This window comes from Paraburkholderia hayleyella (genome assembly GCF_009455685.1).
Lineage (GTDB): Bacteria > Pseudomonadota > Gammaproteobacteria > Burkholderiales > Burkholderiaceae > Paraburkholderia > Paraburkholderia hayleyella.
The window spans coordinates 2824685-2882355 of the sequence record NZ_QPES01000001.1 but is presented as its reverse complement, the minus strand read 5'-3'; the positions used below and the strand labels follow the sequence as shown (position 1 = coordinate 2882355).

General features: G+C 59.6%; 37 protein-coding genes, 1 tRNA gene and 5 pseudogenes (2 of these 43 running past the window's edge). 19 read left to right on the top strand and 24 right to left on the bottom strand.

Features of this window, described 5'->3' with window-relative positions:
- The 18 genes from GH657_RS12635 to tssB all read right to left on the bottom strand — a co-directional run.
- Positions 1-327 carry the 5' portion of a hypothetical protein gene (locus GH657_RS12635; RefSeq protein ID WP_153101232.1) on the bottom strand. Its footprint begins 102 nt before the window's first position, so the window shows 327 of its 429 coding nt (coding positions 1-327); its start codon is at positions 325-327; the stop codon falls past the left edge of the window.
- Positions 328-374: 47 nt separating this feature from the next.
- Positions 375-1703, bottom strand: a complete 1329-nt coding sequence (locus GH657_RS12630; RefSeq protein ID WP_153101231.1) for an RHS repeat domain-containing protein — start codon at positions 1701-1703, stop codon at positions 375-377.
- On the bottom strand, positions 1700-2200 hold the full coding sequence (locus GH657_RS12625; RefSeq protein ID WP_153101230.1) for a hypothetical protein: 501 nt from the start codon (positions 2198-2200) through the stop codon (positions 1700-1702). Before GH657_RS12625 ends, GH657_RS12630 begins: the two co-directional genes overlap by 4 nt.
- Positions 2169-6854: an RHS repeat-associated core domain-containing protein gene (locus tag GH657_RS12620; protein ID WP_220094852.1), complete on the bottom strand. Its 4686-nt coding sequence runs from the start codon at positions 6852-6854 to the stop codon at positions 2169-2171. Before GH657_RS12620 ends, GH657_RS12625 begins: the two co-directional genes overlap by 32 nt.
- Positions 6847-7632, bottom strand: coding sequence for an RHS domain-containing protein (locus tag GH657_RS12615; RefSeq protein WP_153101229.1), 786 nt, complete (start codon positions 7630-7632; stop codon positions 6847-6849). Before GH657_RS12615 ends, GH657_RS12620 begins: the two co-directional genes overlap by 8 nt.
- Positions 7633-7782: 150 nt before the next feature.
- Positions 7783-8658 (bottom strand): OB-fold protein, encoded by an 876-nt coding sequence (locus GH657_RS12610; protein ID WP_153101228.1) that lies wholly within the window; start codon positions 8656-8658, stop codon positions 7783-7785.
- Positions 8659-8988: 330 nt separating this feature from the next.
- Positions 8989-9900, bottom strand: a complete 912-nt coding sequence (locus GH657_RS12605; protein ID WP_153101227.1) for an OB-fold protein — start codon at positions 9898-9900, stop codon at positions 8989-8991.
- Between the two features lie 510 nt (positions 9901-10410).
- Entirely contained in the window at positions 10411-15231 is a 4821-nt protein-coding gene (locus GH657_RS12600) for an RHS repeat-associated core domain-containing protein (RefSeq protein WP_174769946.1), read from the bottom strand.
- Positions 15232-15354: 123 nt separating this feature from the next.
- Positions 15355-18288 carry a type VI secretion system Vgr family protein gene (locus GH657_RS12595; RefSeq protein WP_153101225.1) on the bottom strand — a complete coding sequence of 978 codons (2934 nt, stop codon included), beginning with the start codon at positions 18286-18288 and terminating at the stop codon, positions 15355-15357.
- Between the two features lie 95 nt (positions 18289-18383).
- Positions 18384-19211, bottom strand: a complete 828-nt coding sequence (icmH, locus tag GH657_RS12590; RefSeq protein ID WP_220094851.1) for a type IVB secretion system protein IcmH/DotU — start codon at positions 19209-19211, stop codon at positions 18384-18386.
- A 7-nt stretch (positions 19212-19218) separates the two neighbouring features.
- Positions 19219-20562: a type VI secretion system baseplate subunit TssK gene (gene tssK / locus GH657_RS12585; RefSeq protein WP_153101222.1), complete on the bottom strand. Its 1344-nt coding sequence runs from the start codon at positions 20560-20562 to the stop codon at positions 19219-19221.
- Positions 20559-21641 (bottom strand): type VI secretion system lipoprotein TssJ, encoded by a 1083-nt coding sequence (gene tssJ / locus GH657_RS12580; RefSeq protein WP_153101220.1) that lies wholly within the window; start codon positions 21639-21641, stop codon positions 20559-20561. The genes tssK and tssJ overlap by 4 nt, the downstream gene beginning before the upstream one ends.
- Positions 21638-22978, bottom strand: a complete 1341-nt coding sequence (gene tagH / locus GH657_RS12575; RefSeq protein WP_153101218.1) for a type VI secretion system-associated FHA domain protein TagH — start codon at positions 22976-22978, stop codon at positions 21638-21640. Before tagH ends, tssJ begins: the two co-directional genes overlap by 4 nt.
- Positions 22975-23997 carry a type VI secretion system baseplate subunit TssG gene (gene tssG / locus GH657_RS12570; RefSeq protein WP_153101216.1) on the bottom strand — a complete coding sequence of 341 codons (1023 nt, stop codon included), beginning with the start codon at positions 23995-23997 and terminating at the stop codon, positions 22975-22977. Before tssG ends, tagH begins: the two co-directional genes overlap by 4 nt.
- Positions 23961-25727: a type VI secretion system baseplate subunit TssF gene (gene tssF, locus GH657_RS12565; protein WP_153101214.1), complete on the bottom strand. Its 1767-nt coding sequence runs from the start codon at positions 25725-25727 to the stop codon at positions 23961-23963. The genes tssG and tssF overlap by 37 nt, the downstream gene beginning before the upstream one ends.
- Positions 25728-25760: 33 nt before the next feature.
- Positions 25761-26210 carry a type VI secretion system baseplate subunit TssE gene (gene tssE / locus GH657_RS12560; RefSeq protein WP_153101212.1) on the bottom strand — a complete coding sequence of 150 codons (450 nt, stop codon included), beginning with the start codon at positions 26208-26210 and terminating at the stop codon, positions 25761-25763.
- Positions 26207-27682, bottom strand: a complete 1476-nt coding sequence (tssC, locus tag GH657_RS12555) for a type VI secretion system contractile sheath large subunit (protein WP_153101210.1) — start codon at positions 27680-27682, stop codon at positions 26207-26209. The genes tssE and tssC overlap by 4 nt, the downstream gene beginning before the upstream one ends.
- A gap of 50 nt (positions 27683-27732) precedes the next feature.
- The gene (gene tssB, locus GH657_RS12550; RefSeq protein WP_153101208.1) at positions 27733-28239 is read right to left on the bottom strand and encodes a type VI secretion system contractile sheath small subunit; all 507 of its coding nucleotides are present in this window, start codon (positions 28237-28239) and stop codon (positions 27733-27735) included.
- A gap of 501 nt (positions 28240-28740) precedes the next feature.
- On the opposite strand from tssB, the gene tssH reads away from it, so the two are divergent.
- The 12 genes from tssH to GH657_RS12490 all read left to right on the top strand — a co-directional run bounded on the left by tssH (position 28741) and on the right by GH657_RS12490 (position 48979).
- Entirely contained in the window at positions 28741-31338 is a 2598-nt protein-coding gene (tssH, locus tag GH657_RS12545) for a type VI secretion system ATPase TssH (protein WP_153101206.1), read from the top strand.
- An 8-nt stretch (positions 31339-31346) separates the two neighbouring features.
- Positions 31347-32915 (top strand): sigma 54-interacting transcriptional regulator, encoded by a 1569-nt coding sequence (locus GH657_RS12540; RefSeq protein ID WP_220094850.1) that lies wholly within the window; start codon positions 31347-31349, stop codon positions 32913-32915.
- Positions 32912-33634, top strand: a complete 723-nt coding sequence (vasI, locus tag GH657_RS12535) for a type VI secretion system-associated protein VasI (protein ID WP_153101202.1) — start codon at positions 32912-32914, stop codon at positions 33632-33634. The genes GH657_RS12540 and vasI overlap by 4 nt, the downstream gene beginning before the upstream one ends.
- Complete coding sequence (gene tssA / locus GH657_RS12530) at positions 33622-35094, top strand: type VI secretion system protein TssA (RefSeq protein ID WP_153101200.1); 1473 nt, start codon at positions 33622-33624, stop codon at positions 35092-35094. Before vasI ends, tssA begins: the two co-directional genes overlap by 13 nt.
- Complete coding sequence (gene tssM, locus GH657_RS12525) at positions 35091-38720, top strand: type VI secretion system membrane subunit TssM (protein ID WP_153101198.1); 3630 nt, start codon at positions 35091-35093, stop codon at positions 38718-38720. Before tssA ends, tssM begins: the two co-directional genes overlap by 4 nt.
- A gap of 270 nt (positions 38721-38990) precedes the next feature.
- Positions 38991-43736, top strand: a complete 4746-nt coding sequence (locus GH657_RS12520) for an RHS repeat-associated core domain-containing protein (protein ID WP_174769945.1) — start codon at positions 38991-38993, stop codon at positions 43734-43736.
- A 570-nt stretch (positions 43737-44306) separates the two neighbouring features.
- Complete coding sequence (locus GH657_RS12515) at positions 44307-44819, top strand: RHS repeat protein (protein WP_153101195.1); 513 nt, start codon at positions 44307-44309, stop codon at positions 44817-44819.
- Entirely contained in the window at positions 44819-45118 is a 300-nt protein-coding gene (locus GH657_RS12510) for a hypothetical protein (RefSeq protein WP_153101193.1), read from the top strand. Before GH657_RS12515 ends, GH657_RS12510 begins: the two co-directional genes overlap by 1 nt.
- A complete protein-coding gene (locus tag GH657_RS12505) occupies positions 45109-46941 on the top strand; it encodes a polymorphic toxin type 47 domain-containing protein (RefSeq protein ID WP_153101191.1) in 1833 nt (610 codons plus the stop codon). The genes GH657_RS12510 and GH657_RS12505 overlap by 10 nt, the downstream gene beginning before the upstream one ends.
- A 14-nt stretch (positions 46942-46955) precedes the next feature.
- The gene (locus GH657_RS12500) at positions 46956-47387 is read left to right on the top strand and encodes a DUF6756 family protein (protein WP_125470327.1); all 432 of its coding nucleotides are present in this window, start codon (positions 46956-46958) and stop codon (positions 47385-47387) included.
- Between the two features lie 170 nt (positions 47388-47557).
- Complete coding sequence (locus GH657_RS12495) at positions 47558-47830, top strand: hypothetical protein (protein ID WP_246174067.1); 273 nt, start codon at positions 47558-47560, stop codon at positions 47828-47830.
- A 61-nt stretch (positions 47831-47891) separates the two neighbouring features.
- Positions 47892-48979 (top strand): IS3 family transposase gene (locus tag GH657_RS12490; protein WP_153101189.1). Its coding sequence is split into 2 segments (ribosomal slippage): positions 47892-48141 and positions 48141-48979, totalling 1089 coding nucleotides; the frame shifts between segments, so codons are not numbered across the junction.
- Positions 48980-49018: 39 nt separating this feature from the next.
- Here the strand turns inward: GH657_RS12490 and GH657_RS12485 are convergent.
- Positions 49019-49716, bottom strand: a pseudogene (locus tag GH657_RS12485) (transposase); the annotation flags it as partial.
- A 45-nt stretch (positions 49717-49761) separates the two neighbouring features.
- Here GH657_RS12485 and GH657_RS12480 point away from each other — a divergent pair.
- The 5 genes and pseudogenes from GH657_RS12480 to GH657_RS18545 all read left to right on the top strand — a co-directional run.
- A pseudogene (locus tag GH657_RS12480) lies at positions 49762-50053 on the top strand (IS3 family transposase); the annotation flags it as partial.
- A pseudogene (locus GH657_RS12475) lies at positions 50022-51184 on the top strand (IS3 family transposase). The pseudogenes GH657_RS12480 and GH657_RS12475, both read left to right, overlap by 32 nt.
- 160 nt (positions 51185-51344) lie before the next feature.
- Positions 51345-51605: pseudogene (locus tag GH657_RS18555) on the top strand (transposase); the annotation flags it as partial.
- Between the two features lie 187 nt (positions 51606-51792).
- Positions 51793-52032 carry an integrase core domain-containing protein gene (locus GH657_RS18550; RefSeq protein ID WP_425495744.1) on the top strand — a complete coding sequence of 80 codons (240 nt, stop codon included), beginning with the start codon at positions 51793-51795 and terminating at the stop codon, positions 52030-52032.
- A pseudogene (locus GH657_RS18545) lies at positions 52022-52066 on the top strand (hypothetical protein); the annotation flags it as partial. The gene GH657_RS18550 and the pseudogene GH657_RS18545, both read left to right, overlap by 11 nt.
- Before the next feature lie 327 nt (positions 52067-52393).
- Here the strand turns inward: GH657_RS18545 and GH657_RS12465 are convergent.
- The 4 genes from GH657_RS12465 to GH657_RS12450 all read right to left on the bottom strand — a co-directional run bounded on the left by GH657_RS12465 (position 52394) and on the right by GH657_RS12450 (position 55509).
- Positions 52394-52912 carry an Hcp family type VI secretion system effector gene (locus GH657_RS12465; RefSeq protein ID WP_153101187.1) on the bottom strand — a complete coding sequence of 173 codons (519 nt, stop codon included), beginning with the start codon at positions 52910-52912 and terminating at the stop codon, positions 52394-52396.
- Positions 52913-53469: 557 nt separating this feature from the next.
- A tRNA-Gly gene (locus GH657_RS12460) sits at positions 53470-53543 on the bottom strand.
- Positions 53544-53790: 247 nt separating this feature from the next.
- Positions 53791-54354: a YggT family protein gene (locus GH657_RS12455; protein ID WP_153101185.1), complete on the bottom strand. Its 564-nt coding sequence runs from the start codon at positions 54352-54354 to the stop codon at positions 53791-53793.
- A gap of 204 nt (positions 54355-54558) precedes the next feature.
- On the bottom strand, positions 54559-55509 hold the full coding sequence (locus GH657_RS12450) for a Rossmann-like and DUF2520 domain-containing protein (RefSeq protein WP_153101183.1): 951 nt from the start codon (positions 55507-55509) through the stop codon (positions 54559-54561).
- A gap of 407 nt (positions 55510-55916) precedes the next feature.
- Between GH657_RS12450 and GH657_RS12445 the strand changes: the two genes are divergently transcribed.
- Together GH657_RS12445 and GH657_RS12440 are read left to right on the top strand one after the other, a co-directional pair.
- Positions 55917-56228, top strand: coding sequence for a hypothetical protein (locus GH657_RS12445; protein WP_153101181.1), 312 nt, complete (start codon positions 55917-55919; stop codon positions 56226-56228).
- Positions 56229-56327: 99 nt separating this feature from the next.
- Positions 56328-57293: a threo-3-hydroxy-L-aspartate ammonia-lyase gene (locus tag GH657_RS12440; protein ID WP_153101179.1), complete on the top strand. Its 966-nt coding sequence runs from the start codon at positions 56328-56330 to the stop codon at positions 57291-57293.
- 57 nt (positions 57294-57350) lie between these two features.
- Here GH657_RS12440 and GH657_RS12435 read toward each other — a convergent pair whose 3' ends face one another.
- On the bottom strand, positions 57351-57671 hold the 3' end of the coding sequence (locus GH657_RS12435) for a LysE family translocator (protein WP_153101178.1). Its footprint extends 354 nt past the window's final position; the window shows 321 of its 675 coding nt (coding positions 355-675); the start codon falls outside the window, past its right edge; its stop codon occupies positions 57351-57353.

The window sequence follows — 57671 nt, the reverse complement described above, 5'->3', positions numbered from 1 at the left end:
TTCATGGGAGGATGGCCAATCAATAAATTTCTCATTTAAAGATGGTCCATCTAAAATTATGCGCCCCGAGCTTTCGGACACATCCGATTCAATCGTTATGCATCCATCTTTATTTTCAACTGAAACTCCAATGGCTATTTCATCACCATTTTTGTGTTTTAATATACTTGCGTATGCAAATAAATCACAATTTTCCGTTCCATATGCTCCATTAATTACCAGCAAACCATCTATGCAAAATTTAATGGATTTACAAAACTCATCCAAAACATTCATTATAGGGTTGAGTAAAAATTCAATGTCACTTTTTATATTCCGCACGGTCATTTCTTGATCACTCCAACAACAGCCTCTTCTAGTTCTTTTTGCCTCTTCTAGTTCTTTTTTTTTGTTAACGGATGGTCTGCTCCTTCCGCTCTGCTTTTAATCCAGCCAGTCATCTGCGAAGCATCCTTAGGTTTTATCGAAATATGTCCTGTTTTCTTATTATCACAAATAGCACAAAGCTTCTTTAACTTCGAAGTGTCAATAGCTACATTTTTACCCGGCATAGGATTAACGTTAGCCGATAAACCAGTTACATCTTGCGTACGCGGAGTCAAATTTACTGGGGTTTTACCACCACCACGATAAATAACTCCGAGATCTTTCGCTTCCAACCCTAACGGATCAATCCATCCCGTGGGATTCGGCGTGTACTGATACGTATTGAGTCCACCCGCATACCCGATAGGATCCTTGCCAACAAACCTCCCCACCTCCGGATCGTAATACCGGTAGCGGTTGTAATGCAGCCCGGTTTCATGGTCATGGTACTGCCCCTGGAACCTGATCGGTGTGCGCAGTTCAGCACGTCCCTCTGACGCTTTCCGTATCGCCTCCTTCGCCACACCCCACGCGCGGTATTCCGCCGCCCACGCAATCTCGCTCCGTTCATCGGTCAGCTCCTGCGGCGTACCCAGGTGATCGCACTGGTACCACGCCAGGTTGTCAACGGACGGCGCCGGGGGCGGCGGGCTCCACAGCGGGTCCTCGTCCTGCCGGTAGTAGTCGCCGTACACCGGTTCATCGAGCAGCGCGATCGCATCCTCACGCACCGCCTGCGCCACCGGCACAAAGCGGCCCGGCTCGTACACGTAGTGCGTGGTGCGCGCGCCCAGACCATCTTCGTCAGCAATCCGGCTCTCCCACGCCAGCGTGTCGCCATCCCAGCCGTACAGCGTGAAGCCGCACTGTAGTTCGCGGTTGCGCTTCACCCGCTCGCTGCGGTTCCAGTGCGGCCCCGCCTCGCGGCGCGCCTGGTAGTGCGCCTGGCTGTGCTTCGAGAGTCTGCGGCCCAGTGCATCGTAGGTGTAGCTGACTTCGAGACGCCCGTCCCCGGCGTGCGTGAGCCGGTCGAACAGGTCCCAGGTGTAGCGGCTTGCCTCGCCGTTGTGCCAGCGCTGGGTCAGGTTGCCCCGCGCGTCGTACTGGTAGTGCGTGTCCGCGTACTGTTTGAGCAGGTTATCCAGCGCCTTCGGCCGTGGCAGGTGCTCGCGGTCGGCCTCGCGCTGCGCTTGCGGGTCGACCAGGTTGCTGGCCGGATCGAAGGCGAAGTGCTCCATGCCCAGCCAGCTCTGCGCTTCCAGCAGGCGGCCCACCGGGTCGTAACGGTAGCTGCGCACCAGCAACGACAGTTTCCATATATAAATATTGCACTTCATTTAACCCACGAAGGCTCATCTTCATAACAATAAAGGATTGTGTACACACTGACACGCTGCCCTCCAAACGGCACCTTTTTGCACAAAATAGTACTTGTGGTGCAGATAAATCCTGCCTGATGTAAGTACTCTTGCAATGGAAATCTAAAATCCATTGCGGTTAAATCATAAGCGGGCTCAGACTGACTTCCATCTGACAAAATTGATGACATATAGAAATATGGACCAACAAACGAAACCTTCAGTATTGCATCCTGTTTGCCTTTTTTTAGAATAAAGCTGTAGCTCACATCGGTATTGGGTTCCGTGTCCTCAGAGAATTGATAGTTTTCCTTGATAAAATCCATCATCTCCGGATATTTTTTCTCCGTAAACCACTGATGAGTAAATAAATACTCAGGATGTTCGAAGCTACCGTACGAACCGATTACAGAGTTGGAGAATTTATCCCAATCAAAATCTAGTTCACGGGGTTTCTTTGCCTTTGGGATGTCCATGGATCTTTCCTGTATTATCTTGGTGAACACGCACTGACGATTGAGTGCCCCCGTTGGGGCCAAAACCTACGGGCGTCTTAAAATCGTGATCTCGCACATTGAGGCGTCCGGGAACAGGGATGCCTTGATTCCATGCTTCATCTGTGTACTGAATCGCGTCGTCCCAATCGCAAAAGCATGAGGTCGCCTTACCTTGCTTTACGCGATTGTCGTACTGCGGCGCACCCAATACATGACCAGCCTGTTTCTGCTGTGAGATGTGTGGCGGAACCCTTGGCTTCCTTTGCAGCCCCAGCGGATCAACCCACTGCACAGGATTGTTCGCATAGAGGAACGTATTGAGTCCACCCGCATACCCGATAGGATCCTTGCCAACAAACCTCCCCACCTCCGGATCGTAATACCGGTACCGGTTGTAATGCAGCCCAGTCTCATGGTCATGGTACTGCCCCTGGAACCTGACCGGTGTGCGCAGTTCAGCACGTCCCTCTGACGCTTTCCGTATCGCTTCCTTCGCCACACCCCACGCGCGGTATTCCGCCGCCCACGCAATCTCGCTCCGTTCATCGGTCAGCTCCTGCGGCGTACCCAGGTGATCGCACTGGTACCACGCCAGGCTGTCAACGGACGGCGGCGCTGGCGGCGGGCTCCACAGCGGGTCCTCGTCCTGCCGGTAGTAGTCGCCGTACACCGGTTCATCGAGCAGCGCAATCGCCTCCTCACGCACCGCCTGCGCCACCGGCACAAAGCGGCCCGGCTCGTACACGTAGTGCGTGGTGCGCGCGCCCAGACCATCTTCGTCAGCAATCCGGCTCTCCCACGCCAGCGTGTCGCCATCCCAGCCGTACAGCGTGAAGCCGCACTGCAGTTCGCGGTTGCGCTTCACCCGCTCACTGCGGTTCCAGTGCGGCCCCGCCTCGCGGCGCGCCTGGTAGTGCGCCTGGCTGTGCTTCGAGAGTCTGCGGCCCAGCGCATCGTAGGTGTAGCTGACTTCGAGACGCCCGTCCCCGGCGTGCGTGAGCCGGTCGAACAGGTCCCAGGTGTAGCGGCAGGCCTCGCCGTTGCGCCAGCGCTGGGTCAGGTTGCCTCGCGCGTCGTACTGGTAGTGCGTGCCCGCGTACTGTTTGAGCAGGTTGTCCAGCGCCTTCGGCCGTGGCAGGTGCTCGCGGTCGGTCTCGCGTTGCGCTTGCGGGTCGACCAGGTTGCTGGCTGGATCGAAGGCGAAGGTCTCGTGGCCGAGACGGCTCTGCGCTTCCAGCAGGCGGCCCACCGGGTCGTAGCGGTACGCCAGCTGGCCGCGGCGCGTGTCGTTGATGTCCGTGAGCTGGCCGCTGGCGTCGTAGCGGTAGCGGCGCACCAGCAGCCGCTCGCCGCCTGGCGTCTGTCCGGGCGGGCCCTGTTTGCCCGGTTGCGCCTCGCGCGCCAGCACCTGCCCGCTCAGGCGCCCCAGCGCATCCCACTGCTGCGTCTGCAGCAGGCGGTTGCCCTGCAGGCGCGCGACCTCGCGGTGCAGGTCGTCGCGCTCATAGCTGGCCAGTTCGTGCCCGTCCAGCTGCAGCGCCAGCAGGTGGCCGCTGCCATAGGTCAGCCAGCTCACCCGGTGCCCGTCCGGACGCAGCGTGGCGATGCGCTGGTTCAGCACGTCGTACTCGTGCTGCCACACCGCCACCAGCGGCCTGCCCAGCTGGCGGTAGTGCTGGTGCTCGCGCACCAGGTTGCCGGCCGCGTCATGGAACCATTGCAGCCGGCTGCCGGCGTTGCTGGCCAGTGCCAGATGGCCGTTGCCATCGTAGGCGAAGCGCTCGACCTGCCAGTCCTGTTCCTGCGGCGGGGTGTCGCCAGTTCGCAGCGCGGCGCGGCGCTCAGTCAGCCGTCCCATCGGGTCAAAGGCAAAGGCGGTGATGCGCTGGCCTTCGATGGCGCGCGCCAGCGTACCCGTGGCGTCCCCGTATTCGTAGCGCGTGGTGACACCATCGAAGCCCGTTTCGGCCAGCAGGCGGCCTACCGGATCGTAGGTGAATTCTGCATCGCGCCCGTTCTCGTTGCGCAGCGCCGTGAGCTGGCCCAGCCTGTCCCACTGGTAGCGCAGGCTCTGGCCGGCCGGGTCCACGCGTTTCGACAGCAGCCCAGCCCCGGTGTAGTGCCACCCGGTGCGCCGCTTTAGCGCATCCACGTGGGCCAGCAGCCGGCCTTCGGCATCGCGCTCGAAGTGCTCTGCGCTGTCGTCCGGATACAGGATGGCCACCAGCTGGCCCGATTCGTGGCGGTAGCGGGTGGCCTGGCCTGCGGCATCGGTGAACTGCATCAGCTGGCCACGGGCGTCGTAGACCCATTCGCTGGCCTTGCCGGAGCAGTCCACGTAGCGTGTGAGCTGGCCGCTGGCGTTGTACGCCAGCTGCTTTTGCCGGCCGCTGGCGTCGGTGATGGCGATCGGCATCCCCATCAGGTTGTACGTGTAGCCGGTCCGGTTGCCCAGCGGATCGACGGTTTCGGTCAGGCGGCCGCGGGTGTCGTAGTCGCGCTGCCAGAGCCCGCCTTCGGCGTCGCTGATCCTGATGAGCTGGTCCGCCATATCCCAGGCATAGTGAACACGTGTCCCGTCCGCGCGGATGTGCTCCAGCAGGTTGCTGTTTTCATCGTAGGCGTAGCGGTCTTCGCTGCCATCGGTGTGGATATGGTGGATGATGTTTTTCGCCTCGTCCCGGAAGAACCATTCCTGACGCCTGTCGGAATGAATGATGCGATACGTGTAGCCCAGGTGGTCGTAGTAGTGCCAGGTTTGCTGGCCGTGGGCATCGGTGACGCAGGTCAGCCGGATGTTCCCGTCCCACTCCAGACGGGTATCGAAGCTGCCGTCATCCGCCCACTCATGCACGGCGCGGGCGTCGGGACCCTGGCCCTGCCATTCGAGGTTCATGCCGCGCCCGGTGCGGTCGGTGTAGCGGGTCACCAGGTGCTGCTGGTACTGGTAGGTCCAGATGGCAGCGTTTTCATCCTGGGCCAGCGTGAGGTCACCCGCTTCGTCGTAGCGGTACAGGCTCAGGCGGCGCTGCGCGGCGTCCTCGCCCATCAGCCACAGGCCCGTGATGCGGCCCGCCTCATCCACCAGGGTGCCCAGGTGCAGGTGCGCCTGGCTGGGATCGTCCTGATAGGTGATCAGGTCAGAAAGCACAACACGCTCACCGGTACGGTGTTCGTAGCCCAGCAGCAGGCCGGCTCCCCCGCGCAGCTCGATACGCACCAGCAGGAAACGCTCGCCGTGACGTTCGTAGGTTTCGCGGCGCTCATGGCCACGGCAGAGAACCAGGCTGTGCTCGCTCACGCGCACCAGCGTGAGACCTTCAATACGGTCATCATGCAGCTCACCGACCCTGGGCAGCGGATAGTCGAAGCTGCGTCCATCGGCGGCATGAAAACGGATGCCATCGCCGTGCAGGTCGAAGCGTGTCGTGAATGGGGTAATCCAGCGCGCGCCGAATTCGGCCTCATCGTAGGCCTCCAGACTGGAGCGGTAGGTGCGCGTCCACTCGATGGGAAACGGACCCGGCAGGATAAAGTCGGTATGCGGGAGTATCTCGCTGCCCATGGCAAAGCTGATGCTGTTGCAGGTGGCCGGGCAGACTCCGCTTCTCTGCGGATTGGGGTCGTGCTTCGCCTTGCCTTCAGCGGAGCGTGGTTCAACAGGTTGTCCTGGGCGGCTGTTGTGGCTGGCGCTGGTCGTGTCGTGCCTGACGTTGGCGCCATGCTTGTGGCCAGCGCTGCTGCGAGCGGCAAGGGCAACAGACAGGCCCTGGATAATCCAGCCGATGCCCTGTTCCATGTTGGCATCGCTCAGGTTCCGGATCTGCTGTCCGAGTTTCGGAGAAAATCTGCGCAGATCTGCCGTGTGAGACAGTACCAGTTTGCCTATATTTTCTGGAATGAACCCGGCAGCCTTGTTGGCGCCTTTTTTGGCAACCCCCGCGTAAAAACTGGTGGCCGCTCCGTAGATATTGGAGAAGATGCCGCCCGGGTCGCGCCAGAGTTTGCCGGTGGCCTCGAAGACCTGCCTGTCAGCTTCCCTGAAATCGCCCGATGCGTCGAGCTGGCCCAGGACGAGGTTGTCGATGCCATCGGCCAGGTCGATGATGAGCCTTTCACCGAACTTCGCAGCCTCTTCAATGAACCCGGGCAGTTCTGCCTGGGCCTGGCTGACGAAATCTTCCAGTTCGCCCTTGATGGTGGCGTTGAGGTTGCTGGCCAGCAGCGTAATGAGCGCCTCGCCAATGAGCTGCCTGCCATTCTGGCGCAGCTCCTGGCGCACCAGCTGCAATGTGGGGCGCAGGCTGACGCGGGCCGCTGCTGTCCCTGGCAACGGCACCACGCCGATGAGGTTGATGCCAAGGCTTACCCAGTCGAACATGTGAGGAGCATCAGCCTTCATCAGCGTAACGATGTCTTCGAACACGTCCGCCAGCGCCAGGATGTTGCCCAGGACCGGCATGGCCCCCGCGACATTCCGGATCCGCTCCAGGGTGATCACGCCATCGCTGATCTCCATCAGCCATTTGTCAAATGCACTGACACTCAGCGCGACATCTGCGGGTTGAATCAGGTTCACCGGAACCACAGCAATCTGGCGTCCGTAGGACAAGTCTGCAGTCACGCTATCCATGAAGCTCCCCTTGAACAGGAAAAGACCCGCCCCCCAGGGGCTGGGCGTAGTTATTGGAGAGCGCTCCTGAGCCATGACGCCGGGATTTGCCGTGGCATAGCGCTTCCACGGAACCCACTAACTGGATGGACGGGTCGGTTCCCCACACACATTGCTCTGCATTCCAGATGATGCTGCCAGAGGAATCTATCAGCGCCTGCGGCGTGCCGAGATGGTCACACTGGTACCAGGCCAGGCTGTCGATGGCTGGGGCGGGTGGTAGTGGTAGCCAGAGCGGGTCGTTGTCGCGGAGATAATGTGTGCCGTAACGCGGCTCATCCTGCAGCAGGATCGCGTCTGCACGCACCGCCTGTGCCACCGATACGAAGGTGCCGGGCTCGTAGACATAGTGCGTGGTACGGGCTCCAAAGCCATCTTCATCGGCAATGGTACTTTCCCATGCCAGGGTATCGCCATCCCACCCGTAGAGCGTGAAGCCACACTGGTGTTGGCGATTCACCTTGAGGCGCTCTGCGCAGTTCCACTGCGCACCGGCCTCACGTCGCTCCTCGTAGTGCGCCCGGGTGTGTTTGTACAGCCGACGGCCCAGCGCATCGTAACCATAGTCAGCTTGCAGGCGTTCGTCTTCGTAGTGCGTGAGCCGGTCGAACAGGTCCCAGGTGAAATGGCTCTCCTGCCCGTTCGTCCAGCGGTGGGCGAGGTTGCCCCAAGCATCGTACTGATAGTGGGTGCCGCCGTACTGCTTGAGGCGGTTGTCCAGCGCTTTCGGGCTTGGCATACGCGGTAAAGCGCATGTCGGATTGTCGGGGCCATGGAATTCTCCTCAGCAGATGGAATGGCGTGCGATGCGAATTACCGCATCGCTTGTACGATTGCCAGCAACTTGAAGGCCCATCAGGGAGTGAACCCAAATCCGTCCTTTGACTGGCTAGGGCTTCAGTTGCACGGGGGCCAGCAAGCTCAAATCAAGTCCCTGCGCCACGAATCGCTGGACGACGTCCTTCAAAAGACCTTTATCGTCGGTCAGGGAACCGATCGCCATCACAGCCTCGCGACACTTTTCAGAACTCCTAGCACAATGGTGATCAACAGGCATCCTGCTGGCGCGCGCTGCAACATTGACGGCCATCGTGACCACCATGATGTTCGGCACATATTTGCCTTGATAAAAATCGGCAAACCAAGCATTCAGGTGCTCCCATTCGCGCTGGGCAACGTTGTCCGCGTTCTCGCAATCGTCAAAGGTGACAACGCGGGAGGTTCCGCCAGCGCCAGTGCAGACCAGCGCAACTTTGTTCCCCACCTGCCATGCGGTCATGTGCAATGTTTGTTCACCGTGGGCCATCGCGCGCACTTGCGTTGCCCCGGTGTCGGCATAGGCAAGTACCATGCGATCAGGGCCGTTGGCCCACACCGCATCGATGGTGCCCGACACAAGCACGCGCCTGCTGAGAAACCGTTGATTGGCTTTGACGTCATCTCCACTTTCGTAGACGCGAGCGATTTCTGGTGCTGTCGCAACGTCGATGTTGAAGGCCTGCGCGGCATAGCTCTGTTGTCCCGCGCCGAAAGCACGCACATCGTCCTGTCGGATGAGCGTTAGAAGAGCCGTTTCAACTTCACTGGGAACATAACCTTCGGCAGCGCAGAGCACCGGAGCAAGCGCCATAATCAGCATCACGCAAAATTTAGCTCGAAGGCTCGCTTTCGTGAATAGAAACAAAGGAATGGTGTCGAACATGGCTTCACCTAAATCGATTGACTTATCGCACCTGCTTTCTAGCAAGAGGAAATTCGCATCCATGGCCCACACCCCAGGCAGTAAGCGAAAAAACCGTTAGAATCAAAGCAGCCGCCCCATACATACAAACCAGAATAGCTATGGAGAACGCTTTGCTCTCAAACGTGAAAACACGGCGATACATCTCAAACATTCCAGAAAATGTATTCATGTCGATTCCCCGACTCTTACAAAAGTGGCACGCCAAAATAACGCCGCCAGCTATCATCACCGCGCAAACCACGAAGATAAGTATTCTGATGAACTGAATCAGCTCACACATAGACACTTTAAAATATCGGTACGGAACTTGATGGCCCACCATGAAGTGAACCTGCCCCCGTTCTTTGGTCGCTATTTGCACGCATCCGAAGCCGGATGTGGCATCGCTCCAGTTTCTTCGTGAGTACCACCTGATGCGGTACTTTCCATCTGGCGTTTATGCAATTCCGCGTAATGATCAAGGTTGAGGCCAGCATCCTGAAAACGCCTAATCACCGCTTGCGTCATGTGCGATTCGATAGGGGGCATCGCCTCGAAGGCGGCGTCGCATCGCGCCATGTCGTCCGGGCAACCACTGTCGGGAGGCAAGACCTGTGCGAAGAGCGCGATGTTAATAGCCATCGTAGGGATGGTGATATCCGCAGGACGCTTGCCCTGATAGAAGTCAGCCAGATAGCCCCGCAACGTATTCCAGACGAAAGTCCCCATTTCTTCCCCAGAGATGCAGTCCTTGAACTGCACGCCGCCCTTGACTGATTTGGCAGGCATGCAACCTAAAACTACGTTGTCACCCTGTTTGAGGGAGCGGATAAGGACGGCAGAGTTTGTCTTGAGCTGGGCACGCACCTGAAGCGTGCCAGTCCCGGCAAAAACCACCGAGGTCTCGCTGACCGTCTCCTGATACACCGCTGCAATCTCGCCAGACAACAACACGCGTTTGTTCGAGTAAAGGCGGTCGGCCTCTGTCCGGTTTTTGGCGTAGGCGCGCGCCACTTCGCTTGCTGAATCACTGATAAGCGCGACATTCAGTTTATTCGCGGCGACGGTTTCCCGCCCCAACCTGAAATTGCGCATGTCATCGGACACGATCGATTCGAAGACGACAATTTCGGAATCGCTGGGCACGTATCCAGGCACCAGGCATACGCGGGGCATGAGATTGGCATAAACAAAGCCTGGCAACATAACCAAGACAATCACCCCCCACTTCATACGCCGAAGTCGTTCGCACATACCATCCAGTTTTCGAATAAAGAACAGCATTACAATTATTCCTTCCGGAGATTACATCAATTACACGAGTCACAAACCTTGATTTCCATAAAACCCAAAAAGGTATAAATACGAATTCATTTCTTCATCTTCAGCGCTTAATAAATGACGTCCTCCTGGAGAGACAAAGCCCAATAAGTAATAAATAACCCTTAGCCTCCATGAACACAGCCGTGATTCTGCGCCAACAGCGTAAACACTATGTATGAGGCAGCCACCAATGCTCCCCCATAGGAACAAATCAGCGAAACAATTGAGAATACTTTATTTTTAAATCCATAAACGTGCCGCATCATTTCAAATACACCTGAGAATTTATTGATCTTTATATTATTTTTCTTGCAATACCAGTGTGATATAAAAATTCCAGTAAATACAAAAATTCCCGCAATAAAAAATAATGCGACTCTGATAGTTTTAATATCTTCACACGTGTAGCTTTCTAGCATTTCATGACCTGTTTTCGTATGGAGAAATTTTTGCGGCATCAAACATGGAGGACTAGTACAAAGGTACGGAAATAGCCGGTGAAACGGGGGTTTTAGCATCCACTCCAATGCTGGGTCCCAGTCCTATGTAGAGCTCAGGCCATCCATCTGTCTGCTGCACTTCGATGGTGAAAATCCCCAAGCCCATTCCCCCACCCACTGAAACAGGCAGGTTTTGGGCATCTGGATCTCGAAGCCTGAATCCGCAAGAAGCGGCTGCGCGAGCGCCCGTACCGACTGTCAAGAGATTGAACTGTCCACTTGGGCCAGATATTTCATTCGCCGCAACGCCAACACCCGCGCCCATTCCTACGGCATAACTACCGGAAGCGCGGCATTCACCTGTCAAGATTGGCCGTGGCATCGGATACATTTCCCGCATGATTTGTTCATTGCTCTGTCCCTGCTCTATTCTCCAGTGCATCTCTGATGCACGTGCCCGCACTCCGGGCATGTTAAGAAACCCACCTAGAACCTGCAGTCCCAACGGATCGCTACGCATCGTTGGCGCGTTCCGCACATAGGCATACAGGTTGTAGCCGCCGCGTAGCCCGATCGGGTCTTTCGAGACGTAACGCCTGACGTCCGGGTCGTAATAGCGGTAGCGGTTGTAGTGCAAGCCCGATTCAGCATCATGATGCTGCCCGAGGAAACGGATCGGGTTAGCCATTCGTGCGGTGTTGGCCGTGTTACCCGACGATTCCTCTACGGTTCCCCACACACATTGCTCTGCATTCCAGATGATCCTGCCCGAGGAATCTGTCAGCGCCTGCGGCGTGCCGAGATGGTCGCACTGGTACCAGGCCAGGCTGTCGATGGCCGGGGCGGGTGGCAGTGGTAGCCAGAGAGGGTCGTTGTCGCGGAGATAGTGTGCGCCGTAACGCGGCTCATCCTGCAGCAGGATCGCGTCTGCGCGCACCGCCTGTGCCACTGGTACGAAGGTGCCGGGCTCGTAGACATAGTGCGTGGTACGGGCCCCAAAGCCATCTTCATCGGCAATGGTGCTTTCCCATGCCAGGGTATCGCCATCCCACCCGTAGAGCGTGAAGCCACACTGGTGTTGGCGATTCACCTTGAGGCGCTCTGCGCGGTTCCACTGCGCACCGGCCTCACGTCGCTCCTCGTAGTGCGCCCGGGTGTGTTTGTACAGCCGACGGCCCAGCGCATCGTAGCCATAGTCAGCTTGCAGGCGTTCGTCTTCGTAGTGCGTGAGCCGGTCGAACAGGTCCCAGGTGAAATGGCTCTCCTGCCCGTTCGTCCAGCGGTGGGCGAGGTTGCCCCAGGCATCGTACTGATAGTGGGTGCCGCCGTACTGCTTGAGGCGGTTGTCCAGCGCTTTCGGGCTTGGCATACGCTGGCGCTCGGCTTCCCGCCGCTCGGCCGGGTCGATCAGGTTGCCGGCTGGATCGAAGGCAAAGGTTTCCACACCCAGGAGGCTTTGTGCCTCCAGCAATCGGCCCACCGGGTCGTAGCCATAGCGCAACTCACCGCGTCGCGTGTCATTGATGCCGGTGAGCTGTCCGCCGGCATCGTAGTGATAACGGCGCACCAGCAGCCGACCACCATCGGTTTGGCCTTGTAGGTCTTTAAGGCCGTCGCGCGCCAGCACCTGTTCGCTGAGGCGGCCCAGCGCATCCCACCTCTGTGTCTGTAGCAGGCGGTTGCCTTGCAGGCGTGCGACTTCGCGGTGCAGGTCGTCGCGCTCGTAGCTGGACAGTTCATGATTATCCAGTTGCAGCCCCAGCAGATAGCCGCTGCCGTAGATGAGCCAGTTCACCCGGTGACCGTCTGGACGCACAGTGGCGGTTCGCTGATTGAGCGTGTCGTATTCGTGGAGCCACACAGCGACCAGCGGCTTACCCAGGCAGCGATAGTGCTGGTGCTCGCGCACCAGATTGCCAGCCGCGTCGTGGAACCATTGCAGGCGGCTGTCGGCGTTGCTGGCCAGCGCCAGGTTGCCGTTGCCATCGTAAGCGAAGCGCTCGATCTGCCAATCAGCATCGCGCGGAATGGATTCTCCAGTTTTCAGCGCGGCGCGGCGCTCGATCAAGCGTCCCCGCTCGTCGAAAAGGTAGGCGGTGATGCGCTGTCCGTTGACGGCACTCGACAGGTGCCCGCTACGCGGGTCGTACTCGTAGCGAGTGGTGGCGCCGTCGACGCCAGTCTCCGCGAGCAGGCGTCCAACCGAGTCATAACGAAACTCAGAGTCTCGGCCGTTCTGGTTACGTAGGCGCACGAGGCGCCCCAGTTTATCCCAGTGGTAATGCACGGTCTGGTCGCTGGCATCCACGCGCTGGCCCAGCAGACCCGCGACGGTATAGCTCCACCGGGTACGGCGGCCCAGCGGGTCAGTATAGACAAGGAGCCGCCCTTCGGCATCACGCTCGAACCGGTGTTCAGCGTTGCCGGAGAACTGCACCGCTACGAGCTGGCCTGCCTCGTAGCGGGAGCAAGCAACCTGCCCTGAGGCGTCGGTGAATTGGACTATTTGGCCGCGCTCGTCATAGGTCCACGTGCTGACCTTGCCAGAGCAATCTACGTAGCGCGTGAGCTGTCCGTTAGTGTCGTACTCAAGCTGCTTTTGCCGGCCGTTGGCATCGGTAATGCCGATGGGCAGGCCCATCAGGTTGTAGGCGTATTCGGTCTTGTTGCCCAGTGGGTCGATGACTTCGGTCAGTCGGCCGCGCGTGTCGTAGTCGCGCTGCCAGAGTCCTCCTTCGGCATCGCTGATCTTGATGAGCTGGTCTTTTGTATTCCACGCGTAGTGCACTGTGGTGCCGTCCGCACGGATGTGTTCCAGCAGGTTGCCGTTTTCGTCGTAGGCGTAGCGGTCTGCGCTGCCATCGGTGTGGGTGTGATGGATGACGTTCTTGGCAGCGTCGCGGTAGAACCACTCGGAACGCTTGTCGGGATGCACGACGCGGTAGGTGTAGCCCTGGCTGTCGTAGTAGTGCCAGGTCTCCTGGCCATGGGCATCGGTGACGTAGGTAAGGCGAATGTTCGGGTCCCACTCCAGCCGCATTTCGAAGCTGCCATCGTCGGCCCACTCGTGCACGGCGCGTGCATCGGTGCTCTCGCCCTGCCATGCGAGGTTCATGCCTCGGCCGGTGCGGTCGGTGTAGCGGGTGATCAGGTGGTGCTGGTAGGTGTAGGTCCAGACAGCGGTGTTTTCGTCCTGGGCCAGCGTGAGGTCGCCGGCCTCGTCGTAGTGGTACAGGCTCAGCCGGCGCTCAGGGGTCGTCTCTCCCATAAGCCACAGGCCGGTGATGCGACCGTGGGCATCCACGTCGGTGCCCAGGTGGGTATGCGGCTGGCTCGGGTCATCTTGATAGGTGACGAGATCGGAGAGCACGACGCGTTCGCCCACGCGGTGGTCGTAGCCCAGGAGCAGGCCCACACCACCGCGCAGTTCGACCTGCACGAGCAGGTAACGCTCGCTGTGGCGCTGGTAGGTTTCGCGGTATTCGTAGCCGCGGCACAGGACCAGGCGGTGTTCGCTGACCCGCACCAGAGTGATGTCCTCAATACGGTCATCGTGCACGCCGCCGACCTTGGGCAGTGGATAGTCAATGATGCGGCCGTCGGCGCCGTGGTAGCGCAGGCCTTTGCCGTCCACATCGAAGCGCGTGGTGTACGGCGTAATCCATCGTGCGCCCAGTTCGCCGTTGTCATATGCGCCAAGACTTGAGCGGTAGGTGCGCGTCCAGGCAAGCGGGAATGGCCCCGGGAGATGGAAGTCTGTGTGGGCGATCATTTCGCTGCCGGTGGTAAAGCTAATGCTGCTGCCCGTTCCGCTCGCAGCGCAGTTCTTGCACGGGATGGGATCCTGCGAGGTCGGCCCTTCCGCGCCGCATGCTTCCAAAGGTTGCCCGGGCCGACTGGATTGGCTAACGCTGGTGACGGCCGGTTTGACGTTGGCGCTTTGCCCGAGGCCTGAACCTTGCGTGGCCAAGGCCTGTTCGAGCTGCGCGAGCGTCCAACCCAAGCTCTGCGATTTTCCCGCGTCGGCTAGTTGCCGAACCTGCATGGCCAGTTCCAGAGCAAAGCCGTGGAGTTTCCCAGCCATCACACGCCCACCCGCTGGCGATGCCGACGAGATAGACCCGGCACCGGCATGCAGGCTGTCTTTGGCCGAGCGTTTGTGAAATTGGAATGCCGCATCGTAGACGTTGGAGAAAACACTGGCGGGATCGCGCCAGGACTGGCTGTCCGCAGCGGCGCTCTGCGCTGTGCCTCTCTCGCTGACCGGAATGCCCGGTTTGCCGGATGCCAGCGCATCCAGGCCGTTCGCCAAGTCCATGACCAAGCCCTGGCCGAGGGTAGCAGCCTCGTCGAGGAAACTGGGCAGTGCCGCTTTAGCGCGCTGCACAAAGTCGTCGAGTTCGCCTTTGATGCTGGTGTTCAGATGGGTCGCCAAGGTGGCGAGCAACGATTCATTCAGGGGCTGTTCGCCACCCGCTTCCAACGCCTGACCAGTGAGGTACAGCATTGGCCGCAAACTCATGCGCGCGGCTACAGTATTTGGCGCCGGCAAGGCCCCCAGCAGGTTGATACCAAGGCCAGCCCAGTCGTGCGGTTGGCGCTGTGGATTCTGTAACAGCATGACGATATCGCCCAACAAGTCCGCCAACGGCAGGATGTTGCGCAGCGTGGGGACGTTGCCTGCGGTTCTGCGTACGTCTTCCAGCGTAACTGTGCCGTCACTGATACCAACCAGCCAGTCATCAAAGGCCTTGATGTTGCGCGCGACGTCACGTGGCTGGATCTGGTTCACGGGCACGACGGCGACCTGTCTTGTGCGCGATGGGACAGCGATGTTGGTGGACATATTCATAAACGAGTACTCAAATCCGGGATAAGGCATGGCCTTACGGCAGCGATGCGTCAGGCGAAGGCATCAAGGAGTGGGGCATGGAGCTCGCGCCTATTTGCGTCGTCATATCGAGCCCCGACCCATTCATGCACGGAAGCCCGGCGTGGACATCTCCTGGATCGGGGCTACCTTCTTAACAGCGCCTGGCCCAGCATAAGTGTGAGCGCCTGCAGCACCGGTCAACCAGCCCTCCGCGTCTGCAGCCGAGGGAATGTCGTTCTGCATTTTTGCGCGTGCCGAACCCAGCAGTCTGGCGGCACTGGTCAATGCCTTGCCGACACTGGTCGAGGCCGCCAGTTGACCCGCCACAGCAAGATCTGCGCCCATAAGATTGCCTACTCCCTGGTCCAGGTTGCCCAGGACGTTGGCAACAGACTGACTGGTCACGGTTTGCTGGGCGGCAACCAGGGAACTCGCCAAGGCCTGGGCTCGCTGTGTAATACCTTGCTGGGGTTCTGCCGGCCAAGTCGGCCCACCAAAATAGCTGGCAGTAGCAAAGGTGTCCGCTGGATCCTTGCCGTATTGAACCCGTGCAGGTCCGGGAGCTGCGCCCGAGACAATATTGTGTCCGGCATCGTTGAGCTTGCCTTTGAACACTTTGCCCAAAGCATCTTCGACCTCGTAAGTGCCGCCTGCGATGCCGGCACCATTGGCGAAACTGCTGTCATAGCGGTGAAATAATTCCAGATTCCCCTGACCAGGCTTGGGCGGTGCTGGAAAACTCGTCGCCCGGTTCTTCGGGCCGGTGTAGCTGAACCTGGCCGCATGTCCGGTATATTTGCCACTGGTCTGGTGGGTAATCCCGCCAGCGTTGTAGACCGTGGCGCTGCCGCCGCCGTTGATGACCAGCTCAGTCTTCGCGTTCAGCGTAATGCGGTCTGCGGTGTGCGTGATATTGAGCTTGGCCAGCAGGTTGAGGCTGTCCTTCAGCGCACGGATATCGATGTCTCCAGCGGCAGCCACCAGGCGATAGCCAAGGTTTTGCACGAACAGGCGCATGCCGCGGCTCGCACTGGCCAGCAGCCGCTTGCCGCTGGTGAGGCTGATGTGTTCGGTGCTGCTCAGCGCAATATGCGCACCCGTGGCGATGTGGGTGGAGCCTGGCGTGCTCAGCGCGATACCTGCCGGACTCGCCACCATCAGATGCGGCTCTTCGAACTCGGGGAAATTGTTGCTGTCCGGGCTCCCGGACCCGCTGCCCACGATACCCTTATGCTGCTTTAGCAACGCCCGGGCGACCAGGTCCTGATCGCCAGTCTCCTGCACCTGGACTTCGCGGGCCATCGCGCCAAAGCCGTCTTGCTGCTCGCCAGCCACTTCCAGCCGCTGCGCTGTTTCCTTCAGGTCCTTGTGGTGCCCGGACGCCATGGGGCGAGGCTCGGTGGTGAGCAGCAGCCCGGCGCCGGCGCGCACCGCACCGTGTTCGTCGGTGCGCAGTTCGAAGCCTTTGCCGCGCGCCTTGCCGCCGCCCTGGCGCGGATGGACCAGATAGCCCAGGTTGAGCGCGCTGGCCCCCTGGTCGCTGCGCAGGCTGGAGCTGATTTCGCCACGCGTGTCGTCAAACAGCAGTTCGTTATTGCGCCCGCCTTTGTGTTCCTTGCTCTTGATGGTGCTGAGAATGTTGTGCCGGGGCAGTTCATACGGCGGTAGTTGCAGCGCCATATAAGTTCGGCCGATAACCAGTGGCTGGTCGCAATCGCCGTCGATATGGCCGACCAGCACTTCCTGGCCGATGCGGGGAATCGCCATGTGCCCCCAGGTGGCGCCCGCCCAGTTTTGCGACACGCGGATCCAGCAGGAGCTGTGTTCGTCGGATTTGCCCAGCCGGTCCCAAGTGAACTGGACCTTGACTCTGCCCCACTGGTCGCAGTGGATTTCTTCACCGGGAGGGCCGACGACGATGGCAACCTGCGGTCCGTCAATGCGCGGCTTGTCTAGTAGCTGGGGACGCCATTCAACGTCATCGGGAATCAGTTCTGCAACGTAGCTGTAGTGGGTACCCAGCTCTGCTCCTGCGCTTTCCTCTGCCTGGCTGGTGGTCTGAATGCCACGGTGCCTGATGCGCAACGTGCGCCAGCCCCGGTTAAGGTCAGCGCGTGGATGGCCTGTCAAATCAAAGGCCAGCCCAGGCACCAGACGCGCATCGTCGCCTTCCACTTCGGCGAGACGTGCTTCGCCACGCAGCCCCCGCAGGCGGGTCGTGGTAAAGGGCTGGCCGGCTTCGTCCGCCTTGTAGCGGCCAGGAAACTGGTAGACCTCGTAGTCCTGCCCCTGGTGCTCAAGCTGGGGGCCGTCGGACTGATGTTGCTGGTTATAGACTGGATTCCTGAAGGTGTAGTCGCGCTGGGTCTGGCGGGCCGTTCGCACCCGTTCGCCATAGCGGAAGCGCCACAGCGCCGGACCAGGCTGATCGCCCCCCGGTTGCGCGTTGTAATCCACAGGGCCGCCTTCGATGGCGCCAAATACATAGAGATTGTCGCCATGGATCAACTGGTGGCCGGATTCGGGAAACAGGAAGGCGTAATAAAAGCCTTCCTCGGCAGCCAGTCTGGCCAGAAAATGCAAATCGCTGTCTCCCGCCTGTACACAATATTCGCGCGGAAGGTGCTGCTGGGTGACAAGCTGCCCGTAATCGGTGACTTCGTGTTCCTTGAGCACCGCTGCCATGATTTGCGGCACGCTCTGCTGCTGGTAGATGCGCCAGTCGGCGCATAGCCCGGCACGCGCGAGCCGGGGCTCGACCAGTGCCCGGTAGCGGGTGCGGCGAAAACCGGTTTCGCCTTGGTCAAATTCGCTGACCAGGCCTGACACCAGGCGCACCGGTTGGTCGCGGCGCCAGATGGTGAGCTGTGCGGCCTGATCCAGTACCGCACCAAAATCAACCGCCGGGTTAGTGCTTGCCAGCTCCAGCGACAGCACGAAGGTCTGGCTGAGGCCTTCTTCCAGTTCGAACGAGATGACATCGAAGTCGATTCCGCCCGCACTGAAGGTAAAGCGCATGTCGGATTGTCGGGCCATGGAATTCTCCTCAGCAGATGGAATGGCGTGCGATGCGTACTACCCTCATCGCTTGTATGGTTGTCAGCGGGCATAGGCATCGCGGCATACCTGCGCTAGCGCTTGAGCGTCGCGTCCAGCGCGCGCAGTACCTGTCCGGTGCTGCTATCCAGCTGGAGAGTGAAGTAGAGGAAGGCTCCGATCAGCACCACAAGAGCGCACGCCCAAGGCGTCCACCAAGGCAGCAGCGTGCCCAGGCGATAGCGCCGCGTGGCGATGTTGCGTTCGGCATCGGTGAGCTTTTCCGGAGCATCACCGCGTAGCCCACGCAGAGCACGGTGGAGCTTGTCGATGATGATGTTCAGCGACTCATCACGGTTGTTGCGCACGCCGTACTTGCCGGTAAATCCCAGGCACAGGCACAGATACTTGAATTCCAGCACGTCGCGGTACTTGGCAGGCTCCATGAGCATGCGGGTGAGCACGGTGAAAAACTTTTCTCCACCCCAAGTCTCGTTGTGGAAGTGACTGAGCAAGGAACGCCTGGCCCACATCGAGTTGCTCCCACCCCAGGAAGTGGCCATGACGGCTTCGTCAATGAAGGCGCACAGCGCGTAACGGTAAGCCAGTTGAGTCGCGCTATCGTAATGATGCTGGCGGATCTCATCGTCCAGCGCGCTGATCTGGTCGCGCACGGTTTCGTAAAGACGCCCCACATCGTTGTAGCGGTCCAGCCGGCGCAGGCGGATGACCAGTCCGAACAATGGCTCGGCGCCATCCACCAGGGGATTCCAGCCGTGGCCACGCAACTGGAAACTCAAGTCCGGGTCGCCATTGAACTGTTCGATCCGGTCATAGCCCACGGCCTGGGCCTGCACGTCGGCACCATTGTCTGGCACCGGGCGGGAACGCACACTGCGCGGGTCGTCTACGGCAACAGTCATCGTCATGTCATTGGCTCCGGATGGCCCAGAACTGCATTTCGAGTTCGGGGAAGTCGCCGGCCACGTGGAAACCGAAGCCGTTCTGGGTTTGGCTCATGACCTGCCACGCCGGATGGCTACGGTCGAGTTCGAAGTAGATAAAACCAGCGTGATAGGGCAAGTGCCGTGGCGCCACGTGCAACTGCTTGAGGGGGATGCCAGGCAATTGCAGGCTGACGAGCTCACTCAGCCGCTCCTTGGAGGTGACCTTGGCTTGCTGGACAAATAATTGCCGCAGCTCGTCGGCCTGCATGCGGGCGCGCACGGCAAGCACGAATTCGGCAGTCGGGATGAGGCTGGGGTCATGCACGTCGGCTGTGTACGTCCCATAGCGCTGATCCTCGATGGGCAAGGACACGGCCCTCGGCTGCAGCACGGTGCTCAAGGCCCGGCGCAGCGTACTCATCAGCAGGCGGAACGACGCACGCAGGTCATCGTGTTGATAGGCCGGATATTCCTGGGGCAACCGGCCATCGTCAGTGAAGGTGACCAGCTCGCCGCAGGCCTGGCTAAAGGCAATGTAAAGATTCTCGGGATGGACATGGCGCTGACGCGCCAGATGGGTGAACCAGGGCTGCAGGCGATTGATTACTTGCAACAGGTTGAAGTCGGTGATGTCGGCGACGCCCGATTGCCCTGCCGAGCCAATACGCTCAGCGATGCTCTTGGCGCGCTCACGCATGAGTCCGGCGACTTCGCCGACGAAACGGTGTAGCGGTGGAATCGCGTTTAACGACAGGCTAGTCGGATAAAAGCCATCTTCGTCCAGCACCAGACTGCCGTCAGGACGGCGGTCAAGGATGCGGCACATAGCGATTCCGGTATAGGCGCTGCGATCCTGCTGTTCCAGCGCGAACTGGAGATTGGGAATGATCATGTCCACTGGATGGCGGTCACCCTCCAGGCTATGCGTGTCGCTAACGGCTTCCGTGCGCGTCACATAACGGGCATTGTCGTAAGTGTCAGGCCAGCGGACTTCCAGCCCGCTCTCCTGCCTGAGTAGCAACGTCAGGTAGACCGTCTGGTTGGCGATGCTGGCATCGGTGATTGCCAGCGGCTCAGGCGCTGGCTGTTCACCAGGAATGTCGATGACTGTGCCATCAGGCATCACGCCACGGGCGCGTACGATGGCCACCTTGCCGAAAGCCAGATACTCGTGGTTGATCTCCAGTTCGCTGAAACCGTAGAGATGGTCACTGATGCCGCTGAGGCGCTGGTTAAGCTGGTACTCGGCAGCACGAGCTTGCTGCTGGAAATGCTGGGGCTGAACGAACAGCCCTTCGCCCCAGAGTACGGGGTTACGTGAAGTCATGGTGTTGCCTGAGTGTGAGGTAAGGCGGATAAGGGCGGCAGACCAGGAAGCGAAGACGCCGCAGGCAGCGGTGGAAATGATGGGGCGGAAGGCCGCGAAGCAGGCCGCTTCCTGGTGCGGGCAGGCGGAACCGGGCAGGCTACGGATACTGGTGTGAGTGCGGACACACTGGCCGTTGCGGGTCTTCTCTCATCGGTGATACTCACGCGGGTTCCTCTCAGCATGACCAGCAACGAGTACTTGTGTCCCTTCGGCTCCAGCGGAATGATCTCCTTCCACGCTACGGCATTGGCATCATGGAAATAGGCGATCACTGCGAGGAAGCGCGTGTCACTCCGAATATCGCGGAACGGGACGAACTTGAACTGGCCGGGCAGCAGCAGATAGTCGTCCGCGTCCAGGTAAGTACTTCCCAAGACCTTTTTCAGTTCCTTGCGCAACTGGTCTGGATCAGCATTCAGCAACAACGAATCGTCCTTGAGTTGCACTAGCTTGAACGCGACAGGCGTGCCAGGCGCTTTGGCTGGAGCCGCCTGCGCGGTAGAGGGTGCGAAGCTGCGCCGTTGGCCATGGGCGTCGTACTGGCCCAGTTCCGGCTCGTCGCTATCCTCTGCTTCATCTGCCTGACCAACAGGTGCTGCATCCGGTGGATCCGCGATATCAGCCGTCGCCGGCAATGGAGCACGCAGCGCGATACCCTGCGGCCCGGACAGTGCCGCGGTCGCTGGCACTGCGACGAAGCCAGTGGGATCAACGTCGGTCTGCAAATGTTCGAGCAAGCGGTACAGGTTGTTGATCAACGCCGGTTTGTTATCACTGACAAAGCGGACCGTATAGGGGCCGTCATCGTCATTCAGTCCGGCGTCTTGGGCATCCAGGTCGGGAACCTGGTACTGGCCATTGGGATTAACGTCGTGGTCCGCGTACAGGCTCAGCGCAACCTGGGTCGGCTGGTCGTCATTGGAGCCGACCTGGATTGACGGGTTGAGCAGCACCTGTCCGGTCTTTTTCAGCGCACTACCGATTCCGCAGCCACTCAGCAGCAAAAGCGGCAGCAGTATGCATGCAGCCTTCCTCATCGTGACTCCAGACGCAGGGTCTGGTCGTAGGCTTGCTCGAAGACTTCCCAGAAGAGTTTCTCGAAACCTTGCTGGCGGGGCGAGGACAGCTCGTTGTAGTAATGGGTGTACATCTGCCAGTTCCAGTCCTTCTCCCCGGCTTGTGCGGCCGGCCCCGGCTGGTAGCGCTCAAAGCGCTGGCGCAACTGGCCGGGCGCGAACGCACGGAGCAAAGCCTGAAGGCCGGCTTCGATGGCCTGGGTCATCGCTATCTGATGCCGATGCACCTGGGCCAGACTTTCCCCGATAGCCGCAGATGGTGACAGATGCACCACGCTGCGCCCAGCAGAAAACAGCGCTCGTACGGTATCGGGGTAGTCGAGCCCCAGGCGCAAAGGGTTGTCCTCGATGGGCTGAAGCGTGCGGGACAAGGGTGCGAGATAGCGCTGCTTGCTGTCTTCGGCAGCCTGTAGCGCAGCGATTCCGCGAATCGCTGCGGCTAACGCCTTGCCTGCTTCCAGCAATAACCGCTGACATTCCTGATGGTCCATCGGACCAACGGCGGCACCGAGCCCTTCGATCAGGGGCTGAAGCAACAGGTTGATATCACCGGTTTTCGGGAGGGACTGCGGCATCGGGGAAGCTCCTGAAAGAGTCCTGGGTGAACCCGATATGGCTTCGAACCGGGTACGGGCATGGTCGACCTGGGTGTGGCTCGGGCTCAGGCCGTAGTGCGTGTGATCAAGCGGGTCGGCACCTGGCACGGCTTCAGGAGGATTACGCTGCGCCGCATCCAGGGCGGCGAGTGGGTCCAGTTCATCCGTGGCGCTGGATTTGGCCGCTAACGCATCGAAAGCGCTGAAATCCGCCTTGTGCGTCGTGGTCTCCAGTGGGATGACCGTTCCGCTAACGGGTTGCAGGCCAACAGGGGGTTCGTTGAGCAGCTCACCAATACTGTGCTGTGCCAGTGAACGCTGACTGGCGCCCAGCTTTTCCGGGGCTTGCAGATGCGCCATCACCACAAAGGCACCAATATGCAGCTTATCGCCATCACGAAGACGGACCGCAGCGCCACGGCGCAGGGGTGTCGTCGTGTCGTTAACCCGTGTGGCGCCGCTCTGGTCGCGCACGCAGTAGCTATGGTCGATCCAGGCGATTTCACAATGAATCGCCTCCACCTGGCCTTGTCCATCGTCAAGCAGCCAGTCAGCGCCCCGGCTACCGATGGTGCCGCCCGCGTGGCTGAAGCTATGACGGCCCGTGCTACCTGCACGCAGTGCGTGAGCATTGGAGACGACCAGCTCCAGGCACTGCACGTCGATGGAGGACGGTCTGGGTTGAAGAGTCAGCTTGTTCATAGTCGAACCTTGATACGCACAGGTGAACGAGCGGCGCTATCGCCATTGACAAAAGTGGTCCAGCCCAGATGCGAGCCACGTGTGTGGCCAAGATTGAAGGGCGCGACTTCGGCGGGACGAAGGCGTAATTCGAGGTCATAGGCAAGCGGATCGCGCAGCAGAAATTCCATCAGCTTGCGCAGGCGTGCAAAGTCCTCTCCGCTAGGCAGGAAGCGGCGAAAACGTTGCTGGTCGAGACCAGAGATAACGAGCGTGAATTTGTTATGGCAAGTGCGGACACGCTTGCCCACGATGAAGCTCTGGCCCACTTTTCCATTGCGTTTTCCCAGCATCAGGCGCTGTGGCTGCGGGATATCGACGTAGCGAACCTCGAATTCACGCACCTGCACTGATTTCAGTTCGAAGCAGTCAGCGACGATTCCTGCCACCATCGACGGTGAGCGTCCACGATTGATGATCGGGCCGGTAAATCCGAGAAGCCGGCTCCAGGGCAATGGCGTGGCGCCACGCAAGTCTCTGTTGCCGAGGCCGATCAGCGAGAACACATAGCGCGAGAAACCATCGGTCGCTTCCCGGCGAAAGCGCACGTGGTAGCGGTACTTGCGCCAGGCCTGATGCAGTAGCGTCAGCAGGCGATGGTGGAAAAAGTCCAGAAACGCGGGGCGAATCCCGATACCCTGGCCGTATTCATAGGCCAGACGGTCCAGGTAGTACCCTGGCAGCGGTGAATCAGGACCGTGCAAGCCGAAAAAATTCGCCTGTACCTGGTACTCGCTGGACGAGCTTTCCGGCATGCGCGCGGCAAAGCTGATGTCCGAGGCAGGAAATGCCAGCCCCGCAGAGCTGCTCAGACGGATACGCCGCTGGGCTTCCCCGAGAGGATCCACGGTTTCCAGGTCATCGTCGTGGAAAGCATGCAGTCGCTCCAGCAGTCTGAAGAAGTCATAGTTCTTCGCGCTAGCGAGCACAGCCTCCACGGCGGCTAGATCAGAGGCTGTTTGCCGGTCTGTAGTGGCCATTCGTAATGCTCATTGCTGCGAGTGTTGACGACTTCCAGGACATGGAACGAATTGATGCTGGCGTAGAGCGCAAGAAAGTGGCTCAGCACGCTGCCAAAGAGGTAGAGATCGCCCTCGCAGAGAAACGCATCCTGGTCGAGATTCAGCACGGTTTTCAGCCCGCGGATGGGCAAGCCTTTCATGAGCCAGTCCATCGGTCTGGTGCTGGCTTCGCCGATTCCGGCCAGACGTTTGCTACTGGCTCGTGCGTGCTGGATATCGTGTAGCGCCGCGAAATCGTAGGCGCGTAACACCGCCTTGAGTGGTTCCGCAGCCAGTAAAGACAGATAGTTCAGCGACAGGTTGGAAATCAGGCTCCACTGTAGATCGCCATCCAGCACTGGACGATAAGAGGGGGTGGGTCGCGTGATGTTGCGAAAGGTCGTAAAAGGAGGCGCCGTCTGGGTGCCTTCGCAGATGTCGCCGACATCCAGTGCTAGCGGCAGGTCACGGTTGGTGCAGGTCAGCGAAAGCGAAACGGTTTCACTGCTGGCCACGTATTCGCTGTCATCGGCGCGTACGAACGAGACGCTGTGGTTAATGCCCATGTCATTGAGCGTATTGCTGATATGGGTGTGGTAATAGATCGCGCTACGGCCATCCGCATGCTCAACCTCGTGGGCCATCGTCTCAAATGGACGGAAAACCCGAAGTCGTTCGCTGCGCCGCCCTTCGACCTGGCGGTGCAGGCCCCGGACATCGTCGATGCTGAAAATTTCGTAGGCGTCGGGACGCTGGCCTGTCGGGAAAACGGGCTGTCTGGCTACCTTACCGTCAATCCTGAGGGGTTCAGCGTCATGCTCGAACAGGTTAACCGCTGGCGTGCAATACAACGACAGGTCATCGTCGCGCAGACGAATACCTGGCGGCATCGGCCGGCTGAAATGAAACGCGAGGCGCAATGTCTTCTGCGTGGTGGAAGGCCAGAATGGTTGCAAGCCGCTCAGGCGGAAGCAATGAAAGCGCTGTGGGAAAACAAAATACTCCTGCAGGATGCGGTATCCATCAAACGCATTCTTCGGATATGGCAGCAAGGCTTCCTCCGGAGCAAAGCCCGGAAACGAGACCTGGTGACTGGGTAGCGTAAAGGGCTTGCCATCGATCTCGACGCGGATCCTGTCAAGGTATCTGGCCATCCAGAGGTAGAGCGTCCGGGCTGTGGTGTCGTCGCCGCTCAGGTGAAAATCCAGACGCTCGCAGTCCATGAGGTCAGGCGGATTATTGCCAAGGAATTGCAGGTCAATGGTGAGGATGGATTTTTCGCGGGAGTGTGCATCGCTCACGTGCTCAATTCTGAGCGGCAACAGGTCTACGTCGGTGCAGGTACGAAAGCTGCACTGGATACCGTCAACCGGACGTGACAGCACAACAGTCCCCCTGGGGACGGTCTGGCGTTGCGTGATCGCAGATTCAACTGGCTCGAAACGTATGATGGTGGCGCTCGGCAGTGGACGCAGGTAATTCGGCCAAAGTAGTTGCAGCATCGAGTGCGTCAACTCAGGCAGATCGTCCTCGATCTTCAGCCGCAGCTTCGCCGTGAGAAAACCAAAACCTTCCAGTAGCCGCTCGACATCTGGATCAGCGCTTTCCTCTCCGAGGAATTGAGCGAGCTGCGGATTGTCATGGGAGAACTCACGACCGAAGCGACGTAAATAGTCCAGTTCTTCACGGAACTTGCGACGTAATGTCATTGCAGCTACTGCCCCTGGCGATTTTTCGATGGACTACAAGAATCTTGCAATCCGGTTGTGGTGCTGCAGCACCAGGTCGATCTCAATGCTCTCGTGTACGTTACGTACCGGAATGAGGCAATACAGGCGGAAATGCAGGTCGACCGGACTAGCCGAATCTGCAAGCGCCTGAACCCGGGTCACGTTGACCCGCGGCTCGAACTCAGTGACCACCGCCTGGATGTGTTCGCCCAACTGCTGGCGCAGATCGGTACTGCCCGCAGCCACATCATTGAAGTCAGGCAGGCCCAGCGCAGGGCTGCTGGCAGAGCAGCCTTGCCTGGCATTGAGCACCCATTCCAGATGGGTCTTGATTGACTGCATGCGTTCGGCGGCCAGATCCTGACTCGTACGCAGGCGTCGCGGGCTGAGTCCGGGATCGAGCCGCTCGAACAGACTGCCCTGTCCGGACGTACCAGGCGTGGCCCAAGACTTTTTTTTCATTCCTTGTCGAGGCGACCAACGAGAGACAACTCGAAATTGGCACCCATGTATTTGAAGTGGGGACGCACGGCGAGCGACACCTGATACCAGCCCGGATCGCCTTCCACGTCCTGCACGACAACGCGCGCAGCGCGCAATGGCCGACGGCTACGTACATCGGACGAAGGATTTTCTTGATCGGCGATGTACTGCTTGAGCCAGTTATTGAGCTCGCGTTCGAGGTCCGAGCGTTCCTTCCAGCTACCGATCTGTTCGCGCTGTAACACCTTCAGGTAGTGAGCCAGACGGTTGACGATGAACATGTACGGCAATTGCGTACCGAGCTTGTAGTTGGTCTGCGCAGCCTGACCTTCTGCGGTCTTGGCAAAAATTTTCGGTTTCTGCACTGAATTGGCAGAAAAGAAGGCTGCATTGTCGCTATCCTTGCGCATCGTCAACGGAATGAATCCCGCTTCGGACAGTTCGAATTCACGGCGGTCTGACACCAGGACCTCCGTCGGAATCTTGGCCTGCAACTGGCCCAACGACTCGTACAAATGCACGGGAAGATCATCCACAGCGCCACCGGAGAGCGGGCCAATGATGTTCGGGCACCAGCGGTATCTAGCGAAACTGTCGGTAATGCGATTGGCCAGCAGAAACGACGTATTGCCCCACAGGTAGTTGACATGGTTGCCGTCGATCCCTTCCCGGTAAACAAAGGTACGGGTCGGGTTGTCCAGTGGGTCATAGGGCTGACGCAGCAAGAAGCGGGGCATGGTCAGGCCAAGGTAGCGAGAATCTTCGGCCTCCCGCAGACTGCGCCATTTGGCAAATCGCGGCCCTTCAAAGATGTCGCCAATCTCCTTCAGGTTGGGCAACTCCTGAAAATTCTCGACGTTAAGAAACTCGGGGCCGGCGGCACCGAGGAACGGCGCGTGAGACATCGCGCCAATGGCAGCGACGTAGCCCAGCAACTTGATATCGGGCGCTGAAGGGCCGAACGTGTAGCTGCTGACGATGCAACCTACCGGTTCGCCACCGAACTGGCCGTAGCCCGCGGTGTATACATGCTTGTAAAGCCCGCTACGGGTAATGTCTCCAGCGCTTTCAAGGTCATCCAGCAGTTCGGATTTGGTGACATGCATCATGCCGATTTTGGTGTTCTGGCGGGTATCGGTGTTATCGACCAGATGCTTGAGCTCACGCCAGCGTGCTTCCAGATTCTGGAATGGCTCGCAATGCAGAATCTCATCGGTTTGCGCGCTCAGTTGCTCGTCAATCCGGTCGATCATCTGATCCACCAGCATCTTGTTGACGGGCACTTCCCGATCTTCTGACTTGAGTACCTCGGCAATGAATGCCGCGACGCCACGCTCGGCAATAGCGTATCCCTCGTGTGAAGGCTCTATCCGGGTTTGCGCCATGATCTGCTCTAGCAGACCCTGGGTTTGCGTCTCTTCAACTGTGGCGACATCACTTTCTGTTTTCATGCTTTTATCCTTGAAACCGTGGGTATCGGATGCCTGGCGTGCGGTAACCGTCAGGACGCTGTTCCGTCCAGCGCAACACTGAGTTCTTTGGCCAGCTTGCTGCGCGATACCTCATCTCCCAACAAGGCCTGCAATTGCTTGCGGAAAGCGGGAACATTCCCCATTGGACCCTTCACTGCGACTAGCGCTTCGCGCAGTTCCAACAGCTTGCGCAACTCGGGAACCTGCCGGGCCACGGCATCGGGACCAAAATCCTTGATGTTTTTGAATTCCAGCTCAACGCTGAGCGTGTCATCCGGCCTGGCCTCGCCCAAGCGCAGCGGAACAGAAGCTTTCAGCGCGACGTCCGCTTCGCTAAGTACTTCGTTGAAATTGTCTTTATCGATACGCACCACTGGCCTGTCTTCCAGCGCGGTTTCTTCTTCATGCCCCTTGAAATCACCAATGACAAGCAATTTCAATGGCAATTCGATTTCGGCATGCTGACCGCCTGTGGCTGGCACATAAGTAATGTTAATTCGTTCTTTGGGTGCAACCGTCCCCGTTATTTTTGCCATGATGGCTCCTTTTATTAAGTTTCGCCTGGTCCAGACGTAAAACAAGATAACTTAAAATAACTTAGAGATACAAGAAAACTATATATGGAAAATTCATAAAATATATGGTGAAATTTCCTAAAAATAAATCGATGGCTTTGTATGGCCACTTCTGAACGCATCGGGAAATGCTTGGTGTCAGGCAAATAGCTATTGCAGCAATGCACCTGCCGGATTAAGCAGGCTACGGAATTATTTATTGAGATAATGGTTGGCTTATCTGAAAGCGGGCAGATCGCAACAAAAATCAGAATATTCTAGTTTACAAATCTCTTCTTATATGTTTATTTAATAGGTTAATCGCTTTTGAATTTTCATTTCCTTATTTTTTGCTGGAACCGATTAATCCAATACGCATTAATTCAATTCGCGGCAACCTGGCTCAAAATAGCGTGGTTTATCTCGCTCAAAATAGAGTGGTTTATCTCGTCTCCGAACATTTCTTTTGGCGTAATTCATTTCATGATCCGGATTGAACTTTCGGCTGTATTCGACCGCTTGAACGCTTCCTCCCGCCAGGCTCTGGAGGAGGCCGCCAGCCTTTGCATCAGCCAGCAAGGCGCCGAAGTCACGGTGCCGCATGTGCTGTTTAAACTCGTTGACCAGCCGCTAGGCGATGTGCATCTGTTGCTGCGTCAGACCGGACTGGAACCGGATCAGGTGCGCCAGGCGCTCTCGGCTGGCTTTCCCAGTCAGGAAACCGCGGGAGGGCAATATCCGTCGTTTTCTCCGCTGCTTGTCGAGTTGCTGCAGGAAGCCTGGCTTCTCGGTTCGCTCGAATGGCAGCAGGAGCAGATCCGCGGCGGCAGCCTGTTTCTCACCGCCCTGCTCAATGCGGGCCGCTACCTGCCATTGCCCGCCATCCGTCTCTTCGAAGGGGTGAACCGGGAGGCCTGGCGCAAGGAATTCACAACGCGCCTGGCCAATTCTGCGGAGACGCCGCAGACCGCAGAGCACGTACCGCCCATGCCTGCTGGAGCGACAGATTCGGCACTGACCAAGTATGGCCATGATTTCACGGCCCAGGCGCGCGCGGGCAAGCTGGATCCGGTGTTGTGCCGCAACGATGAGATCGACCTGATCATCGACATCCTGTCCCGTCGCCGCAAGAACAATCCGATCGTAGTGGGTGACGCTGGCGTGGGCAAAAGTGCGGTGATCGAGGGTCTAGCGCAACGCATCGTATCCGGCCAGGTGCCCGAAGCGCTGCGTCCAGTCGCGCTCTGGGGGCTCGACCTCGGTGCGTTGCAGGCTGGCGCTTCAGTCAAGGGCGAGTTCGAGAAGCGCCTGAAGGCGATCATCGACGAGGTCAGGAATGCCGCGACACCGGTGATCCTGTTCATTGACGAGGCGCACACGCTCATCGGTGCAGGCAATGCGGCAGGTGGTAGCGATGGCGCAAACCTGCTCAAGCCAGCGCTGGCACGCGGCGAGCTGCGCACGATTGCCGCGACGACTTGGTCGGAATACAAGAAATACTTCGACAGGGATGCCGCGTTAAGCCGACGCTTCCAGCTCGTCAAGCTCGATGAACCGGATCCGGCGACAGCGGTCCACATCCTGCGAGGCCTGCGCGAGACCTACGAGCGCGCCCATGGGGTGTACATCAGCGATGAGGCGTTGCATGCGGCGGCGGAATTGTCGGGGCGCTACCTGTCCGGCCGCCAGCTTCCCGACAAGGCCATCGACGTACTGGACACCGCTTGCGCACGGGTAGCGACGGCGCTCACGGAGCGTCCCCGACGGCTTCGCACGCTTGAGCACGAGCTGCAACAAATCGACGTAGAGATGCGGTTTCTGAAGCGCGACCAGCGTGCGGCCCTGTCTGGCGACAACGATACGCAACGTTTGGAGAAGCTGACCGGGCAACGTGACCAGATACAAAAAGCCATGACCGCCCTGCAGGCATCATGGTCCATGCAGAAACCACTGGTTGATGAGATACAGGCACTGCGTGTCACGCTGCACACTGCTGAGGCAGGGGACGATGATGTACGACAGGCGCCCGTAGAGCCGTTGCCAGCAAAAGTCGCTGAACTCGCGGCACTACAGCGTGATGGCGCGCTGCTGCATGCAGAAGTCGGCCGCGAGCAGATCGCACAGGTCATTGCAGACTGGACTGGCATCCCCGCCACGACCATCGACAGCGACCAGATGGCACGTCTGGCGTCTTTGCCTGAAGTGCTACGCAACAGGGTGAAGGGGCAAGACGGGGCCATTGAACGCATCCACAGACACCTGCTGACTGCGGTCGCCGATTTGCGGCGGCCCGGTACGCCGATGGGCGCGTTCCTGCTGGTAGGACCAAGCGGTGTGGGCAAGACGGAGACCGCCCTGGCGCTGGCCGATACGCTGTTCGGCGGCAGGCAGTTCCTGACGACCATCAACATGTCTGAGTTTCAGGAGAAGCACACCGTTTCGCGTCTGCTCGGCTCACCCCCTGGTTATGTCGGCTATGGCGAGGGGGGCGTATTGACCGAAGCGATCCGCAAGCAGCCGTACTCGGTGGTACTGCTTGATGAAGTGGAAAAAGCCCACGCGGACGTGCTGAATATTTTCTATCAGGCTTTTGACAAGGGAGAGCTGGCGGACGGCGAAGGTCGGCAGATCGACTGCAAGAATGTCCTGTTTTTTCTGACCTCTAATTTAGGCTTCGACCAGCTAGACCCAGGCTTGTCCGACCTGGACGAGCAGGCGCTGCTGGGGCAGTTGATGCGCTTCTTCAAGCCGGCCCTGCTGGCACGGATGCAGGTGATTCCCTATCGCTATCTGGATGACGCGGTACTCGGCGAAATCGTCGAAAGCCGCCTCCAGCGGCTGCAGCAGCAGTTTGTCCAGCGCTATGGCGCCGCCCTGACTATGGCGCCCAGCGCCAGCGACGAGCTGCGTGCGCGTTGCAAGCGCCATCAGAATGGCGCGCGCATGTTGGATGCGAGCCTGGATGGCGAGCTGCTGCCCCCCCTTTCGCTGGCGGTACTGCGCAGGCTGGCTGAGGGCACCGCCTTCCACAGCGCCGAAATGTCGTGGAACGGGTGCGCTTTCGAAGCTGTTCTGGAATGAGCAGCGCGATGCCTTTGGCTCCGCTCGCGGTGGCCGGGATTGCCCGGGACTTGACATGGGCAATGCACCCGGAAGAACTGGCGCTGTCATTGCTAACGAATGCGGTCGAGGCATGCGGGCTGAGCCAGGGAATCTGCTATTGCCTGAACAGCACAGGCGATCAGCTGCAACCCCTGGCCAGCTACCCGGGGGATGCATCCAGATTCCCTGTGCAGGCAATGGACGAGTTCGACAATCCGCTGGTCTATGGCCTGGTCGGCGGGCAACCCTGCACAGTGGAACGTCTCGATATGCTGGTCGATGTCGGGACCACCTTCGAGACGCTGCGGGAACACGTCCCGCCCGAACTTGGCGTGCTGGTCTTGCCGCAACGCGGCACGAACCAGCGAGCATTCGCGGTACTGGTCCTGGCGGGCGACGCCAGCGCGTTGCACGCCTTTCGGCACGACCCCCTCTGGCAGATATTGATACAGATCCACGAGCGTCTGTTTACGAGCTTGTACAAGCGTCTTGGCGACGAAGTTCTGGCCCGGCATGCAAGGACCGATCAGATCAACGCAAGCACACGAGCGCGGGAACGGGCGGCAAGGTTGCTGGCTGCCGAATTCGCGGGTATCAGCCCCACCGTGCGGCAACTGCGCCACGACATGCTGGGCATGCTGGATTCGGCGCTGGCCATTCTGATCACTGGCGAGACAGGCGCGGGTAAGGATCACGCCGCATGGCTCATTCACCAGGCGGGCAGCCGCGGTGGCAAGTTCGTGCCGGTGAATTGCGCAGCAATCCCCCGGGACCTGATCGAAGCCGAACTATTCGGTAACGAGCGCGGTGCGTTCACTGGCGCCAGCCAGGCGCGCAAGGGTTTGATCGCTGAGGCTGACGGTGGCACGCTGTTTCTCGACGAAATTGGCGACATGCCCCCTGAGCTGCAGGGCCGCCTGCTGCGCGTACTCAACGAGAAGAAATACCGCCCCATCGGCGCCGCCCAGGAACGCCATTCTGATTTTCGCCTGATCTGCGCGACTCACCAGCCACTGCCCCAGCGCATCGCCGAAGGCAAGTTCAGGGAGGACCTGTACTTCCGCATCCGCCAGTTGACCTTGCATGTGCCACCGCTGCGCGAGCGCCCAGAAGACATTGCCGTTCTGGCTGAGCACACGTTGCTGCAATACAACCGCGAGTACCAGGTCCACATCCCCGGATTCAGCGCAAAGGCACTGAGCTTGCTGCAATCGCATTCTTTTCCCGGCAATGTCCGCGAACTACGCAGCCTGGTGCTGATTGCGGCTGAGCGCACCCAGGCAGGTCAGGCGATTTCCCTGGATGCGCTGAGGGGTTTCGAGCCAAACCAGGAGCCAGGCATCTTGCCGGTAGCAGCACTTCCGCTGCACGACCTCTGGCACACCGATGACTTGCCTGGCGCACTAGCGGCATTCGAAAACCGCCTGATCGACGCGCGTCTGCAGCAGGCGAACGGCTCACGTGCGCTCGCAGCCCAGAGCCTCGGCATCCCCAAACGAACACTGGCACGCAAATGTCTGAAACGGAATCTGAACAGGGAGGATTCAACGCCATGAAAGCAGTCAGTCTGGCACTGGCACTCGCCGTATTCACAACGGGTTGCGATGCGGGCAAGCAAGCCGGTGCCACCGTCACACCTGGTGCGTCTGGTGCTGTAGGGCACGCATGCACCCGCATTGTTTCGGCCATGGAACGTCTGGCCTGCTTCGATGCCGCGGCCGGCACGCCACCCACGCTCACTACGCCGCCGCCCGAGCCGACCAGTGCCGGATCGCTGGACGACAGCAAAGCCACGGCAAAACCGCCAGAAATTGTTGCTCTGGTGCGCCTCAACGAAGTCGCCCGTGCAGCCGGAGAGACGGGATTTCGCCTGTCGCGCGAAGAGGACACCTTCCCCGGTCATTGGCGTGTCGTGATTTCTGCGCCAGCGATGGGTGGCTCGGCAGCGCCTCCCATACTCGCCATCAGTTGCCTGTCGAATATCTCCCGGCTCCAGTTGCTGGCAAGTCATCCCGTCGGACCGAACCAGATGAACATCCGTTTGCTGCTGGACGGCAGGCCCATCTCGTCGCCCGTCATCTGGCAGGTGCTGGAAGACGGCTCGGTGGTGGACGCCGGCCGGGGTCTGGTTGCCATCGAACAGTTGCGTAACCTGCTCGGCGTGAGCGGCCGGTTGCAAGTAGAAAGCGACTATCCGGCGTTTTCCGGGCTGGTGTTCGATGCAACGAATCTGCATGCCCTGATGAAACAGCAGCGCGAGGCATGTCACTGGTGATCAACCTGCCCCCCATGGAGGTCGAGCGGTTGCTCGCACCACTGAATCCCAGCCAGCCGGCCGGTGTCTTTGACGAGGAAGACGAAACGTTTCAGGGCATCGAACATGAGATGGTCAAGCTCGGCGGCCTGCAGTCGGTCAGCATTGATTGGTCTTACGTCGATGAAGCATCCCGTCAGTATCTGGCGACCCAGTGCAAGCATTTCCGGGTGGCGGGACACCTGATCACTGCCAGGCTGACCACGCGCAACTGGCACAACTGGGCCGAGACGGTAGTGGTGCTGGCGGGCATGGTCGAGCATTACTGGGAAACAGCAGAACCGAAGCCTGGTCCACGCGGCTATCTGGCCAAACGCAAACTGGTCTCGATGCTGGTCGAGCGGCTGGGACAGGCGCTGGGAAAGCTCGATCAGGCAACCCATCGCGCTGAGTTCCAGGCCGACGCACAGAAGGCACTCGACCGTATGCAGGGCCTGGCGGAAGCGACAAAGCTGGATGTCTCCATGCTGTCGCGGCTGGAAGCGCAAATGCAGCGCCAGACGGAGAGCGCCCGCTTTCCGGAACCGGTGGTTCTCACGCCCGCTGAAGGACAGCAAGGAGGACGGGCGGTCAGTGAAGCATTCTTCCAGCCAGGTGAATCCGTCCGCTCGGGCAACGAACGCGAAACGCGCCGGACGCTGCTAGCGATGGCCGAGTTCATTAACGAGCAGGATCTCTACGACCCAACGGGCTACCAGCTCCGGCGTTTCGCCCTATGGGGACATCTGCGGGTAGCGCCGCCAGCACAGCGCGAGCAGCTGACCGAACTGATGTGTGTTCCACCGGATACCGAGGAAGGCTACCGCGACGCAATTGCGACCAACGCCGTCAATCCGCCTCTGTTGCAACGTGTGGAGAAGAGCGTGACCAGCTCACCTTACTGGGTGCGGGGCAGCTTCTTCGCCGCAGCCATGGCATCGAGACTGGAAATGCCTGCCGTCGCGGAAGCGATACGCCATGCCTCTGAACGTTTCTTGCTGCGTATCCCCGGCCTGGCCGGTCTGCGCTTTGCCGATGGCCGCCCCTTTGTTGATGGCGAAACCCTGGGCTGGATTGGTGCAGCCGAAGCACGGCGCATTGAAAGCGTGGGGCTTCAGGAATATCAGGATCTACGGGAACAACTGGCATCACAGCTTGATTCAGAGGGTGTGGAGTCCGTCTTGCGGCGTTTGCAGGAACACCAGGGGAAATCAGCCGGACTGCGGCAGCGGTGTCATGCAACGGTCATTGCAGCCGATTTGTTGCGCTCGCGTGGCCTGGGCTGGCTGGCGGAAGAGCTCTATGAGAACGCTAGCCGGTTAATGAAAGGGATCACCGTAGATCAATGGGAGCCTGGGCTATTCGAGCACCTCACCAGACACATCAAGCTGCCACAGAACAACGAACACGGACGAAGCAAGCCGCAAGGAGACAATAAATGAAGTACTGGGCATGGTTGAAACGGTATTCCACTTCATTGAGGCGATGGATCAAGAGCGGTCTGCCGTTGTTGCTGATACTCGGGCTGATCTTTCTGCTGGTGGCAATCTGGTGGCTCGGTCCGCAATGGGTATGGCGCAACCAGCACCCCCTCGCTGGCTTGCCAGTCCGCATCGGCCTGACGCTGGGGTTACTGATGGTGCCGATCATTATCTGGGCCTCGGTGCTCCAGGCCAGAAACCGGCGTCTGGAGGCTGAGCGCCAGTGCGCGGTCACGGAGCAGGATGATCCCACGCTCGTTCATGTTCGCGCGCAGGAAAAGTCCCTGGATGCGAACCTGGCCGTGTTGCGAGCCCATCTAAGAGGCCGCCAGGGGATTTACCAGTTGCCGTGGTACCTGATCCTCGGCCAGGAGGATGCCGGCAAGACCAGCTTCGTCAATCGCAGCGGCCAGAACTTCTCCCTGACCGGGGAGATCAAGGCCGGCGGGCACGGTTCGTTTGCCGATCCGGACCTGGTCTATCAGACCGACTGGTGGATGGGAGACCAGGCAGTACTCATCGACCCGCCAGGCGAGCTGATCAGTCAGTACCCGGCCATCGAGGCAACCAGAGACTTACCCGCCAGCGATCCCGCTGACGACACCAATGGCATTCGCACAGGCGAGCAGTTTCCACCACCAGACACACGCGGCCGCCTGTGGCAACACCTGATTCAGTGGCTTGGCCAGAATCGTTCCCGCCGACCGCTCAATGGTGTAGTACTCATCGTTGACCTTCCTTCGCTGCTGGGGCAGAACGCCAGCGAACGAAAAGCCCTGGCGGTATTGCTACGCACACGTCTGGCGGAGTTGAGCCGCCAGCTTGGCACCCGCCCGCCTCTGTACGTGATACTGAGCAAGTTTGATCTACTCGAAGGCTTCGAGCCATTTTTTGCACGATTGCCGAAAACGGAGCGGGAAGACATCTTCGGCTTTACCTTCACCCTCGACTCCGCCCGGCAGTACGACGCCTGGAAGGAAGAACTTGTTCAGCGTTATGGCGAGTTCATCACCCGCCTGAACGATCAGGTCTTCGATGTGCTTAACGAGGCGAAATCGCTGCCGCTGCGAGAGGCGCTGTTTTCCTTCATGGGCCAGATCGCCGGAATGCGCACGGTACTGCTCAACTTCCTGACCGATGTGCTCGGCAGCGACCGGTATGGAACACCAGCCCTGCCGCGTGGCGTCTACTTCTCATCGGTCCATCAACAGGGTCTGCTGCACAACGCTTTTGTCGATAACGCATCGCAAACTTATGGGGTACGGGCGCTGGTGCCCACGGCGCAGCCAGCTGGCCGCTCAATGGTGTATTTCGCCCAGCAGGTGTTTCAGCGGGTCATTTATCCAGAAGCCGGTCTCGCCGGAGACAACCTGAAAGTCCTCGCCGACAAGAAGCGGCATCTGATGGTGGGCTTTGGCGTGGCCGCACTTGGAAGCGCAGTTGTGATCGGTGGCTGGTATCACTACTACAGCGTGAACCGCGCAAAAGTCGCCAGTGTGCTCGAAAAGAGCCGCACTTTCGCAAGCAATGCAATCGACGCCGCGCAGGACCCGACCGGGCGTAATTTGCTGCTGCCGCTGGACCAGTTGCGAGATGCCGTCGCCGTGTACGGCGACTATCGCCACGCTTGGCCCCTGGTGTCAGACATGGGGCTCTACCAGGGACGCAAGATCGGGCCAAAGATAGATGAAGCGTATCTGCAACTGCTTTCGACCCGCTATCTGCCGCAACTGGCTGGCGGGGTCATCGCGTCGATGAATGCCGCAGCGAATGGCTCTGACAGTCAGCTCAGCGCACTGCGTGTGTACCGCATGATCGAGGACAAACGGAACCGTCGCCCACCTTTCGTTGAGGACTGGATGCGCAGGGAATGGCAGACGGCATTCCCTGGCGAAGCCCCCGTGCAGCACGCCCTGGCCAGTCACCTGGACTACGCGCTGAAATATGCCGACGTGGCGCTGCCCCAATACACTGCCCGCGTCTCGGAGGTGCAGCAGCAGTTGAGACAAATCCCGTTGCCGCAGCGCATTTATATGGCGATGCGCAGTCAGGCAGGCGAAACCCTGCGTGCGCCGCTGGACTTGCGCAACGAGATCGGCCCGGCTTACGACATCGTGTATCAGCCACCAGCCCCGTCAGTTGGCAACAGCACCAGTCAGGGAACGCGCATTGATGCGCTACTGACGGCCAAGGGATATCGCAACTACTTCGAGCCGCACAACCAGGATGTCGCGGTGCTGGCGGTCATAGACCAATGGGTGCTGGGAGAGCGGCGCAATGTCGATTATTCGGAGGCAGACAAACAGGCACTTGTTGAGCGTGTTCGCGCGCTGTACAGCCGGGACTACATCGAGAACTGGCGGCGTGGTCTCAACCAGCTTGAAGTGGTCAACTTCGACGACATCAGCATGGCCGCTACGGTGCTGGGTGCCGTAAACAGCCCGGCAGCTCCGTTGCGCCGGTTACTGGAAACGGTGCGCGATAACAGCAAACTCACGCTGGCCCAACCAGGGGCGCCGGGGCAACCTGCAGCCAAACCAGCAACGGCTGCGAGTGGGACAGAGGGAAATGGGCCGCAGGATATCGTCAGGATCGCCCAGGCATTCGCCTCGCTGGCTGCCTTGCTGGACACCAAGGCCGACAAGCCTTCTTACCTGGACGAAACCATGCAGGCGATTGGCAATGTCCAGGATCTGGTGGTGAAAGTCCAGGACAGCCCTGACAGAGGCAAGGCAGCGCTGGCAGTCACGCTGGACCGCTTCTCGCTTCGCGGCACTGACCCGATCGGTAACCTGCGACGCGTCGCATCGGGGTTGCCAGAGCCGCTCAACCGGCAGGTCAGGAAGCTGGCCGATGAATCATCCGATGTGCTGCTGATTGAGGCATTAAGGGAGCTGGAAAAACGCTGGAATACCGAAGTGTTCAGCTTCTACAACCAGCGACTGGCCCGGCATTATCCGTTCAACCCGAACAGCAAGACCGATGCTTCGATAGAGGACTTCACCGCCTTTTTTGGACCGCAAGGCAAGCTTCAGGACTTCAGGAACAAATACCTGAAGCTGTTTGTCGAGGACAACCTGGAAGCGCTGTACTCGGAACGCCGCGGCGGTTACCTGATGCGAATCGACCTGCCGAAGCAGCTGGAGGCCGCTGATCGCATCCGCGATGCGTTCTTCAACAACCGGGGTGCAATGGCGGTGCATTTCGTGGTCGAGCCACTCGGCCTGGCGCCCAGCCGGCGTAGCAGCGTTCTGAATCTGCAAGGGCAGTTGATCACCTACAACCACGGACCGAGCGAAAGCATCGGCGTTATCTGGCCCAACACGCTCGGCAGCAGCAATGAGAGCCGCATGACCCTGGTCAATGGCGACGGCAATAGCAGCAGCCTGGTCTACAAGGGGACATGGTCCCTGTTCAAGCTGCTGAGCCAGGCCCGGCTCAATGGGGCGACTGCTACGAGCGTCGATCTGAGTTTTACCGCTAATGACGGTGGCATGCGCTACCGGGTCACGGCGGACAAGAGTAATAACCCGTTCACCCAGCGCCTGTTCCATGGTTTTGCGCTGCCAGGCACGCTATTGCAATGACTGGCTGGGATGAGACTCAAGCTGGAATCAGCCATGAAGATCGACGTATGGCCAAATCAAGAGAGGGAGAGAGTTTTGTGAAGCATAGGTCAGCGCCAGCAAAAGCCCGATGCATCGTGACACTCACATGCACCGACCATTCCATCCAGTTAGTGGGTTCCGTGGAAGCGCTATGCCACGGCAAATCCCGGCGTCATGGCTCAGGAGCGCTCTCCAATAACTACGCCCAGCCCCTGGGGGGCGGGTCTTTTCCTGTTCAAGGGGAGCTTCATGGATAGCGTGACTGCAGACTTGTCCTACGGACGCCAGATTGCTGTGGTTCCGGTGAACCTGATTCAACCCGCAGATGTCGCGCTGAGTGTCAGTGCATTTGACAAATGGCTGATGGAGATCAGCGATGGCGTGATCACCCTGGAGCGGATCCGGAATGTCGCGGGGGCCATGCCGGTCCTGGGCAACATCCTGGCGCTGGCGGACGTGTTCGAAGACATCGTTACGCTGATGAAGGCTGATGCTCCTCACATGTTCGACTGGGTAAGCCTTGGCATCAACCTCATCGGCGTGGTGCCGTTGCCAGGGACAGCAGCGGCCCGCGTCAGCCTGCGCCCCACATTGCAGCTGGTGCGCCAGGAGCTGCGCCAGAATGGCAGGCAGCTCATTGGCGAGGCGCTCATTACGCTGCTGGCCAGCAACCTCAACGCCACCATCAAGGGCGAACTGGAGGATTTCGTCAGCCAGGCCCAGGCAGAACTGCCCGGGTTCATTGAAGAGGCTGCGAAGTTTGGTGAAAGGCTCATCATCGACCTGGCCGATGGCATCGACAACCTCGTCCTGGGCCAGCTCGACGCATCGGGCGATTTCAGGGAAGCTGACAGGCAGGTCTTCGAGGCCACTGGCAAACTCTGGCGCGACCCGGGCGGCGTCTTCTCCAATATCTACGGAGCGGCCACCAGTTTTTACGCGGGGGTTGCCAAAAAAGGCGCCAACAAGGCTGCCGGGTTCATTCCAGAAAATATAGGCAAACTGGTACTGTCTCACACGGCAGATCTGCGCAGATTTTCTCCGAAACTCGGACAGCAGATCCGGAACCTGAGCGATGCCAACATGGAACAGAGCATCGGCTGGATTATCCAGGGCCTGTCTGTTGCCCTTGCCGCTCGCAGCAGCGCTGGCCACAAGCATGGCGCCAACGTCAGGCACGACACGACCAGCGCCAGCCACAACAGCCGCCCAGGACAACCTGTTGAACCACGCTCCGCTGAAGGCAAGGCGAAGCACGACCCCAATCCGCAGAGAAGCGGAGTCTGCCCGGCCACCTGCAACAGCATCAGCTTTGCCATGGGCAGCGAGATACTCCCGCATACCGACTTTATCCTGCCGGGTCCGTTTCCCATCGAGTGGACGCGCACCTACCGCTCCAGTCTGGAGGCCTACGATGAGGCCGAATTCGGCGCGCGCTGGATTACCCCATTCACGACGCGCTTCGACCTGCACGGCGATGGCATCCGTTTTCATGCCGCCGATGGGCGCAGCTTCGACTATCCGCTGCCCAGGGTCGGTGAGCTGCATGATGACCGTATTGAAGGTCTCACCCTGGTGCGCGTGAGCGAGCACAGCCTGGTTCTCTGCCGTGGCCATGAGCGCCGCGAAACCTACGAACGTCACGGCGGGCGTTTCCTGCTGGTGCGTATCGGGCTGCGCGGGGGAGCCGGCCTGCTGCTGGGCTACGAACACCGTACCGGTGAGCGTGTTGTGCTTTCTGACCTGATCACCTATCAGGACGATCCCAGCCAGGCGCACCTGCACCTGGGCACCGACATTGACACCCATGGCCGCATCACGGGCCTGTGGCTGATGGGCGAGGACGCCCCGCAGCGCCGCCTGAGCCTGTACCGCTACGACGAAGCGGGTGACCTCACGCTGGCCCAGGATGAAAACGCTGCCATCTGGACCTACCAGTACCAGCAGCACCTGGTCACCCGCTACACCGACCGCACCGGGCGCGGCATGAACCTCGAATGGCAGGGCCAGGGTCCCGACGCCCGCGCCGTGCATGAGTGGGCCGATGACGGCAGCTTCGATACCCGTCTGGAGTGGGACGGGAACATCCGGCTGACCTGCGTCACCGATGCCCACGGCCAGCAAACCTGGCACTACTACGACCACCTGGGCTACACGTATCGCATCATTCATTCCGACAGGCGTCAGGAATGGTTCTTCCGGGACGAGGCGAAAAACATCATCCACCATATCCACACCGATGGCAGCGAAGACCGCTACGCCTACGATGAAAACAGCAACCTGCTGGAGCACATCCGCGCGGACGGGACACGTGTTCACTATGCCTGGGATATGGCGGACCAGCTCATCAGGATCAGCGACGCCGAAGGCGGGCTCTGGCAGCGCGACTACGACACCCGCGGCCGCCTGACCGGAACCGTCGATCCGCTGGGCAACCGGACCGGCTACACGTACAACCTGATGGGGATGCCGATCGCCATCACCGACGCCAGCGGCCGGCAAAAGCAGCTGGCGTACAACGCCAGCGGCCAGCTCACACGCTACGTGGACTGCTCCGGCAAGGCCAGCGAATGGGTCTACGACGCCCGTGGCCAGCTGATGCAGTTCACCGATGCCGCAGGCCAGGCCACCCGCTACCGCCACGAATCGGGCCAGCTGGTGGCCATCCTGTATCCGGACGGCAGCGCAGAGCACTTCGAGCGCGATGCCGAAGGCCGGCTGCTGGCCCACGTGGATGCGCTAAAGCGGCGCACCGGGTGGCACTACACCGGGGCCGGGCTGCTGTCGAAACGCGTGGACCCGGCTGGCCAGAGCCTGCGCTACCAGTGGGACAGGCTGGGCCAGCTCACGGCGCTGCGCAACGAGAACGGGCGCGATGCAGAATTCACCTACGATCCGGTGGGCCGCCTGCTGGCCGAAACGGGCTTCGATGGTGCCACCACGCGCTACGAATACGGGGACGCCACGGGCACGCTGGCGCGTGCCATCGAAGGCCAGCGCATCACCGCCTTTGCCTTTGACCCGATGGGACGGCTGACTGAGCGCCGTGCCGCGCTGCGAACTGGCGACACCGCGCCGCAGGAACAGGACTGGCAGGTCGAGCGCTTCGCCTACGATGGCAACGGTCATCTGGCACTGGCCAGCAACGCCGGCAGCCGGCTGCAATGGTTCCATGACGCGGCCGGCAACCTGGTGCGCGAGCACCAGCACTACCGCCAGCTGGGCAGGCCGCTGGTGGCGGTGTGGCAGCACGAGTACGACGTGCTGAACCAGCGCATCGCCACGCTGCGTCCGGACGGGCACCGGGTGAGCTGGCTGACCTATGGCAGCGGCCACCTGCTGGCGCTGCAGCTGGACGGGCACGAACTGGCCAGCTATGAGCGCGACGACCTGCACCGCGAGGTCGCGCGCCTGCAGGGCAACCGCCTGCTGCAGACGCAGCAGTGGGATGCGCTGGGGCGCCTGAGCGGGCAGGTGCTGGCGCGCGAGGCGCAACCAGGCAAACAGGGCCCGCCCGGACAGACGCCAGGCGGCGAGCGGCTGCTGGTGCGCCGCTACCGCTACGACGCCAGCGGCCAGCTCACGGACATCAACGACACGCGCCGCGGCCAGCTGGCGTACCGCTACGACCCGGTGGGCCGCCTGCTGGAAGCGCAGAGCCGGCTGGGCCACGAGACCTTCGCCTTCGATCCGGCCAGCAACCTGGTCGACCCGCAAGCGCAGCGTGAGGCCGACCGCGAGCACCTGCCACGGCCGAAGGCGCTGGACAACCTGCTCAAACAGTACGCGGGCACGCACTACCAGTACGACGCGCGAGGCAACCTGACCCAGCGCTGGCGCAACGGCGAGGCAAGCCGCTACACCTGGGACCTGTTCGACCGGCTCACGCACGCCGGGGACGCCCGCCTCGAAGTCAGCTACACCTACGATGCGCTGGGCCGCAGACTCTCGAAGCACAGCCAGGCGCACTACCAGGCGCGCCGCGAGGCGGGGCCGCACTGGAACCGCAGCGAGCGCGTGAAGCGCAACCGCGAACTGCAGTGCGGCTTCACGCTGTACGGCTGGGATGGCGACACGCTGGCGTGGGAGAGCCGGATTGCTGACGAAGATGGCCTGGGCGCGCGCACCACGCACTACGTGTACGAGCCGGGCCGCTTTGTGCCGGTGGCGCAGGCGGTGCGTGAGGAGGCGATCGCGCTGCTCGATGAACCGGTGTACAGCGACTACTACCGGCAGGACGAAGACCCGCTGTGGCTGCCGCCGCCCCCGGCACCGCCCATCGACAGCCTGGCGTGGTACCAGTGCGATCACCTGGGTACGCCGCAGGAGCTGACCGATGAACGGAGCGAGATTGCGTGGGCGGCGGAATATCGCGCGTGGGGTGTGGCGAAGGAGGCGATACGGAAAGCGTCAGAGGGACGTGCTGAACTGCGCACACCGATCAGGTTCCAGGGGCAGTACCATGACCATGAAACCGGGCTGCATTACAACCGCTACCGGTATTACGATCCGGAGGTGGGGAGGTTTGTTGGCAAGGATCCTATTGGGTATAGAGGAGGTATAAATCTATATCAATATGCGCCCAATCCGCTTACATGGGGTGACCCGCTCGGATTGACAGGGGAAGATGTATATCGAGCGATGAAAACCGGAAGCGATGGTTTCCCTATTGCTGAGCCTACGGCGCGTGGACTTGGTGCGCGTCCTGGTGTCGATATTCCTGTCGGCTCGGATGGGATGGTTCTCCCAGCCACGGGAGGAATTTCGGTTGCGCCGGGATCAGCGGCTAACCTTCCGCCTCATAGGCGTCCGGCAAGTATGGGCGGCACTGGAAAAGACTGCGCATGCATGCTGAACACAGCGAATCTTCCAAATACCCTCAAGTACGTTCAGGATAGTGCTAACCATGGGACGATCCAGCCGAGTACACGCATGTCCTTGTCTGACTATCAGGCGGCCCTTGCCTCAATTCGTGACAAATGGGTGAAGCAATGAATGCCGAACTGGATAGCGTGCTAGATAGAGAGCTGCGTGATGCATTGGAGAGGGATTGCGACGTCAATTTACTACGAGCGATTCTTGTGAAATATCGGGAGAAGAATTTTAGTTCGGGATCCGTGTATAGGCTTCTCGACGCCTTGAGGATTGGCGCAACGGAAGACATTGAAGACAGAGTTCTGGAGTTGATGGATATTGTGTCTGGATTTTGTTCTCCCGATATGCGAGTGTGGTAACAACGAAGGGCCGCGATTGCAGCCCTTTGCATGTCTGTCCGGTGGTAATGGTCAGTCGCGCCCGGTTATCTGCGCCTGCGCTCGCCATACCTTGTGCAGTTCATCACTGTCAGCCTTGCGCTTGATGGCAAACGCTTCGCGCTCGTGCGCTTTGGCGGCGTCATCGTATTCTGGGGTAACGGTGAGGCATTGCCGGATGTAGTCAACCGAGACATTGACGCGCTAGCTAGCTTCAAACCTGGCCTGTTCAACCCATTTCCTAGTGAGCTTCATTCACGGATATAGCAATGCTTCCTTGTATATACCGAACATCTACTCTTGGACGGAGGCGATGGACCCGCTCGGGTGCATGACGAAGTACGCCTTTAACGATGCCGGGCTGCCAGTGGAGATCACGGATCCGGAGGGCAGTAAAAGGCAGCTTGCGTGGCGACCTGATGACCAGATCGAGCGCTACACCGACTGCTCGGACAAGACCACGACGTGGACATATGACGGGCGCGGCGGGCTCACGGCGATGCGGAACGCGGCGGGTGAAGCCACGCGTTATGAATACGAGGCGGGGCAGTTGTTGACGCTCGTGCGGCCTGACAAGACCCGTGAAGCGTTCGAACGCGATGCCGAGGGACGGTTGCTGATGCACACCGACGCCCTGAGCCGGCAGACACATTACCGGTACAACGCGGCGGGCCTAGTTTTATCGCGTACTAATGCGCAGGGCGATGCGCTGTCCTATATCTGGAATCGGCTGGGCCAGATCGTGGGCCTGCGCAACGAGAACAGCAGCGAATACACGTTCGGATATGACGCGGCCGGACGGCTCACCAGCTCGAAGGCGATGTGATGCAGGCCCTTGAGTACGATGCGATGGAGCGGCTCAAATGTCGTCGGGGCTGGAAGGCGCAGTTCAATGACGGGGGCCGGGTGTTCCTGCAACCGCAGGACGGGGTGAAGGTAGAGAGCGAGTCGTTTGCATACGACGGTCTGGGCCGCCTGCTGCATACGGTCAATGGGCGTTCACGGGTGCAGCGGTTTTACGATCCGGTGGGCAACCTTGAGCGTGAGACGCTGATATATGGATCGACCAGAAAGCACACACCTTCGTCTGGCGGCATGAATACAACGGGCTGGATGTGCGGGTAGCGAGCGTATGCCCTGATGGTCATCGGCTCGACTGGCTGACTTACGGCGCAGGCCACGTGCATGGCCTGATGCACGACGGCCTGACGGTGGTGGATTTCGAACGCGACCGCCAGCTGGGCAGGCCGCTGGTGGCGGTGTGGCAGCACGAGTACGACGTGCTGAACCAGCGCATCGCCACGCTGCGTCCGGACGGGCACCGGGTGAGCTGGCTGACCTATGGCAGCGGCCACCTGCTGGCGCTGCAGCTGGACGGGCACGAACTGGCCAGCTATGAGCGCGACGACCTGCACCGCGAGGTCGCGCGCCTGCAGGGCAACCGCCTGCTGCAGACGCAGCAGTGGGATGCGCTGGGGCGCCTGAGCGGGCAGGTGCTGGCGCGCGAGGCGCAACCAGGCAAACAGGGCCCGCCCGGACAGACGCCAGGCGGCGAGCGGCTGCTGGTGCGCCGCTACCGCTACGACGCCAGCGGCCAGCTCACGGACATCAACGACACGCGCCGCGGCCAGCTGGCGTACCGCTACGACCCGGTGGGCCGCCTGCTGGAAGCGCAGAGCCGGCTGGGCCACGAGACCTTCGCCTTCGATCCAGCCAGCAACCTGGTCGACCCGCAAGCGCAACGCGAGACCGACCGCGAGCACCTGCCACGGCCGAAGGCGCTGGACAACCTGCTCAAACAGTACGCGGGCACGCACTACCAGTACGACGCGCGAGGCAACCTGACCCAGCGCTGGCGCAACGGCGAGGCCTGCCGCTACACCTGGGACCTGTTCGACCGGCTCACGCACGCCGGGGACGGGCGTCTCGAAGTCAGCTACACCTACGATGCGCTGGGCCGCAGACTCTCGAAGCACAGCCAGGCGCACTACCAGGCGCGCCGCGAGGCGGGGCCGCACTGGAACCGCAGTGAGCGCGTGAAGCGCAACCGCGAACTGCAGTGCGGCTTCACGCTGTACGGCTGGGATGGCGACACGCTGGCGTGGGAGAGCCGGATTGCTGACGAAGATGGTCTGGGCGCGCGCACCACGCACTACGTGTACGAGCCGGGCCGCTTTGTGCCGGTGGCGCAGGCGGTGCGTGAGGAGGCGATCGCGCTGCTCGATGAACCGGTGTACGGCGACTACTACCGGCAGGACGAGGACCCGCTGTGGAGCCCGCCGCCAGCGCCGCCGTCCGTTGACAGCCTGGCGTGGTACCAGTGCGATCACCTGGGTACGCCGCAGGAGCTGACCGATGAACGGAGCGAGATTGCGTGGGCGGCGGAATACCGCGCGTGGGGTGTGGCGAAGGAGGCGATACGGAAAGCGTCAGAGGGACGTGCTGAACTGCGCACACCGGTCAGGTTCCAGGGGCAGTACCATGACCATGAAACCGGGCTGCATTACAACCGCTACCGGTATTACGATCCGGAGGTGGGGAGGTTTGTTGGCAAGGATCCTATCGGATATAGAGGAGGTATAAATCTATATCAATATGCGCCCAATCCGGTTAGCTGGGTTGATCCGCTTGGGTTAGCTACGGTTTCCAATGCGCCGGACTTTGATACCGCTAGACGAGAAGCTTTTGAACGTGCGGGAATGACTAATCCCGAGAACGTATCGTTCTCAAAAATGGATCCTGTTACAGGCACCGTTGTTGAATTCAAGGGGACAGGCGGAGCCAAGGTTGCTTATGACGCGCCCCACGCAGATATGAACTCAGCGCAAGGTCACGACAAACCCCATGTTGGATGGCAGTCTGCCGGAAAACGGGGGTGCGGATGCCAGCGAGGCAACATTACTTATGAGGGGATGCAACATCCTCATAGGCCAGACCAGAAACTTTGATGGGGCATCTGATAATGGAAAAACTAGATGCTGACGATTTCAAGATTGAGCTATCCGCAGCGCTGAAGAAATGCGGGTTGAGTGATCAGCAGCCAAGCAATAGAACGGTGTTGCTGGGAAAAATTCAAGAGGCGTTTGTTGTTGGAAATCCGCGTGCTTGGTGGACAAGCTTTAAGGCAAAGCCTTCTGTATTGCAATGCGAGGATGACAGCGCATATTTGCGTCTTGTTGAAGTGGCTCCTCCGTCGGCAAGAAATGTGTGGTTCGTAGTGGATGAAAGCAATGAGGAGAAATTTATCTTTGATGTTCCAATCCATGCGATTGCTGAAATTGTCAAAGAATGCCGGTACTTCGAGTATTACGTCGTCTCACCAGACTTCTCATGGTTGCTCGCGGAAAATGACCATGGAGACTTGTTGTTTGTGACTAACGCAGGACATCAATAAGAACGAAGGGCCGCAAATGCGGCCCTCGGTTCTTCTAAACGGAGTTCCGTTACGACGCGCTCGGCCAGCTTGTCGCGCAGACGAATTTCGACGGCAGCACGGCGCATTACACATGGAACGGGGCGGGCCAGCTCATCGGTTCGCGCGAGGGCGACATCGAGACGCAGTACGTGCGTGATCCGCTCGGACGCCTGACAGAACGCACGGTGCAGGGCGCAAAAGACTCGGGGGTGCGCAAGGTCGCCGAGCATTTCCATTACGATGCGCGCGGACGCCTCGTGACGGCTGAGACCGGGAAAAGCCGTGTGCGACTGCATTACGACGAGGCGGGCAACCTCGTGGCTGAAGAGCAGCGCGTCGGTGCCGATTTCGGCCTGGACTACCTGACAGTTACGCGGCACGAATACGATGCGCTCGGCAATCGCACACGCACGGTACGGTAATGCCCCCACAAATCCACCGTCTGTAGAAGTAGAATTTTCTCGTTAAGAGGGAGTTCTGCAGATGAAGAAGTCGAGATTCACGGACAGCCAGATACTGGAGGCGCTGAAGCGCGCGGAGGCTGGACTGGCTGTACCGGAGTTGTGCCGGGAACTGTGCATCAGTTCGGCAACGTTTTATAAATGGCGCTCGAAGTACGGTGGCATGGACGCGTCGATGATGTCGCGCATAAAGGAGCTGGAGGCGGAGAATGCCCGGCTTCGCAAGATGTACATCGAGGAGAAGCTCAAGGCGGAGATTGCCTCGGAAGCACTGCAAAAAAAGTTCTGAAGCCATCTCGTCGGCGCGAGATGGCAAAGCAGGTTGTGCAACAGCGCCGCGTGTCGATTCGTGTGGCGTGCGCGGTGTTCGGCATCAGCGAGTCGTGCTACCGGTACGAGGCGAAGTTGAACACGGAGAACGAAGAGATTGGCGACTGGCTGCTGCGTATCACGGGCTGCCATCGCAACTGGGGCTTTCTGCTGTGCTACTTCTACCTGCGCAACGTGAAGGGATTTGGCTGGAACCACAAGCGCATTTACCGGATTTACCGCGAGCTGGAACTGAACCTGCGTATCAAGCCGAAGAAGCGCCTGGTGCGGGAGACGCCACAGCCGCTGTCGGTGCCGCAGGCCATCAATGAAGTGTGGTCGATGGACTTCATGCATGACCAACTGGCGGACGGGCGCAGTATCCGGACGCTAAACGTAATTGATGATTTCAACCGGGAGGCGCTGGGCATCGAGGTGGATTTCTCGTTGCTATCGGAGCGGGTGATTCGCACGCTGAAGCAGCATCTGGAATGGCGAGGCAAGCCGAAGGTTATCCGGTGCGACAACGGTCCGGAATATCTGAGCGCGGCTATCGTGACGTGGACGCAAAGGCAAGGCATCCGGCTGGAATACATCCAGCCGGGCAAGCCGCAGCAGAACGCGTATATCGAGCGGTTCAACCGGAGTGCGCGATACGAATGGCTGTCGCAGTATCTGTGGGAAGACTTGGAGCAGGTGCGCGAAGCGGCGGCCGACTGGATGTGGACTTACAATCACGAGCGCCCGAATAGGGCATTGGGCGGTTTTACCCCGAAGCAGCGGCTGGCCATGGCCGCTTAGTTTCTACTTCTGCCTGCCTTGGAAAACGGGGGCATTACCGATATAAAGCGCTTGATAGATCGCTTCGTGAGAGAGGCGCATAGATTCATCATTCGGGAAATCTACCTGCAAGCGATTAGCGATTTGTTCCGGTGACCAGCCGTTGACCCACTTTCGGTCACCGCGATGTGGTTTATTTCGCCCCTTGAACGGCCCTGGCTGGGCCCGGCAATTTCTCGACCATCGGCGTCGTGTACGCTGCCCTCCAAGCGCTCCTGTACATATTGACGCAGCCGCGAATTAGTCGCCAGCTTCGCCGGCTTTGGTCTGTTAGCGAACCGTTCGGCCTTCCACTGCGCGACCGAAGCCCGATACTCGAGGCATCCACTACGTGTCGCCGCGTTGCGCGTAAGCTCTCGTGACACAGTTGATGGACTCCGTGCGATCCGCCGGGCGATCTCGCGCACGCCGAGACCCTGTGCAGAAAGCAATGCAATCTCTTCTCGCTCAGTGAACGACAAGTATCGACCTGCGATAGGTTTCGACATGAATAGTGGCATTCAGCCACGATAGCGGAACCAGCGCGAGCCCACCGCTTGAGATGCGTCGACCGCCTCCGCGGCTTTCTCGCTTGTGATGCCGGTCGCAATCTGTTGCCAAAATCGACGCTCGATCTCAGGTCCAAGTGAGGGTGCGCCCGGCGAGTATATTGCTGCTCGCCCTGTCAACCGATATACCTCCTTTGCACTTCGCACCATGCAACACCTCCTCCGTTAAAGGTGTTGCGACGACCGGTTGAATCCGCCCAGTATGTTTCTATTCGGTACACCGAGCGACTTGCCGAAGCGGGCAGAGCCATCGGCCGGCAGCCGCGGCGACAGCTATGACAATGCTCTGGCGGAAACGATCAATGGTCTATACAAAACGGAACTGATTCACCGGCGAGCGCCTTGGAAAACAAGGGAATCCGTCGAGTTCGCCTCCCTGGAATGGGTAGCCTGTAGTGGCCTAATGAAGCCGGACACCAATTTAGGCGAGAATGCTCGCCATAACGAGGTGTCTGATGAGCAAGCAACGTCGATCGTTTTCTCCTGATTTCAAGCGCAGTGCTGCGTCCCTGGTTCTTGACCAGAACTACAATCACGCGGATGCGAGTCGTTCCGTGGGCATCGCGGAATCGGTCCTGCGTCGCTGGGTCCAGCAACTGCATGACGAGCGGCGTGGCGTCACGCCACAGAGCCCGGCGATGACACTGGAGCAATAACGGATTCAAGAGCTTGAGGCGCGGGTCGAGCGACTCGAGCGGGAGAAGAGCATTTTAAAAAAAGCTACTGCGCTGCTCATGTCGGAAGGGATCGAACGTACGAAATAATCGATCAGATCGGCGGCAATGAATCCGTCGCCTTGCTGTGTGCTCTGTTCGACGTGCCGCGTTCTTGCTATTACGCGTATCGGCAGCGGCGCGAGCGTGTTGATTCGCAGCGTATGGCTTTGCGTAGTCGCGTGCACGAGCTGTTCATCGAGAGCCGCAGTTCCGCCGGTAGCCGCAGCATTATGGAAATGATGCGCGAGCGCGGTTCCACGATTGGCCGCTTTAAGGTCTGTCGGCTCATGGATGAGCTCGGACTGATTTGCAAGCAGCCCGGTGGCCATGCCTATAACCGGGCTACGATCGAGCGTGTTGATATTCCGAATGTGTTGAACAGGCAGTTCGATGTCGCGGGGCAAAACCAGGTTTGGTGTGGCGACATCACCTATGTGTGGGCGCAGGGCCAGTGGCACTATTTGGCGGTCGTATTGGACCTGTTCACGCGCCGTATTGTCGGCTGGGCATTTTCGGCGCGCCCTGATGCCGACTTGGTTGTGCGAGCGCTGGATATGGCCTTTGAGCAGCGCGGACGCCCATCGAATTTGCTCTTTCACTCCGATCAGGGTGGGCAATACGCCAGCAGGAAGTTCCGTCAGCGGCTATGGCGCTACAGGATTCAACAAAGCATGAGTCGGCGCGGAAATTGTTGGGATAACGCGCCTACGGAGCGGTTGTTTCGCAGCCTGAAAACAGAATGGGTACCCAGCACCGGTTACTCGACATCCTCGGATGCCCAGCGAGACATCAGCTTCTATTTGATGCAGCGATACAACTGGATTCGACCGCATCAGTTCAATGCCGGTGTTGCACCGGCGGTCGCGGAAGAAAAACTTAACCAGGTGTCCGGAATCAGTTGACCACTACAACCATCACCACGGCCTTGAGGTCCAGGGTGCTGAACATCGGCACGAACGGGATACAGATACGGGATACAGATCACCAGCACGGCCTTCAGGTGACCTGCTCCCCGCGTTTGGTACGGTGACAGTGTAAAGTCCGTTCCGGAGAGGAACGGCAATGAAGAAGCGATTCAACGAAGAACAAATCATTGGCGTTTTGAAGGAAGCCGAAGCTGGCCTGAAGCCGACAGAGCTGTACCGCAAGTACGGCATTTCGGAAGCCACGTACTACAACTGGAAGGCGAAGTTCGGCGGCATGACTGTTTCGGACGCACAGCGCCTGAAAGAACTGGAGCAGGAGAACAGCAAGCTGAAGCGGCTACTGGCCGAGTCGATGCTCGACAATTGCTCCCTGAAGGACCTTCAGTCGAGAAAAGTAGCAAGTCAGCAAGTCTAATGCGAGGCGGTCCGAATCCTGATGACTGAATGCGCAATGGGTGTCACCCGAGCTTGCGGGCTGGTTGGGATTTCGCGTTCGCTGTTTCGCTACGAGTCGCGTCGAACGGGCGATGACCAGGTACTGACTGGCCGGATGATGGCAATGACGGCGCATTCGATGTCTGAACGTGCTCGATGACTACACCCGGGAATGTCCGGCCATCGAAGCCGACAACGGTCCGGAGTTTGCCGGCAAGGTGCTGGATGCATGGGCTTACGAAGTGGGTGTAGCGCTGTCGTTCATCCGGCCGGGAAAGCCGGTAGAGAATGTCTGCATCGAGAGTTTCAACGGGCGCTTTCGGGATGAATGCCTTAACGAGCACGGGTTTATCTCCATGCGTCATGCGAGGAGCTTGATTGAATCTTGAATCGTGCCGAATTGGGTACAACACAGAGCGGCCCCACAGCTCGCTCGGCTATCTGACGCCCAGGCAGTTCACACGGGCGCATGAAACAACCCAGCAGTTTTTAATCTCTAACTGTGTCCGGACTAAAACCGGGAGCGGGTCAGTGGTGCTCAAGCCGTTCATTGGTGGTAAGACTCCCGCCAGGCGGTCGGCTTGGCAGCCGCGGGTCGGGGAACTCGACCTTGGGGCGGCTGGCAGTGATGAGCAGACCAGCTTCTCTGCTTCGCGCTGGTTACTCGCCGGGCACATGTCATGTCGGCCACGATCACGTCGTGGCAGGCATGACCAGCGCGCTGCGCCGGTCACCCGATGTGTCGGGGGCTCAGGATTCCTGCGGCTTGCGCCAGTCGTCGGAGGCTTCGGTGCCGGCAATGGCGTGAGTCCAGGTGATCTTGCGGTAGGCCATGGCGACCTTGATGAGCTGGGTGTACTCGGCCTTGCTCAGGTCTTGCGCGTGGGGCAGTTGGGTATTGATGTTGACGATGGTGGCATCTTCGAGCTTGGTGGTGAAGAAATGCTCCTGCTTGCCTTCGGTGGAGGTGCGGTACCACTTCACTTCCACTTCGGGGAGCATTTCACCGGAGGCCAGGGCCTGGTATAGCAACGGGGTCGCCTTGTTCAGCGAGGCGGTGAAGGTGAACGGCTTGTGTACGCGCTGGCCGGAAGGCTGGCCGCTCTGCGGATCGGTGGGCGTGGCGATGAGGTGCTCGATTTCCTGGACGAGGATCTGGTCTTCGTGGCCTTCGACGAAGACGTTGCCCACGGAGTCGGCGGTAAAGGCGCCTTGGGTGATGTTGCCTTGGGTCTTGCCCTGGATGCTGATATAGGCGGGAGTTGGCATGGCTTGCTTCCTTGTATCGTTGACGTGGAGCCCGGAGGGCTGCGTGCCATCGGTGATGACAAAGGGTCTTAAAGCAAACGTTGTGCCATATTTTCTTGAGAGCTGATTATTCTCAATAAAAACATGGACTTATCGATATTTTCTGATTGAAGGCGCTATGCCGCATACGGTTGACCCGCGCGAAAATGCTTTTCTTCAGCTGGATTCGGGCCATTAATGGCCTGAATATTTTTAAGTCATTGAAAATGAAGAATTAAAAAGCGAGTCATTTTTGACCCGGCGGGCCATTAATGGCCCGCTTTGGCATGCGAGAACCTCTGCGCAAGGCGCGTATTGAGCGTGGGCGCAGCAGGCATGGTTGCCAGCGGGTGAGATAGGCCTTTGCTTATCCGCCCATTAGTAATTAGTAGCCGAAATGCCCAGCCCTCTTTGCGGCTGACACGCAGGCACAGGCCGAGGGTGTCACGGACATCGTCAGGTTTACCAGCAGCTTTAGTACTGCGGATGGATTCAACCGGATACAGAAGTCACGGGAATACGATGGAATGGTGGGGTACTGGAGCGGGCGATGGGAATCGAACCCACGGCTCTAGCTTGGGAAGCTAGGGTATTACCATTATACGACGCCCGCGTAGCCCTCTATTTTACAGGGGTTTCGATGCGTTGGGGGAGCGGGTGGTGTGTGCAAGGAGAAAAATGTTTGAACTCTTCGAGCAAACCGGGGCCGGTGAGATCGGTGGGACACATAAAACAGCATGGGCCCGTCAATATCAATATGTAACGTAGATGCCTTCACACCCGATTTTCGAACAGTTAGCCATACCGTGAGGCCAGACATCCTGTTTTGATATCGTCGGCCTCACCCATTCGCCACTTCCCTAAATGCCAAAACTTGCTATCGACATACCCGCTCGTGCGACCACCATGAGCAGTACCTGCACGATGACAAAGAGCACAATTGGCGACAGGTCGATTCCGCCGAGTTGCGGTAGCACGCGTCGCAGCGGATTGAGCAAGGGTGCCGTCAACTGGTAAAGAATCGGCATCGCGGGCGAGCGCGGATTGAGCCACGATAGCAACGCCATCAGGATAGTCAGCCAGATGACCAGATTCAGCGCCCATCGGATCACGGTCAAAAACGCGATGATGAGTAGCATTGGCAACTGGCCAAATGGATCCATGCCGGTAACGGCGACCATCGCCAGACCATAAATGAATGCGGTCAGCAGCGCGGCGACAATCGTCGCCCAGTCGATGCCCCGGGTGCCGGGAATAGCACGCCGCAGCGGCAGCACAAGCCAGTTCGTGACTTGCAGCACGGTGCTTGTCACGGGGTTGTAGGGCGGCATGCGCACGACTTGTAGCCATGCACGCAGCAAGAGCGCCGCGCCAAACAGGGTGAAAACCGTATTAAGCAAAAAATGGGCGATTTCGCCGAACATCTCGTGTCCTTTCTTTCAGAAAAATATCCGGAACCAGTCCATTGATGAGACACGATCTCGCGCTATCCCCTCGCGCTATCCCATATCCCACTACACAGCAACTACAACTGATCGTGTCAAGGAAAAGAACTTGCGGGTTGCTGCTACGGCTAAGCCACGATCTTGAGTGGTAACGGGCTGCGTGCGGCGTCACATTATCACGGCTTACTTGTCGCTTGTACCTGCAGGGACAATATCGCGCGCTTGAGCGAGTGAGCGGTCAAGTGATGTTTCGACGATCTGCGCAATGACGTCGATGGCGACGGGCGGCACGGCTCGTTCGCGGGCGAGTTCGACGGCGCGGCGGCTCAGCAGGCCATAGAGCGCAGCGTGATCGCCGCCGCGTTGCTCCAGCAAAGCCAGCTGTGCCTGCACGACCTCGGCGTCGCCCCGCGACACCGGCCCGGCTAGCGCATGAGCCAATCCTTGATCGCGGGCGGTTTCGAGTGTGCCCGCAAGCATGGGCAAGAGCGCGCGCAAAGCATCGCTCTGGCTGAATCCGAGGGTGCGCCACAGGTGGATGCATTCCGCGAGGCCACAGAGGGCGAAACTCGCAGCGTAGTGGGCGGCGGCGTGATACAGCATGCGCTCGCCCGGTGGAATGGAGAGCGGGTAACAACCCAGTGCGGTGGTCAGGGCGATCAGCGTTTCTTTTAGCACGCCGTGCGCTTCGAGCGTAACGGAGCATCCGGCGATACGTTCGACATCGGCGCTGCTGCCGCCGAATAGATAGAGTGGATGAAAGCCGCCGGTGGCCGCACCTTGATGACGGGCGGTGTCGAGCAGGCTGACGGGCGAGGCGCCGCTGCAATGCACTAGCGCCTGGGCGCGCCGCCCATGCGGGCCCAAGCCGTAGAAACGTAGGGTGTCGGCGGTTGGGCCAATCTGGGCGTCGGGCGTGGTGAGAAAAACGAGGTCCGCGGCATCGACGACCTGCTGCGGTTGGGCATAGGCCGCGCACTGTTTGATCTGGCTGGCGAGACGGGCTGCGTTTTCATAAGTGCGGCTGGCGATGGCGGTGACTGGATAGCCTGCGCGGGCAAATGCGGGCGCGAGGCAATGTGCGACCCGGCCTGCGCCAATGAAACCGAGTCGGGGCCGCGTGAGTTCGGACATATTGATAAACGTTGATGTATCAAGGAGAGGGCGCTGCATTTCGGCTGGCACGTCGCCTATTCGTTTAAGGACGTTGTTCCGTGCCTTGCGCCGTGGGGTTGCAGCGCGCGATTATGTAATGAAAAATTACCCGGATAGCCCCAGGATACGTCTGTGTTCTGGCGATATAGGCTTGATGGCGGAGGATTACCTGGCTAGTGTTCCAAGGGGGCGATATGGTTTGCTAGCTTTTGATGTCACGGGGGAGAAAGGGTTTGAGGCATGAAGTGACACTTCCAGTGAGTCATGCGTTTGCAATTTGCAACAAATTTTCGCGTCGACATATCTATGATTTCCGATACATTTGACTATGGAAAAACACCCATTATGCAGTTCAGCCCGATGGCTGGGCTGCCAGGAGAATTGAAGTGAGAAAGCTCGTCCCGTATTTCGTTGCCTCGATGCTTGGCGCAAGCCTTGTCAGCACGGCGCAGGCCCATGTATCCCTTGATATCGGGATTGGCTTGCCATTTGCACCCGCTTACCCAGTCTATGCTCCACCGCCGCGGGTGTATTACGCCCCGCCTCCGCCGGTTGTCTATGCGCCGCCTCCCGTCGTAGTCGGTGGTTATTATGGCTATGGCCGCCCGTACTGGCGGCGCGGCTATTACGCTCATGACTATTACAGCCACGGTTATTACGGTCACGGGTATTACCGCCGCGACTATTACCGTCGCTGAAACGACGTCTTGGCAAAGAGCGGGTGGCGTCCCAGTGGTATGTTCAGGCGTAACTGAAGCTGGGAGAATGCGTGATCCCCGCTCTGGAGTCTGCCACCGATGTCCGTCCTTCCTGCTCCCACATTCGACGATATCCGCGCGGCCTCCGCACGCCTGGAGCGCGTTGCGCATCGCACTCCCATCCTGACTTCCCGCACGGCCGATGCCCGCACGGGTGCCACCGTTTTTTTTAAATGCGAGAATTTTCAGCGCATGGGCGCGTTCAAGTTTCGCGGAGCGTATAACGCGCTCGCGCAGTTCGATGCAACCCAGCGGGCGGCGGGAGTGCTGACCTATTCGTCGGGTAATCATGCGCAGGCGATCGCGCTATCGGCGCAACTAGCAGGCATTCACGCGACGATCATCATGCCGCGTGACGCGCCTGCCGCCAAAGTCGCTGCGACGCAAGAATATGGCGGCGAGGTGGTGTTCTACGACCGTTATACCGAAGACCGCGAGGCAATTGGCGAGCATCTCGCACGAACCCGTGGCATGACGCTGATTCCGCCCTATGACCATCCTCATGTCATCGCGGGGCAAGGCACGGCCGCCAGAGAATTATTTGATGAACTGGGGCCACTTGATTTGCTGTTCGTCTGTCTGGGCGGGGGTGGTTTGATTGCGGGTAGCGCGCTCGCAGCGGCCGCGCTCAGCCCCGAATGCCGGGTGATCGGTGTCGAGCCGGAAGCAGGCAACGATGGCCAGCAATCGCTGGCGCGTGGCGAGATCGTTCACATCGAGACCCCGCATACCATCGCGGATGGTGCTGCCTCAACGCATCTGGGACGGTATACGTTTGCGTTGATTCAGCGTCTGGTTGAGCAGATTGTGACGGTCAGCGACGTGCAACTGGTTGAGACGATGCGCTTTTTCGCACAGCGCATGAAAATGGTGGTCGAGCCCACGGGTTGTCTGGGTGCGGCGGCGTTATTCAATGGCCTGGTTCCGGTGCAGGGCAAGCGCGTCGGCGTGCTGGTGAGCGGCGGCAATGTTGATCTGGCGCGCTTCGGCGCATTTCTTGCGTGATTGAGTGCGATTGAGTTTGATGGAGTTTGATTGAGCATGGCCGGGCGCGAGCGCAAATCAGCTTGCGGGTTGTACGGCATTGACGATCAGATCCAGGTAGCCATGGACGATCACGCTGTACGCAAAGTACGCAAACAGCAACGCAGAGAATGCATGGCACGCCCGCAGCAAGCCGGTGCCCGCGCGTTTGCGCCCGTGGCTGGCAAGCGTGCATAAAAAGAGCGTCCAGCTGAGCCCGCCAAGAAAAAATCCCGTGAGAAAAACCGGCGCTGTGACCAGCGTGGTGGCGCCTGCTTTGGCGATCAGCGCGCCGCCAACCGCTGCAAACCACAGAATCGCCGTCGGCGATGATACGGCGAGCAACATGCCGCGCACGAA

What these genes read in the sequence shown, in the direction of transcription:
- tssK (WP_153101222.1), bottom strand. Translation starts at nt 20,562, where the DNA reads ATGACTTCACGTAACCCCGTACTCTGGGGCGAAGGGCTGTTCGTTCAG.
- GH657_RS12625 (WP_153101230.1), bottom strand. Translation starts at nt 2,200, where the DNA reads ATGGACATCCCAAAGGCAAAGAAACCCCGTGAACTAGATTTTGATTGG.
- GH657_RS12455 (WP_153101185.1), bottom strand. Translation starts at nt 54,354, where the DNA reads ATGTTCGGCGAAATCGCCCATTTTTTGCTTAATACGGTTTTCACCCTG.
- tssH (WP_153101206.1), top strand. Translation starts at nt 28,741, where the DNA reads ATGATCCGGATTGAACTTTCGGCTGTATTCGACCGCTTGAACGCTTCC.
- tssA (WP_153101200.1), top strand. Translation starts at nt 33,622, where the DNA reads ATGTCACTGGTGATCAACCTGCCCCCCATGGAGGTCGAGCGGTTGCTC.
- GH657_RS12515 (WP_153101195.1), top strand. Translation starts at nt 44,307, where the DNA reads ATGGACCCGCTCGGGTGCATGACGAAGTACGCCTTTAACGATGCCGGG.
- GH657_RS12595 (WP_153101225.1), bottom strand. Translation starts at nt 18,288, where the DNA reads ATGGCCCGACAATCCGACATGCGCTTTACCTTCAGTGCGGGCGGAATC.
- tssC (WP_153101210.1), bottom strand. Translation starts at nt 27,682, where the DNA reads ATGAAAACAGAAAGTGATGTCGCCACAGTTGAAGAGACGCAAACCCAG.
- GH657_RS12600 (WP_174769946.1), bottom strand. Translation starts at nt 15,231, where the DNA reads ATGAATATGTCCACCAACATCGCTGTCCCATCGCGCACAAGACAGGTC.
- tssG (WP_153101216.1), bottom strand. Translation starts at nt 23,997, where the DNA reads ATGGCCACTACAGACCGGCAAACAGCCTCTGATCTAGCCGCCGTGGAG.
- GH657_RS12610 (WP_153101228.1), bottom strand. Translation starts at nt 8,658, where the DNA reads ATGGATGCGAATTTCCTCTTGCTAGAAAGCAGGTGCGATAAGTCAATC.
- GH657_RS12465 (WP_153101187.1), bottom strand. Translation starts at nt 52,912, where the DNA reads ATGCCAACTCCCGCCTATATCAGCATCCAGGGCAAGACCCAAGGCAAC.
- icmH (WP_220094851.1), bottom strand. Translation starts at nt 19,211, where the DNA reads ATGACTGTTGCCGTAGACGACCCGCGCAGTGTGCGTTCCCGCCCGGTG.
- tssJ (WP_153101220.1), bottom strand. Translation starts at nt 21,641, where the DNA reads ATGAGGAAGGCTGCATGCATACTGCTGCCGCTTTTGCTGCTGAGTGGC.
- GH657_RS12615 (WP_153101229.1), bottom strand. Translation starts at nt 7,632, where the DNA reads ATGCCAAGCCCGAAAGCGCTGGACAACCGCCTCAAGCAGTACGGCGGC.
- vasI (WP_153101202.1), top strand. Translation starts at nt 32,912, where the DNA reads ATGAAAGCAGTCAGTCTGGCACTGGCACTCGCCGTATTCACAACGGGT.
- GH657_RS12605 (WP_153101227.1), bottom strand. Translation starts at nt 9,900, where the DNA reads ATGCTGTTCTTTATTCGAAAACTGGATGGTATGTGCGAACGACTTCGG.
- GH657_RS12500 (WP_125470327.1), top strand. Translation starts at nt 46,956, where the DNA reads ATGGAAAAACTAGATGCTGACGATTTCAAGATTGAGCTATCCGCAGCG.
- GH657_RS12620 (WP_220094852.1), bottom strand. Translation starts at nt 6,854, where the DNA reads ATGGATAGCGTGACTGCAGACTTGTCCTACGGACGCCAGATTGCTGTG.
- tssE (WP_153101212.1), bottom strand. Translation starts at nt 26,210, where the DNA reads ATGAAAAAAAAGTCTTGGGCCACGCCTGGTACGTCCGGACAGGGCAGT.
- tssB (WP_153101208.1), bottom strand. Translation starts at nt 28,239, where the DNA reads ATGGCAAAAATAACGGGGACGGTTGCACCCAAAGAACGAATTAACATT.
- tssM (WP_153101198.1), top strand. Translation starts at nt 35,091, where the DNA reads ATGAAGTACTGGGCATGGTTGAAACGGTATTCCACTTCATTGAGGCGA.
- GH657_RS12440 (WP_153101179.1), top strand. Translation starts at nt 56,328, where the DNA reads ATGTCCGTCCTTCCTGCTCCCACATTCGACGATATCCGCGCGGCCTCC.
- GH657_RS12510 (WP_153101193.1), top strand. Translation starts at nt 44,819, where the DNA reads ATGCAGGCCCTTGAGTACGATGCGATGGAGCGGCTCAAATGTCGTCGG.
- GH657_RS12540 (WP_220094850.1), top strand. Translation starts at nt 31,347, where the DNA reads ATGCCTTTGGCTCCGCTCGCGGTGGCCGGGATTGCCCGGGACTTGACA.
- GH657_RS12520 (WP_174769945.1), top strand. Translation starts at nt 38,991, where the DNA reads ATGGATAGCGTGACTGCAGACTTGTCCTACGGACGCCAGATTGCTGTG.
- tssF (WP_153101214.1), bottom strand. Translation starts at nt 25,727, where the DNA reads ATGACATTACGTCGCAAGTTCCGTGAAGAACTGGACTATTTACGTCGC.
- GH657_RS12630 (WP_153101231.1), bottom strand. Translation starts at nt 1,703, where the DNA reads ATGAAGTGCAATATTTATATATGGAAACTGTCGTTGCTGGTGCGCAGC.
- GH657_RS12450 (WP_153101183.1), bottom strand. Translation starts at nt 55,509, where the DNA reads ATGTCCGAACTCACGCGGCCCCGACTCGGTTTCATTGGCGCAGGCCGG.
- tagH (WP_153101218.1), bottom strand. Translation starts at nt 22,978, where the DNA reads ATGAACAAGCTGACTCTTCAACCCAGACCGTCCTCCATCGACGTGCAG.